We start from the raw sequence: 47228 nt of genomic DNA on the forward strand, positions 1-47228 counted from the left end.
CACAAAGCTCAGTTCGACTGACCGTGGCCCCAGTGGGGCCGCGTAAGCGGGAGAACGCGGTTTCTACACTTTGCCGGCTGGTCCGCCTGTCGCGCAGTTGGTTTTATGGTCACGGCGCCGGTGAGGCAGCCCGTGAAAGTCGGAAGGCGCGGCGTGCGGCACGGGACAAGGCACTGCTGGAGCGGATCAGCCATTTTTTCAAAGCCAGCAAGGGGCGCTACGGGTCCAAACGCATCCACCGGGATCCATGCGCTGACGGGGAGAGCGTCTCAGAACGTCGTGTAGCCAGAATAATGCAGGAAAACAGGATCTCAGCCGGCCCGCGCAAGCCTCGTAAGCCGGTCACCACAAACAGCAATCACCAGCTGACCCCGTCGCCGAACCTGCTGCAGCGGGCGTTTCACTGCACCACCCAGAACACCGTCTGGCTGGCCGACATCACCTATGTCGGTACCGGCGAGGGCTGGCTCTACCTGGCTGCTATCAAAAACTGAGCCATTGTCCGCCATTGGTCCGAGTACGGTGGCGCATGCGTCGCGCGAAATCGTCGGCTGGGCCATGGCCGTCACCTGCACGCTGAACTATGCTGTAACGCGCTCAGAATGGCCCTGGAATCGCGGTCCGCTCCCGGGGCTGATCCTGCATTCGGACCGCGGCGTGCAATATGCCAGTGGGGACTATCGCAAGATCATCCACCGCGCCAAGCTCATCCAATCCATGAGCCGGAAGGGCGAATGCCTCGGGTTCAAGCTGGTCCGCGCCAGCGGATCGAACGATCCGGGGGATCGTTTGAAGGCGCAGAACGCCCCGATGGAGAGCTTCTTTTCTTCGCTGAAGAAGGAGCTGGTCCATCGCCATCGGTTCGGACCCCGGGAACAGGCCAAGGCCGCTATCTTCGGGTACATCGAGGTCTTCTACGGGCCGCCAACGCCGCCATTCAGCCATCGACTACCAGACACCGGTTCAGGCGTTCACAGAGATGAGATGGGAAATGGCCGCGTATAATCAACCATCAGACTGTCCGGAAACAGAGACGAAGATCATCTGATCCTAGCGGACAGACACCGGACAAACTATAAAGTCTCTATGGCTACAGCGTTTTTATAATTTTTAGCACATCTAGTGGTGGGCGACCCTGGAATCGAACCAGGCGTGCGTCTCCGCGAGGGAGTTACAGTCCCCTGCCACACCTTGCGGCCTGTCGCCCACTGGGCGCGGAACTACCGCCGTGGACTGGAGGGGTCAAGATGAAAATCGTTGAATTTTTTTCTCCCGCAGCGCATGGGCTGGGCATGTCAAAAAAACCTGCCTGGATCATCGAAAAAGAGCGTGCCCGGAGAGACGCCGCACGCGAAACCGTGTGGCTCTTTGGGCTCCATGCGGTGCGGGACGCGCTTGAAAATCCGCGTCGGCAAAAGCTCCGTCTGGTCACGACACGCAACGCGGCCGACAGGTTGGGGGAGGCGATTTCCGCCAGCGGTATGACCCCTGAGGACGCCGATCCGCGCAAGTTTCCGGTACCCCTCGATCCCGGCTCGGTCCATCAGGGAGCGGCTCTGGAGGTGCGTCCTCTCGACTGGGGGCGGCTCGATGACATTGCCGTGGAGGGTATCGGTCCGATTATAGCCCTCGACCGTGTCACCGACCCCCATAACGTTGGCGCCATCTTACGGTCGGCGGAAGTGTTTGGCGCACGGGCTGTGATCGCGCCGGCGCGTCACTCGGCCCCGGAGACCGGTGCGCTGGCCAAGACTGCATCGGGGGCGCTGGAGCGACAGCCCTATCTCAGGATTGGCAATCTGGCCGACACCCTGATTCGGCTGAAGGACATGGGGTATCTGTGCCTCGGTCTGGATGGTGAAGCAGATCAGACGATCGAGGAAGCGGTGGCAGCATCTGGAAGCCGTCCCATCTGCCTCGTCCTCGGCGCGGAGGGGCCTGGGCTGAGAGCCCGGACCAAGGAAACCTGTGATCACCTTGTGCGGATCTCAGCTGCGGGCGGTTTCGGGTCATTGAATGTGTCAAACGCTGCTGCTGTCGCGCTCTACGCGGTGTCTCGAGGCTGAGCTATCTGAGAGCCGTATCTTAAGAGTACGGGATCGGCGCGGTTCCGCTCCCGTTTCGTTGCATTTAAAATGGGCACAAGATATCCATTCACCATCACAAGTGGATGGGTATGAGTGTGAAAATCAGAAACTGGACGGCCGTAAACGGCACGGGCCAAATCCATTTTTATGGTGGCGGACCTGACAACGACTACGATCAACTCGACAACCTCGATTTCGCATCGATCACTCGGTTTTCTCATGGACATCACGGGCGGTCCGGGGGTGGTCAGGATGTTTTCAATTTTAGCAATACCGGCAATGTCGAAGCACTTATCGTCGGGCGGATTGAAGACTTTGACTCCACGCGGGACGAGATCTGGATCGACGGCGTGCCGCTGGATCTCGGCAATCTGCCCTCCAATGTGCGTTTGGTGTCCTACAACGGCGGACATAACGATGCCGGCAGTGACCCGCAGCAATGGCTGCTAATCGAAACGGACGCTGGCGGGACGATCTTCTACGCATTGGAGGGGGCGCGGGTCGACATGACGGGCGATGGCGGCTCGAACGAAGGCAATCAGGAAATCCACTTCCTGAAAGAAGACCAACTGCCTGATTTCGCCACGCTGGAGGATGTCAGTTTCGTCGATCCGGTGAACTACGTGCCCGCCGGATTTGTTCCTGACGGGGGGCTTATCATTCATGACGATGATAAAACCGCGGCTGATGTCCTGGAGACCGTGAGCGGAACGCGCGACGGTGATTTGATCGCAGCCGGTCTGAATGATGACTATGTCGTGGCACATCGCGGAAATGACGTTGTTTGGGGCGGCTCAGGCGCCGATACGGTGATCGGAGGTGACGGCAACGACGAGCTTTATGGTGGGAACGGTGATGACCGGCTGATCGGCGGGCGTCACTCCGACCGGCTCTACGGAGAGGCCGGGGATGACTTTCTGTCCGGTGGTAAGTCCACTGACCATCTTTTTGGCGGCAGCGGGGCGGATACGCTGAATGGGGACCGGGGGAATGACCGGCTCTACGGGGGGGATGACACCGACCTTCTGACAGGCGGAGGCGAGCGGGACCGGCTCGAAGGTGGTGCCGGACGCGATGTCTTGGTGGGTGGCGGTGATGCCGACCTGTTCGTGTTTACGACCGGTGACCTGACCTTCGATAACGCAACGACGGAAGCAGGTCGTGTCGAAGCGCTGGAGCTGGTTCAGGATTTCGAGATCGGAATCGATCGCTTGCTTTTCGTCGGCTACGAGAATGCCAGTTCTCTCGCTGATCTGACCATCTGGGACGAGCAATTAGACGGGCAGGATTTCGTGGCCATTCAGATTTCCGCGACGGGGGAAGAACTGCTGCTGGCCTCCGATGGTGATCTAACGGCGGATATCCTCGCTGCAGAAAGCAACTTTATGTTCGCTTGAAAATGCGCCCGGCGGTGCTGCAGCACCCCGGGCGACTACGTCCCGCGAGAAGCCTTCTCTGTGAGGCCAGAGGTGCCTTCGCGCCGCGCCAGTTCGGTCTCAATATCGGCGAGCGTGACGTCATGGGAGGCGCACATGACCAGAAGGTGGTAGAGTACGTCCGCCGCCTCCGCGGTCAGTCGGGACCGGTCCCCCTTCACAGCCTCGATGACGGCCTCCACCGCTTCCTCGCCAAACTTCTCGGCAGTCTTTTCCGGACCTTTGGCCAGCAGTTTTGCCGTCCAGGAGCTGTTCGGATCTGAGCCTTTGCGCGCGGCGATGGTGGCGGCGAGACGGACAAGGGCGCTCATGTGAGCCTCACGGGGATGCCGGCATCGGCCATGTGCTGCTTGGCCTCTCCGATGGTGAATTCGCCGAAGTGAAAGATCGAGGCCGCGAGGACGGCAGAGGCGCCGCCTTCGGTCACACCTTCGACCAAATGGTCAAGCGTGCCCACTCCGCCCGAGGCGATCACCGGGACCGAGACCGCGTCCGAGATGGCGCGGGTCAGCGGCAGGTTAAACCCGGCCCTTGTGCCATCACGATCCATGGAGGTCAGCAGGATTTCACCCGCGCCTTTTTCGGTGACGGTGCGGGCAAACTCGACCGCGTCGATGCCGGTGGGTTTACGGCCCCCATGAGTGAAGATCTCCCAGCGACCGGGCTCAACGGTCTTGGCGTCGATAGCGACGACGATGCATTGGGAGCCAAACCGGTCCGCAGAGCGTGCGACCACGTCCGGATCCGCAACTGCGGCAGAGTTAAAGCTGACCTTGTCTGCGCCCGCGAGCAGCAGCGCGCGCACATCCTCGGGCGTGCGCACTCCACCGCCTACGGTTAGCGGCATAAAGCAAGCTTCGGCGGTGCGGGTGGCCAGATCAAACATCGTCCCACGATTCTCATGCGTTGCATGGATGTCGAGAAAGCAGAGTTCGTCCGCCCCGGCGGCGTCATAGGCCTTGGCTGCCTCGACCGGATCACCGGCATCGATGAGATCGACGAAATTGACGCCTTTGACCACGCGGCCATCGGCGACATCGAGACAGGGGATCACGCGCGTTTTCAGCATGGGGCCTCCATAGGCGAGGAATTGCGACAGGGGAAGCGGGGACGATTTTTCGCAGAAAAATCGCGCTCCCTTGCGTCAGGCGCGCAGCAGATCCAACGCAGCGCTAAGGTCGATCGCGCCTTCGTAAAGCGCCCGCCCGGAAATTGCGCCGGAAATCACGCCGGTGTCTTTCAACCGCGTCAGGTCCGCCATCGACGACACTCCGCCGGAGGCAATGACTGGGATCTCCACCGCGCGGGCCAGCGCTTCGGTCGCCTCGATATTCGGCCCTCCCATAGCGCCATCGCGGTCGATATCGGTGTAGATGATCGCCGCCACCCCCGCATCTTCGAAGCTCTTCGCCAGATCCGTGACCATCACATCGGTCTCTTCGGCCCAGCCCCGGGTCGCCACGCGACCGTTCCTCGCGTCGAGCCCGACTGCGACCTTGCCCGGAAATTCGCGCGCCGCCTCGCGCACGAGGTCAGGGTTTTCCACCGCCACGGTGCCGAGAATCACCCGTGACAGTCCCTTGTCCATCCATGCCGAGATGGTCCCCATGTCCCTGATTCCGCCGCCAAGCTGACAGGGAACCGTAACCCGCGACAGGATCGCCTCGACCGCCGCGCCATTCACTGGTTCTCCTGCAAAGGCGCCGTTCAGGTCCACCAGATGGATCCACTCGCAACCTGCCGCTTCGAATTGGGCCGCCTGCGCCGCCGGGTCGGTGCCGAACACCGTGGCCGCATCCATCTCGCCGCGCAGCAGCCGGACGCAATTTCCATCCTTCAGGTCAATGGCGGGGTAAAGGATCATGTGAAGGCTCCGTTAGGTCATCTGGTGACCTTCTGTCAGCTTCCTGTAGACTTGCCAACCATGGTGGGCCGAGATGGCGGAGGATCCGTCGCGGCAGCCAGACCAAACCGGTCTTTGGAAAGGGAGGAGACCCGCGTGAAAAAGACAATTCTTGCCGCTTTCATGTTCGCCGCATGTGCCGGCGCCGCCGCTGCTGACCCCATTGAGGGCGTGTGGCAGACCCAGCCTGATGAGGGCGCCTATGCTCATGTGACTGTTGCGCCATGTGGCGGCGCATTTTGCGGCACCATTACCCGCACCTTCAACGCTTCGGGCGAGTATGCCTCCCCCAATAAGGGCAAACAGATCGTCCGCTCCATGACCGCTCAGGGTGGCGGCAAATATACCGGCAATGTCTGGCGTCCGGCCAATAACAAGGTCTACGCCGGCAAGGCCGAGATCTCGGGCAAGCAGATGAAGCTCTCGGGCTGCGTCGCCGGGGGGTTGATCTGCAAGGCGCAGACCTGGGTTAAGATACGCTAAGTTCGCCGCAAACCGGGCACAGGCCGGAGAATTCCGGCTTGAACCCCCCGGCGGACCGTGCGAGCGCTCTCAGGACCTGAATCCGCGAGAGGTTTTCCGTATGTCCGCACATGGTGTCCCCACTCCTCTGACTGCTGTCAAATCCGGTCCGCTGACCGGAACGGCGGATGTCCCCGGCGACAAGTCGATCAGCCACCGCTCGCTGATTTTTGGTGCCATGGCAGTGGGCGAGACGCGGATTACAGGGCTTCTCGAAGGTCAGGACGTGCTCGATACGGGCCGCGCCATGCAGGCGCTCGGCGCCGAGGTGACGCGCCATGATGACGGCACGTGGACCGTGCAGGGCGTCGGCGTTGGTGGATTTTCCGAGCCGGACCACGTGATCGACTGCGGCAATTCTGGAACCGGCGTGCGGCTCTTAATGGGCGCTGTGGCTACCCACGGATTTGCCACGACCTTCACCGGCGACGCGTCCCTCAATTCGCGTCCAATGGCCCGGGTCACCGACCCGCTGGCTCTGTTCGGTGCCGAGGCCGTCGGGCGCTCGCGCGGGCGGTTGCCCCTGACACTGGTCGGCGCGTGCGAGCCCGTCCCGGTCCGCTATGCTACGCCGGTTCCCTCGGCGCAGGTGAAATCAGCCGTCCTGCTGGCAGGGCTGAACGCGCCGGGACAGACCGTCGTCATCGAAAAGGAAGCCACCCGCGACCACACCGAGCGGATGCTGGCGGGCTTCGGCGCCGAGATCTCCACCGAGGTCACAGACGAAGGCCGTGTCATCACTCTGACGGGCCAACCGGAGCTGCGACCGCAAACCATCGTGGTGCCGCGCGACCCGTCCTCCGCTGCCTTCCCGGTTTGCGCTGCGCTGATCACCGAAGGCTCCGACGTTCTGGTGCCCAATATCTGCCTCAACCCGACCCGCGCCGGGCTCTTTGAGACGCTGCGCGACATGGGCGCCGACCTGACCTACGAGAACCTCCGCGAAGAAGGGGGCGAACCCGTGGCCGACCTCCGCGCCCGCTTCTCGCCCGATATGAAGGGGATCGAGGTCCCCGCTGAGCGTGCCGCCTCTATGATCGACGAATACCCGATCCTGTCAGTGGTCGCGGCCAATGCCGAAGGGGTGACCTATATGCCCGGCGTGGCCGAACTGCGGGTCAAGGAGAGCGACCGGATCGACGCCATGGCGCGCGGGCTTGAGGCCTGCGGTGTGACTGTCGAGGAAGGCTCTGACTGGTGGAAGGTGCATGGCCGCGGCGCGGGCGGCGTGCGCGGAGGGGGCACCGTGGCTGCAAGGCTCGACCACCGCATCGCCATGTCGTTCCTCTGCCTCGGCTTTTCGGCGCAGAACACGGTGACTGTTGATGATGCAGGCCCCATCGCGACCTCCTTCCCGATCTTCCGCCCGCTGATGGAGCAACTCGGCGCGCGGTTTCAGGACAGGCAGGAGTGAGCCATGCCAGAGGGGTCCTGCCTCTGCGGTGAGATCCGCTTTCGCGTGAGCGGGCCGCTCTTGCCGGTTGTTGGCTGCCATTGTGTCCAATGTCGAAAGACCTCAGGCCATTACTGGGCGGCGACGGCAACCCGGCGGGAACTACTGGAGATTTCCGGGACGCCAAAATGGTACGAAAGCACCCCCGGCATCAAGCGGGGCTTTTGCGGCAGATGCGGTTCGAGTTTGTTCTGGGATGACGGGGGCGATCTGGTCTCGATCGCGCCGGGCGGTCTCGACGAAGGTGAGCCGCCGGCGATGGTTGGCCACATTTTTTGCGCCAGCAAAGGCAGCTATTATGAGGTCGCCGATGGCTTGCCTCAGGCCGCCGCATCCGACGAAGAGATCCTGAAAAGGGGGCGCACATGGCGTTTACCGTAGCAATTGACGGTCCGGCAGCAGCGGGCAAAGGCACCATCGCCCGCGCAATCGCCGTCGAGTTCGGCTTCCGCCATCTGGACACCGGGCTCCTCTACCGGGCCACAGGGGCTCGGGTTCTGGCGGGCGAAGATGCGATTGCCGCCGCGCGGTCGCTCCTGCCCGAGCATCTTGAGGCCGATGGCCTGCGCAATGAGAAGGTCGCGGAGGCCGCGTCACAAGTTGCCGCTCTGCCCGAGGTTCGGGAGGCTCTGGTGGCGTTCCAGCGGCGCTTTGCGCGATTCGAGCCCGGAGCGGTCCTAGACGGGCGGGATATTGGCACGGTGATTTGTCCCGAGGCGGAGGTGAAGCTCTTTGTCACCGCCTCCGCCGAGACACGCGCCGCTCGCCGCCACGCGGAACTCGGCGGGGACTACGAGGTGGTACTAGAGGATGTGCGCCGCCGCGACGCCCGTGACATGGGCCGCGCCGACGCGCCCCTGCGCCCGGCAGATGACGCTGTCCTGCTCGATACAACCGAGATGAGCATCGACGACGCCGTCAAGGTCGCCCGTGCTGCCGTGTTAGTAAAGCTCTGAAATGGGGCACTATCGACGGCAAAAGAGCCTTGTACCCGGTGCGATGACGGACTAAATCCCGTCAAGAGGGCTGTCACCACGGGCTCTCACGAAAAGGCGAGTTGGCGGAGTGGTGACGCAGCGGATTGCAAATCCGTGTACACCGGTTCGATTCCGGTACTCGCCTCCATTTATTTTTAAGCACTTAGCGGATTTTTCGCTTCAGCTTGAAATCGCGTCTAAGCAAATGTCTAAACATTCTGTTTTTGTTCTGTTCGTTTGTCGGACCAAGAACGGGGTGTGGCGTTATGGCTTTTTGCGGCGACTTTGGGCTTCGATTGCCCGCACGCGCTGACGGATTTGCTGGGTGTAGTGTGCGACCATCTTGGGGCTTTGCCCGGTGACTGCGGCCACCAGTTCGTCGTTGCACCCCGCTTCGACCAGTTCGCAGGCCGCGTTGTAGCGCCAACTGTGAATGTCGAAGTCCAGCGCCCCGATGTCTTCCCTGATTTTCCGAATGGCCTGCGAAGCGCCGCGATATGACCAGCGATTGGTCGCGCGGTGATTTGTCAGCATAAACAGTGACCGGCGTGGTGCCGCGTCCAGCGCTTCCTGAAGCGCGGGCACGATGGGTACCCAAAGCCGTTTCCCGGTCTTATTCTGTTTGACCGTGATTCCCCCGTCCTGAATGTCGCCCCACCGCATTTCCAGCACATCACCGATGCGCTGGCCGGACCCAAGGCACAACTCCATCAGCAGGCGTTCGCGGGTGCCAAGGGGGGCTGCTTCGCGGAAGTCGTCTATCAGGCTTTGCGGCCATGGCAGGCGTGGGTCAGTGTCCACCTTCAGCAGCGACACGCCCTTGGCGGGGTTATCAGTACGCCACCCAAGATCGATGCAGTGTTCCATCAGGATGCGGATGACCTTCACCGCGTAGTTCGCGAAGTACGGCTTTTCAGCGTTCTGGTCGCGCAGGCGGATCACATCCTTGCGCTGCAGGTTGGCCGGGTTCAGTGGCCCAAACCGTTCGTCAATAAAGGCGGTGTATTTGTCGTAATCCATCGCTGTGCGCGGCTTCAAATTCCGATAGCGTGGCGACTTGTGGTAGCTGCGAATGAGCGCGGAAAAGCTGCGGCGCAGGACTTTGGGCTGTTCGTCACCCTTCAGGATGGCGGCATATTCGGCCCAAAATTCAGGGGTTCCGAAATCCGCTTTGATCTTTTGCGAGGGCCACCCGCGCCGTTGAAAATAAAGCCCATTGCGTTGTCGGTATATGAATTTAGGAAGCTCCCGCTTTGTCATATCGCATATCCACTTTGTCAAATTCCGAAAGGTTTTCCGGTGCCGTTTCTAATTCTAACTCGATTCGTTTTCCCTCGATCACCACGCGCTTGACAACCCGCCCTTCGGCTTCGAAGGCTTTCAGGTAGTTCAGGGCTTTCTTTTCGGCTGTCATGGCTGGCATGGCGCGTCCCCTTCCAGCGGGCCGCGTGGCACCTCGTTCCAGTGCTGTCCGTCCAGTGATCGCCCTGCGGCATTCCTTTGAATTGCGGTGCGTCCCCATTGCTCGGCTGCGGCGGCGGCGATGCCGGGGAAGGTCGCGCTGCGGATCTTCCAGCGGTCTGGCCCGGGCGATGCACGATGGATCGCTGACCAGCGCTTATGGTCTTCGGTGCCGCTTTTCGGCGGTGTCAGGCGGTTTGTGGCCGTCAGCGGCGGCAGCCCGTGCAGATAGAAGCTCGTGGCCTTGAAGGCCCGGTCTCCAAACCACCATGGCTGGACGGTCTGCGCGGGCGGGCAGTAGTTCTCGATCCGTGCCTTCGCGTGCTTATGCATCACCGGATTCTCCACCGCCCGCAGGGGGATCGGCGCATTCCAGCAAGCCGAGAACAGCGCCGCACCTTCATCGAGTTCGGCCCACATGTGATCGAGGCTGCGACCACGCGGAGGCACATGAAGCCAGCGCACGCCGCTGTTACACAGCCGGGTGCAAGGCGGGTGCATGACGCACAGGAGATCCCAGAAGGGGTCCTGCATCAGGTGCCGGATATCGTCCCGGATATGGCGGTTGCTGGGCCGGTCCGGCGGCAGGATGTCACAGGAAAAGGCATTGAAGCCTCGTGCAAGAAACGCCTCTCGCATGGTCCCGGAGGTCTCGCATCCGATCAGAACGTTGATGTCAGCAGGGTCGATCATGGCGGGTTCCGGTGATCAGAAAAAAGGCCGGCGGGACGCAGGGAGGAGGTCGCCCCGCCGGAGGGAACCGGTGCCGGGAGGAGAGTGGCGCCGGTGTTCTTGTGTCAGTCAGTTGACATCACATGACCTGCGTCGGGGCTGTCGGGCTGGGTCAGTATCTGCAGAGGCGTCAGATCGCTGTGGAGAACGGTCGCGGCGTAGAGCACCACCAGAACGATGAGCATGATGCCGGTGGCGCAGGGACCTGCGGCGACCAGTGCGATGCCGTCCCGCAGGTCCTCGAGGCTGGCCTGCCGACTGATATCGACGGTCCAATCATCGGCCATGGGTATGCCTCCCCACAAAGTCGGAGAACGTCTCAGCGCGAGCGATGCAGGCGCAGGCGATTTCGAGATCCTCGTCGGTCTGCGCCCGCTCTTTCATGAGGCGCGCGTAGCAGAGCGGAACATATGCCATGTGCGGACGCTCATTGCCCTCGCAGGCGAGAAGGATGTTTGTGAATGCAGCCTGATAGGTCGGGCGATCACCGCCGTCCGGCAGCCGATCGAGGGCTCGGATCATGCTGGCCGCGATTGTCTGTGCGAGAACCTCAGGTGGCATGAACTGGCGGGGAGAAGCCGTCAGCATGTGGCCCTCCCATCTTGAGAGGGGACCGGCTTGATCGTGAGAGGGCCGGTCGCGAGAATGCCGTGCTGGCGCTGTAAGGCGCTGCGGATCGCGACGCTCAAGCGACGCTGCGGGGTGGCCTTGTCGAGTAGGATCACCAGCTCGCCGGGCTTTCCGGAGGGTGTGCGGTATCGGGCGGCGTATCGCCCGAGATGGGTGACGGGGCTCATTGGGCGCCCTCAACAGCAGAGCGGGCCACCAGACGGAAGTTCCAGTCCTCACCACGCGCACGGGCGCGTTTCTCCAGCGTCTCAGCCTGAGACCGGCTGCCGCTCCAGGCGTAGGCGCTGGTGCCGGTCAGGCCCGCACCGCTCAGGTGGAGAAACTTCCCGGTGATGCGATCGATCAGCCGGTAGGTTTTCGGCGCGCCAAGGTGGAAAGGAACGCCGCTATGGCGCGGACGCACGGGCGGCAAGGCGGTGTGATCGAAATCCATAAGTGTGCTCCCAACAATGAACCGCGATCTGCCTGAGGCATCTTCGGCGGATGGGAACTTGATAATAAGGGACTTATGTCCCTGTCAATACGAATAAGAGACAAATGTCCCTGATGTCTTTAGATGTTGCCAGGGTGCATGTGGTGGCCATTCATGCAACCATCAGGTTGCATAACACCGAAGTGTTCTTTAATTGTTCCGACGGGGTTATTCGAGGGGCAGGGTTCGTGTCGAAGAGTTCCGATGCATTTCATCCAGATGATGTAGCGAAGAAACTAGCAGAGATTATCGATCAGACCGATCCCGCGACTCGATCTGAGCTCTTGCGGCATTTCGCAGAAACTGAAGCTCTTCAGGTTGCAATTGGTGCAGAAGGGAGAGCAATTCAACGTCTTGATCTGCTTTGTCGCCGTTGACGAACTGGTCTATCGTTTTGCCGAAATGCCGCGCGATACGTATCGCGTCTTCGACATTTGTCGTCGCAGTGTCGCGTTGCTTTAACTTTTTCAGTTGCTCGTAAGAAACCCCGGATCCTTTCGACACGGAAGATAGAGAGTCTCCGGTCTGGCTCAGCGCCTCTAGAAATGCATTTCGGAACGTTCTTTCCATGATTGGACTATAGTCCCTAAGGTTGGTGCGTCGCATCAGGACAAAAGGCCCTTGACAGATTGGGACAAAAGTCCCCAATTGTGCGGCATGCTGACCGATCTCATCATTACGTTCATCGAGGAGCAGTCACGGAGGCGCGGCATCGCGCCAGCAACCTTCTGTGGCATGTCGGTGGGGAACAATCGCGTCTACCGTACATTGAAAGCGGGCGGGACCTGCACGCTCGATGTTGTCGAGCGCATGACAGTTTGGGCTCGGGACAACGAGCCAAGAGTTGTCGGGTCTGAGGTCGAGCCATGACCGGAAATCTGGCTCAATCGTCCTCATCGGATAGTCTGCGTTTCAGTTCGATTTTCATCGGCGCTTCGCTCCGGGGTGGTCTGTGATGTTGCAACGCCATCATAGCCCGATCGCTCTGGACAAATCTTGTCCAGAAATCGCGCGAAACCCCATGCCTGTTGAAACGGATCAGACAGATCTGTCTGTGAGCCCGTCTGACCTGCAGGAGGTCGCCCGGCTGCGATTCGCAAACATGCTGCGCGCGTTGTTCCCGGAGGCGTCCGATGCCGAGGTCGCGCGGGCCTGTGCTGCGTATCTCGGATGCTCCCCCAAGACCGTCGAACGCTGGCTGGCACTGGAAACCGGGGCCTCGTTCGAAGCAGTGTTCGCGCTGGGGTGTCGGTTTGGGGTGTTCCGCACCGCCGAGCTGCTGACGCTCGGGCAAAGCCGTCACTCGGTTATGGCGCTGATCGGCAGGAGGGTGTTCCGTGCTCGACGGTAGCGACTTCACCTGGGTGCTCTATTCCGACGTTTCCGATGTGGCGGCGGATGTGCTGGTGTCGCGCGGGCGCCTGTGGGTGCTGAACACGCTCCTGCACTTCGCGGGCGGGTTCATCGGGATGATCCTGTCCTTCGGGTTTCCGGCGCTGGTGCGCCCCATGCTGGTGCTCCTCGGGGGCTACGTGGTGCTGCAAGGCGTCCAGCTCGTCTACTCTCCCGGCGATATCTGGAAGCTGGTGTCTGACAGCTTTGTCGATCTCCTCGCCCCGCTCTTCGGCATGGCGAGTGCGTGGTCGATCATGATGATGGAGGCGCGGCGCGATGCGTGACCTTCCGGATCCGACCGCCCCGGCAGATGCCGAGTGGGTGCCATATGGCCAGCATCCGGACGACACGCCCGATTGGCTGTGCCCGATCGCCTGCCGGAACCTCTGGATCAAGATCCTCGCGGATTTCTGGGATGCGAGTTTCAACCCGAAAGGCTTTCGGGTCTCGCAGGGTCAGCATGTTGAGCGTGAGGCGGTTCTGCGCTGGTTTGGTACAGATGATTTCGGCGAAGTCTGCATGCTGGCAGGCTTCGATCCCGTCGCAATTCTTCAAAGCTGGCGGCGGCACCAGAAGGTCTATGAGCAGACCGGGGTGCGCCCTGCCTTTGCCTCTTCGCACCGAAAGCGGGCCTATGGGTAAGCGCAGCGCATATCCGCGGCGCAGGCTCGACTGCTATGACACGCCGCCTGAGGCGGTGGTCCCGCTGATCGGACATCTGGCACCCGGTGTGCGCTATTGGGAGCCTTGCGCGGGTTCCGGCGCGCTTCTTACTGCTCTGGCTGGGCATGCGATGTGCGTGGGTGCGACTGACATCGAGCCGCGTAGTCGTCTTGTGCGTCGCGCGGCGGCGGAGGCGCTGACGGCGCGGCGGATCGCCAAGGCAGGCCCGGAGACCTTCATCACGAACCCGCCCTATCCTTCGAACGGCTCCAAAGGCGAGCCCACGCTCGGCCTGATCCGGCATCTGGCCGCGATCCTGCCTACGTGGATGCTGCTGCCCTTCGATTTCACCGCGAACCAGTACTTCGCCAGCGTGGCGCCGATCTGCGCCAAGATCCTGCCGATCGGCCGCGTCTCGTGGATGTTCAATGGCAAGGGCGGAAACGAGAACTCCGCCTGGGTGCTGTTTGACGCCGCCCATGTCGGCCCGACCCGGTTCTTTGCCCGACAGCATTGCGAACGGAGGGTGTGTCATGGGGTTTAAACCCGTTCGACATGCGAGTGGACAGAGCCGCGTTCAGTGCATCTGCGACGATTGCGGACGCGAAGAAGTCGTCTGCGCAGATTTCCAGAACAGAAACGGCTTTGCGAAGCAGGCTGTCCCTAAGCTTCAGAAAATCGGTTGGGCCTATGTGTCCAGACGGCTGCGGTGCCTCTCTTGCGAGGCCAAGCGAAAGGCAAATCATATGAAGGACAAGGTCGAAACCGTTGTTGAGAAGCCCGACGCGCCGAAAGAGCCCTCACGCGCGCAAAAGCGAGAGATCATTCTGTGGCTGGGCGAAGCCTATGACGCCGCCAAAGGATGCTACGTCGCCGGGGAAACCGATCACACCGTGGCGGAAACGCTGAATGTCATGCCGGGCTGGGTTGTAAATATCCGGGAAGAATTCTTCGGACCAGATGGAAGCAACGAAGATCTCGCCGCTTTGAAGCAGGACATCGCCGCGCAGATCACCGCGGTTGAGGCGTTCCAGAAAGACCTGCAGGCCCGGCTGTTGCAGATCGGTTCCGATCTCGGCGGCATGAAAGCCCTGCGCGACCGTCTGGCGAAGATCGAGCAAGCGGTCGGGCCGCGCGTGATGAAGAGGGTCAGCTGATGGGCGCGCTCGTGGCAATCAATGGTCCGGTCGATGCGAATGATCTCCCGGAGTATCCGCTGGATGAAGACGATAACCTGTCCGGTCATACGTTCATCGCCTGGGACATTGATGACTGGCTCTATTCGGACATGCGGTCAAAGGGGACTGAGGAGTGTCGGGCGCTGTATTTCGACCTCATTGTGCTCTCGCAGAAGCAAAAGCCGGTCGGCACGCTGCCCCGCGATATGGAGAGTCTCGCCAAGTGGCTTTCTGTCGAGACCTCGCGGTTCACGCGGCTCTGCGATATGGAATACGGCCCCCTGCACAGATGGACCCGCTGCCGCTGCGGGTCCGAGATCCGTCTGATGCACCCGAGGGTGACGAAGATGGTTCTGGAGGCACTGAGCCGCAAGCACGCGAACCGGGCGCGGAACGACGCGGCGAATGCCAGCAAGCGCAAGGAACGGCTCAGGATTACCGTGGCTCAGTATCACGCCGATCTGGCAAAGAACGACGCCGCCATACTCTGGATGGATGAATATCTGGTGGAGAAAGGCGTCGGCTATCGGACCGCGAAGTGGATCGAAAAAGCCATCGGCGCATGGTCTGCCCACATGATGGAATTGCGGGGCGCGCGGCCTCGCTGAGATTGGCAACAGAATTTCCCGAAATGGCAACACGACACTTTTGGACAGTCTTGGAAATTTCCGAAGTGTCGCGTTCGACAGGGACATAACAAATATAAAACAGAGACATAGGAAATTCGCTCCAATTGAGACCAGAGCATGATTTGAGACCAAGCAGATGCGGAGAAGAAGGGACAGGACCGATGGACAGCACGAGGCAGGCTGAGGGCGAGAAGCGGGTGAAGGAGCTGCTGATCGATCCCTTGTTAAGACGGGGGCTGGCGCGACCAACCAGTCTGACGAAAGTACAGTTCGAGGCGATGACCGCAGATCTCTGCGCCCGGCTGGCTTATATGAGCGGGCCGAGCCTGATGGCACTGGAGGAACAGGTGGCCACTTCCCCCGGCGGCAAGGACAAGGACCGGTTCCCCATCGCCAACAGAATCCTCGAATGGGCGGCGCAGATCCAGCCGCCGGGTGATGATGCCTCGCCTCTGATCCGCGCTGTGTTTGCGAATGCGCTGGGTCAGGATGCTGTGGCCGAGGGCTGGGCGCCCGAGCTGCTGGCGGAGCTGCGCCACAACCGCCGCTGGCCCGGCGCCTTCGTCGTGAAGACCGTCAAGGACAAGGCGGCGCCCAACATCCGGCAGATGCAGATCTTGTCTGAGAAGCGGGCGCGTGGCGCTGCGCTCTCGTTTGAGGAAGAGCATTGGCACGGGCGCAGGAAAGCGGCGCTCGGGAAGTGCCGACAGATTGCCAAAATGAGCAGCGAGGGTGTGGCATGCTGATGACAAACGTGGTGGCGCAGGAGCTGCAGTGGTTCGCGTGTCGGGTCAAGCGGCGGCAGGTCGGCGGGATCCGCACGATGACAATTGGCGGTGAGATGGAAGCCTACAAAGATCGCAAAGGACGGTCCCGGACGCGGCGGGTCACCGGAACGGGGGATCGCGTTTTTGTGCCTGAGCACATTCTGCGGCGGGCCGGGTTCGAAGTATTCCTGCCGGTTAAAAAGGTCCTGCGCCGCAAGAACCGATTTGCGACCGATGAGAAGGTCCTCGTGTCGCAGCCGCTCCTCGTGGACTGGATCTTTGTCGGCTGGCAGGTCGGCGACTGCAGATGGGCCGATCTGATGGGGCTCAAGGTCGTGACTGGCGTGATGGGCACCGGAGGACGGCCGATCGCGATGCCGCCCGTCCGTATCGCTCAGCTCATGCGCCAATGGGGTGGGGGTGGTCTTTCGCCGGAATGCTGCCGGTATTGCAGGACAGCGCCCAAGCTCGTGCCGGGAGACGTCGCGCGGATCGTTGAAGGACCGCTGGAAGGCGCGCAAATCCGCATCATCGAACTTACTGGAGCCAGCGCAAAGGCGACGATGCAGCTGCTCGGCGGCGAGGTCGTGACCGAGATCCGGCAGGACCTTCTGGAAGTGGTGCGCTCCACCAGTTCCAGCGAAGCGACCTCGAAAAGCCCGGCATTATGTACCAAACGCACGGAATTGTTGCATAAGTCTGGCGACGTAGGATTCACTTTGTGAATCCCTGCCGTTATCCAGACGATCGCCGACCACGGTCGCATCGCCTGGCAAAAAGCAACCGGCTACGGTCAGCGCTTACGTGTTGAAGCTCAGATCGGCCGCTACAAGCAGTGACGGGACCTGAGCTACGAGGCCGAAATATGGGGACCCAGACACCCGAGGCCCTGATCGCCATCGCCCTCTCCACCCGGATGACTGACCTAGGTCGATCGTCCTGTGAGTTCATCATCGGAAAGGGCGGGCAAACGTGCGAATGCGCCCCGAGTTTTTCTATGCAGCACGCTCGCTATAGATATGTTTTCCGTTCTTCGTGATGCGGTGAACCAATTTCTCAGCCCGTCGTCCTGAAAGGATTTTGCGGGCAGCGGCTGACGAGGCGGTCGGCTGCTCTACCAGATCGGGGAAGAGAGTCAGGATTTCCAGCCTGGCTTCGGGAGAAACAGACTTCAGAACCTCGGGCCCGGTGAAAAGGGATTCCGTTTCAGCGCCGTTGGACCAGACGATCTCGTGTTGGTCGAAAAGAAAATGAACATAGGTTACGGTTTCACGTTCCGACGCCAATTCGATACCGTCGCAAGCCAGTAGTTTCTTCGCTGGCAGCAACACTTCGTCCGTAGTTGTCATCCGTCGCGCGATTTCGGACTTTACAACGATCCGGTGTTGCTGCGACACCTCAAGGTCACGTCTTGGCAGACCGCAGCCCAACGAACCCGCGTTGACGCGCACGGGTACCAACTGCTCTGAGTCCGGGCCAGTACCAATCGGGATGGTGGTGCTTTCGATCCAAAGGATTGGCTTTGGTCCATTATCTTTGGTCAAGACCAAGTCGCCTTCGCGCAGTTGCTCGACCGGAACCTCGCCATTATCGGTCGCAATCAGCGTACCCGCCACAAAGCAAGCAACCCAGGGGGCGTCGACCAGTTCGGGCTCAAGGGGGCGGTAATACTGGACAAAGCCAAGTTGAATGCTCTGAATATCCGCCCGCGTGTATCCCGCGCCCTGCAGGGTTTGCAGATCCGTATCGCGAAGCGTCAGTTGCACCCGCCCGTCGACCAACTCCTGGCCTCGGACGTTGAAGTTGAAGATAATCGGCCCGCTGCCGTTATTCATGGTAAAGAGAGTATTCGTGAACTCCACATGTGTCTCGATCTGGATGAGATTGGTTCCATTGACCAAAACGCCTTCGTCGGCAGTCGGAGTCCAGGTCGGGCCGTCATTAGGACCGAGATCATCAGTGTCCATGATCTGAGAGTCTGAAACCTGTGGCCCCAGCGTGTCGTCCTGCAGCTGATATGTCGTGTCGTCCCAGGTACTCAGATCGACGAAGGTGCCGCTGAGATCCTCGATTCCAGCAATCCCTAAGGACGATAACGTGCCGAGATCCCAAACATCATAGTTGTACTGTACCAGTGCCATCGCGTATCACGTTAACCCTACATAGCCTCAGTGTGGCGGCCTCAATCTGAAACCGTCGCGCCTTCTGGCACAAATCTGAGTAGCAGGGTACCTCTCCTATCGTGATCAGACGTATTATGAGGTTTCTGTGATCGACAAGCCCGAACCGGTTTGGCGGTTCAGGTCAGCGATCAGGATCTGGCGCTGAGCAGCCCGTAGGTTGCAGGCGATTATTGGTACGCCATAGGGTGAGCTATTTTTAAGTCTCGTGTCCCGGCGACAAATAGCGACCGTCCAGCATTCCCGCTCTGACCGGTGCCGCAACAGAGGGGGGAATACCGGACGCTCAGCGAGGATTGCGCCTATGTGACACTCGACCTTGCTCCCTGGTCGGGGATCATTTGGCAATGTCTTACTGCGTTTGATGCATAACGCCGTACAAATTTGTTGACGAATTGAGGCGGCGGGGAATACGAATTGGGCGCCACTAATACCGAGTCCCTGGCGGAAGTGCTTCGGCGTCATGCAGCTAGACCGAGTAGGTGGGGTGAGTGCTCGATAGCGCCACACGTCGTGATTTAGGTGAGTGGAAACCTGAAGATCACGCATGAGATCACTGTGTCCAACGGCCCGGCTGCAAAGCGCGGGCCTTTTTCATGTCCAAAGTGCAGGTGACGGAGGCGGCGATGATCCGTGTCGGCGATGTAGACGTCAAAGGTCTCACCAGCTTCGGTAATATGCTGGGCGCCCTTGGCGATGATGCTCCGAAAGCGGTCAACCGTGCGATCAACCGCACAGGCGACATGGCTCGGACACAGGTCGTGAAGAAACTGTCGGCTCAGGTTGGCCTGCCACAGCAGCTCATTCGTCGGTCCGTCCAGGTGAAGCGATCGAGTTGGCGCGACCTGAACTATGAATTGCGGGCGGCGGGCGGAGACGTTTCGCTGAAATACTTCAAAAGGCGCGAGACCGACGATGGCGTGCGGGCTTACCTCGGCCAAAGTCGCGGTTGGGACTGGTTCGCGGAATCATTCTTCCGTGGCGGGCGTTGGCCGGGGCCACGAAAGGAGATCTCGTGGAGCCACGGTCACGTCTTTGCGCGAACCGGGGGGCGGACAGAGCTGGAGAAAATCACCTCCGGTGTCTTCATCCCGGTGGAGATGCTCTCGGGCGCGAGTGCAAAAGCCTTCAGCCGGACGGTTGAGAGCACGCTCCCCCGCCGTCTCGATCATGAAATCTCGCGCCTGCTGGCGCATTAGCAAGGAGCGGCGACATGGCGCGGGATCAGGAACATGTTCCGGTGGGCAAGGACTGGACTGAGCTGACCAATGCCGAGGCCTCGACGGTCTCTTTTCAGGTCGTGGCCGGACAGGTCGAGATCCGCGCTGCCGGCGCGCAGCCTTTGGAAGAGGATCAGGGGCTTCGCTATGATTACGGCCAAGGGGAGTGGGCGCGCGTGATGATGGAGTATTCCGGCGGACATGCACGGCTTTGGGCGCGCAATCTTCATGGTGCGGGCTCTTCGACCGTCTGGGTTGATCATGCGTAGTCCGCTGGGTTTGCGGGGGCTGGCTTCCAGCCTCCCGGCCCGCGCCAAGGGGGCGGCGTTTCGACTTGATGCCTTTCCCGGCCTGATTGGTTGGTTCGATGCGGCATCGCCAGAGACGTTCACGCCCGGAACTGGCCCGATTGCGGTCGCTGCAAATAAAACCGGCGGTCCTGGTCTGTTTGAGGTTGGTGACGGTGGCCCGACCTATGATCCCAGTGGTTTGCCCGGCGGGCGCCCGGCGCTGATGTGGCCGTCCGGTCCAAACAATCGCGGACTGACGCTACAGCAGGATGCTCTGGTCTCGGAGCTGTTCGTCGTTTGTCAGTTTGGGGACGGCACCGCGACCGTTTGGCCGGATTACATCGCACTCTTTTCCTCGATCTCCGCGACTTTGGACTGCACCGCTGTGGGGTTTTCGGGTTCCGGGGATCTGGCGAGCGCCAATGACGGGGTTCTCGTGCCCAGGGTCTCCCGGAACGGTGGGGCGTTTGGAAAGAAAGTGCTGCCGCTGCCGCTCTCGGTTCTGCGGTTTTCCGCCATCACCGAGGCCTCGGCTCGATTGGCCCTGGCGGCGGTCGGCTTCCAACACGTGGAGAATCCCGGCGGGCGGTCCTGGCGGGGTGGCATCTGCGAAGTCGGCGCCTTTGCGGACCCGCTGACACCTGATGCCGTCGCGTCGATCGAGGCCGGGTTCATTGAAAAGTGGGAGATCGCGGCCTGATCGGGTGGCTCAGTTCCAACTTTCTTGTCCGGTCGTGTGGATCGCATACCGGGCACAAACCTTCTGAGGGCCAGTGAGCATGCAGCATACGAACCAGACTTGGATGCGGCTTCAGCCGGGGGGGTATTGCTGGCAAACGCATCTCTATCGGATGCGCGCGATCGACATCGGGGGCGGCCAAACTGTGATTGCGACAGATATTGAGCACGCCCTGCGTTTGGCGGCCGCGATTATCGGCGACTATGTCAGATTGCCCCCCGGGCTGAGGGCGGCGCATCTGGATCGCAACCTCGAAGAGGCTTTCGCGAATTATTCGGGCCGGAACCAGTCCTCGACGTAGTCCCCATGGGGGACATCGCCGCCTGATCGGGTGGGCCACGGTCTAGGGACCGTACCCCTGCGCGACAGCACGCGGTGGCTAGGCCGCCCGAGGGTTCGGCAGTCAGACCGGTTTTGCAAAGCGTCAACAAACCGGGGGCTTGTCAACAATCCGTGTCAACAAAGGGAGCGGTGTCACGTGCATGTCGATCTGATGACAAAGACCGAATTCGCCTCCCATATGGGCGTGAGCCGGTTTGCGGTCAGCAAGTGGATCGAACGCGGCACGCTCTCTGACGCCGCGCTCGAAGGGACGGGACGGAAGGCCAGGATCCGGGTGCCGGTGGCGATCGACGAAATCCGGCGCAACCGCGATATTGGTCAGTCCCTGGGCAACGGGATCGCCACGCGGACATCGCAGGGCAGCCGGGACCTGGCAGCAGCGGCAACCCCACCGACGCCCAAATCTGCCGAGCCCAATGAAGATCGCAGGGACGAGCCGAACACCGCGCCCGACGTGCCGGCACCGGTGCCGCTGGTGGACTCGGTCGAGGCCCAGCTGAAGCGGGCTCGGCTCGAAGAGCAGCTGCGGCGCAACCGCCTTCAGGCGGCGGATGAAGCCAAGCTGCAAGGCGAGCTGCTCTCAGCTAAAGACGCCCGGACGCAGATGGCGCGGATCGCGGGGACGATGTTGCAGATCTTCGAAGGCGCCTTGCCGGACTTTGCGTCGAAGGTCGCCGAGAAGTTCGACGTGCCTCAGCGCGATGTGCTGCATCTGATGCGGGATCACTTCCGCACGGTGCGCTCGGAAGCGGCCCGAAAAGAGCAGGCGCGCGCCGAGGCGACGCCGATCGAGGCAAAGGCCAGACTGGGAGAAGTCGACTGATGCTCGACGTCATGGTCACGAATGCAGAATGGATGGCCCATGATGTGCTGGCCGATGTCTTGCAACCGCCGGCGCCGGTCGACTATCTGCAATGGGCTCAGGACAACATTGTCTTCTCCAAGCGGGAAAGCCCGCAATTCCCGGGCCCCTATAACCGGGAGCGGTTCAGCTACTTTGACGAGATCCTCGGTGCCCTGTCGCCCGATGATCCCTGTCGGATCGTGACGCTCGCGAAGTCGGCCCAGCTGGGCGGGACGGTGCTGGCCAATATCTTCACGGGCGGGTCGATGGATATGGACCCGGCTGATTTCCTCTATGTCCACCCGACCGACGAAAACGCCCGGCGGTGGTCGAAGATGAAGCTGGCGCCGATGCTCAAGGGCACCTCGGCGCTGCGCAAGATCTTCCCGATGAAGGCCCGCGACGGGCTCGACTCGGTCTTCTACAAGGAACGCCGCGACGGGCGTGGCGCGATCCAGATCTCGGGCGCGAACTCGCCAGCGTCTCTGTCGCAGGTGACCATGGCCCGGCAGGTTCAGGATGACCTTGCCAAGTGGGATATGAATGCCGCAGGCGATCCGGAAACGCAGGCGGACAGCCGCAGCCGGGGCGTGGACTTCGCGAAGATCTTCAAGATCTCGACGCCCATGGTCGTTCCGGGTTGCCGGATCACGAAGAACTATGAGGCGGGCAGCCAGGAGGAACTGGAGGTCCCGTGCCCCCATGACGAATGCGGGCACTATCAGGTGCTGACATGGGAGAACATGCTGGCGAGCCTCGATGAAGAGGCACCCGAGCGGGCGCACTTCACCTGTGAGATCTGCGGCGCGTCGATCGAGGAGTTCAACCGTCCGAAGATGTTGCGCCGCGCCCGCTGGGTGGCGCGCAACCCGAACATGAAGCGCTATCACCGGTCGTTCCATCTTTGGTCGGCCTATTCGCTCTTGCAGCGGTTTGAGCAGATCGCGCGGGACTGGCTGGCGGCGAAGGGCGATCCTCCGAAGGAGCAGACCTTCTGGAATGATGTGGTGGGCAAAGCCTACCGGGTTCTGGGCGAGGCACCGCCCTGGGAGGATCTGCGCGACCGGGCCTCCGAGTCCGATTACGCCCATGGGACAATCCCGGCGGGCTATCCGCTCCTGACCTGCGGCGTCGATTGCCAAGGGGATCGGGTCGAATGGCAGGTGGTGGCCTGGGGGCAGAACAAGCGCCGGGCGGTGGTCGAATATGGGGTCTTCGCAGGCCACATCTCCGAGGAGGGCTGCCAGAGCAAACTGAGCGGGCTTTTGAAGCAAGGCTTTCGGAATGCCTATGGCCGGAAGGTCGGGATCGATCTGCTGGCCATCGACGGCAACGCCTATACGGAGGACGTCTGGGACTGGGCGCGCAAGCACCCGGCCTCCCGCGTCATCATGGTGCGGGGTGTGCATCCCGAGAGCGCGCCGCTCCTGGCGCAGGTGAAGAAAGAGCGCAACCGGCGCGGCAAGCTCGTGCGGTATTCCCGGCGGTTCTTCAACTTCGCATCGTCGGTGCTGAAGATGGGGCTCTATCGGAACCTGAAGAAGAGCGATCCGGAGGAGCGGGGCTTCATCGCCCTGCCCAAAGGTCTGGAAGACGAGTTCTTCCGGCAGCTGACCGCAGAGACCCGCAAGGCGCAGAAGGCCAAGTCCGGCTTCACCCGATATCTGTGGGTGAAGGACCCCAGTCAGGCCAATGAAGGGCTCGACACCCACCTGCAGGCTGAGGCGGCGGCGATCCGGCTCGGGGTGCGCAACCTGCCGGACAGCGAATGGGACCGGCTCATGGCCGAGCGCGAATGCCCACCCGAAGATGTGCAGGGCGACTTCGAGGATCTTCTGATGGCGGCGCGCCCGCAGGCGGAGCCGGCCAAACCCGAGAACGAGGCCGCGCCCAGTGCAGCGGAGCGCGACCGGGAACTGGCCCGCGCGAAGTGGAGAAACAGAACGCGGTGACGGAGGATGCTCCGATGACTTTCTGGCTGAACACATAGGCCAGCGGAGAGCCGACGCCGACCAGGTGGCGCCAGTCAGGTTGGTATTCAGCGCTGGTTCAAATCCAGCCGCCACCGAACTTTCGAAGGGATGACATGAGCGGATTGATCAAACCCGACGGCACGCCGCTTGTGGCGGCGGAGACGCGCCCGCGTCCGACCGCCCGCTATCTGCGCGACACGACAAGCCGGGTGATCGGGTCTCGGGTGGCTCCGCTCACGCATCACCGCGACGATGTGCGGCGGTCGTGGTCCCGGGCGGCGGGGCTGGCGATGGATCTGATCCAGAATAGCGGGCGGCTGAAGGGCGCGACCGATCAGGTGCTGGCCGATACGGTGGGCGTGGGGCTGACGCTGACACCGGATCCCGATCTCAGCGGTCTCGGCTATAACGAGGCGGAGACGGCCGCGTGGATCCGGCTGGTCAAAAAGCGCTGGCGGCGGTTTTGGTATGACGCCCGTGAATGCGACATGCGGGGCAAGCTCACCGGGCCGCAGATGGTCGATATCGCGTTGCGCTGGCACATCGCCTATGGCGAGGCCACCGGGGTGTTTGACTTCTTCTCTGATGCCGAGCGCCAGCGCTATGGGATCGTGACCGGCACGAAGCTCTGCCTCGTGCCCCCGTCGCGGCTGGTGCAGGACACAAGCCCGCTGGAGCGTCTTTTTCAGGGGGTGGGTCACGACGAGAAGGGGCGCCCGGTCTCCTATCGCTTCGAGACCAGCTCGCAGGGACAAAAGGCGAGGCGCGACTATGCGGCGCGGGATGCCGATGGGCGCCCGCTGGTGCTGCATGTGTTTGACCCGATGGATGCGACGGATGTGCGCGGCATCTCGCTGCTGGCTCCGGCCTTCCGCAAGCACATCCAGGCGGAGATGCTCGATGATGCCACGCTGCAGATGGCGATCCTGCAAACGATCTTCGCGGTGACCCTGACCAGTGAAACGCCGAGTCAGGACGCGTTCGAGGCGCTGGAGGTTCTGAAGGAAAGCACGGACGGGAAGAATGGCTTTGATGGGGCGGGCTACGCGCAGCAGTATCTCGACTTTCTCGGAACGCAGTTCCAGAGAGCGCATGACAGTACTTTGTCTGTGGACGGCAATCCGCGGGTCTCCCATCTGGGACCGGGCGAGAAGCTCGGGATTGAGACTGCCAAGGTGCCGGGGCAGGACTTCCTGCCTTTCTCCAACAGCCTTGCGCGCGACATGGCCCGGACGATCGGGATCACCTATGGCGGGCTGACCATGGATCACACGGCGGCCACCTATTCGAGCGTCAGGATGGAGAATGCCTCGGTCTGGGCGGTGGTGATGCGGCGGCGCGAACGGATCGCCACCCCGATCTGCCAGATGGTCTATAGCAACTGGCTTGATGAGGAGATCGGCGAAGGCCGCATCCCGTTCAAGGGTGGCTACCCGGCCTTCCGGGCCCGGCGCGCGGCGGTGACGGCGGCGAGCTGGCAGGGACCGGCCAAACCCACGGCGGATGATTACAAATCCGCCCGGGCCTCGAGTGAGCGTCTGGCCAATGGCACCAGTTCGATCGCGATCGAAACCGGCGATCTGGGGCAGGATCCTGACGAGCTCTTTGAGCAGCGGCGGCGGGAGCACCAGCGCTACGTGGAGGCCGACATGCCGTCGCCCTTCGCACCGCGCGCCGCGATCCCGGATCCGGAGGCGCCGCGTTCCGGGGCAGGTGAAACCGGCGAGATGGAGGCCACCCCATGAGCACGATGAAAGTCGGACAGGAGCTGGTGAGCCTCGATGATCCCTGCGCTATGGCCAACGCCCTGCGCAAGGTCCGGATCCGGCTGAGTGCAGGTCAGTTGCGCGAGACCGTCCGGATCGACGGGGAGGAAGTCACTTTCCAGCGGGCGCGGCTTGATGATCTCAAGGCGCTGATCACCGAGTACGAGACCGCCTGCCGTCGCAAGACCGGCGGGGGGCGTCGGACCCGCTTTGCCAAAACCATCCGCTGGACCTGACCTCAGGCCCCTCGACCTTCAGACGACCCTCCGGGAGGATGCCGCTATGACGACTCATGAACTTCTGAGCCTGATCGCTTTCGTGATGGCGCAATTGGCCGATGTGCTGACAACGCTTCGGGCGCTGCGGCACGGCAAGCGCGAGGGCAATCCCATTGTCGCCTGGGCCATGCGCCGTTTCGGGCGCTATGGGTGGATCGTGGTCAAGCTGGTGATCACCTGTCTGGCCGCCTGGCTGGCTTTGCGCGCCGGGCTTCCGATCATTGTCTGGGCTGTGGCCGGTCTCACCGCTCTGGTCGCGCTGCACAATTACAGGCTCGTCCGCTAGGACCCCTTTCCCGTCCACCCACGCCGCCCGCGCGGGTCGTCCCGCAGCCTCCGCCCATCGGGCAGGGGGCTGCCTTCTCATGTCTTCAGGAGTATTCGATGGCAGTCCTTGTCGAAGAGGGTCGGCTGACGCTGACCGGGTATGTAGGCGAGTCCACGCTGGAGATCGACGGCTGGACGATCTTCGATGGCTTTACCCATGCGGAGGTGGTTGCGGCTCTGGGCGAAATCGGCCCGGACGCGGATCTGGTCGTTCATCTCAACAGTGGCGGCGGCATTGCCACCGAAGGCACGGCCATCCGCTCGGCGCTCACCGATCGCGAGGGGCGGACGGATGTGGTGATCGACGGGATCGCCGCCTCGGCGGCCTCGATCATCGCCATGGGAGGCGAGACGGTCTCGATGGCGCTGGGCGCGCTGTTGATGATCCACGATCCCTCGGGCTTCACCTGGGGCACGGTCGCCGATCACGACAAGACAATCCGGGCGCTCAACAGCCTCGGCGACACCTATGCCCGGGTCTATGCGCGCAAGTCCGGCAAGCCAGATGCGGAGTGTCGCGACATCATGCGCGCCGAAACCTGGTACACGCCCGAAGAGGCGGTGACCGCAGGCTTTGCCGATGTGGCGCTCGAAGAGACCTCGCAGGCTGTCGCGGCCTTTCCCTACCAAACCTATGCCCATGCGCCCCGCGATCTGGTGGCGCAGGCGCAGTCGAATGGCTGGCGGCCTCCGCTGTCCGTCACCCGACACACGCAACCGGCCCGGCCCAAAGCCTCGGCCACCCCCAAACCAAAGGAGAGGCCCCCCATGGCTGAGACCCCGAAGGCGTCCACCGAGACGCCCCCGACCCCCGAACCGCCTGCGACGCCTGTCGCGAGCACGCCGGCCGCGCCGCAGGATGAGCGCGGGCGCATCAAGGCGATCATGGAGGCCGAGGCCGCGCAGACGCAGCCCGCCCTCGCGCGCCATCTGGCGTTCGACACGGACATGACGGCCGAGGCGGCGATTGCCGCGCTGTCGGCCGCCTCCGCCGATGCGCCCACGGCCAGCACCGCGCCCGCGCCGGACTCGGCGGGATACCAGGCCCGCCGCAGCGCGGCGGCCGATCTGGCCCAGCCCGCGCCCACCGCGCAGGCAAAGCCCAAAGCGACCATCAACACCGGGAGCATCTATGCCGCCCGCCGGTTTGGAAAGGAGGCGTAAGCCATGGACACCGCAACCATGCCCCCCCGCAACATGGCCTTCCTGCTCTCGGAAGCCTCCGGAAACCGATCGCGCACCACCCTCACCATCGCCAGCGGCGCGGGCAAACTCGCTCCCGGCACGGTGCTCGGCAAGGTAACTGCCTCGGGCAAATACGTGGCCGCGCCTGCCGCCGTGGTGGCCGGCCTCGAGGGCGCCGAGACTGCTGTCGCTGTTCTGGGCTACGCGGTCGATGCGACCGATCAGGACGTGGACGTCACCGCGATCGACCGGGACGCCGAAGTCAAAGGGCCGATGCTCGCCTTTGACGCGACGGTGACCGACCAGACCAAAACCGACACGAAGATTGCCCAGCTTGACGCTGTCGGCATCCGCGTGCGCTGAGGAGACCTGACCTATGGATTGGGAAACTGAATTTTCCGTCATCGCGCTCACGGCAGCGCTGAACGATCAGCCCTTTGTTCCGGGTCAGCTCGGGGCGCTTGGGATCTTCGAGGAAGACGGCGTGACCTCCACGATGATCAAGATCGAGGAGAAGAATGGCACGCTCGATCTGGTGGAGCCGACACCGCGCGGCGGACCCGGTCAGACCATCGGGGATGAAGATCGCCGCAAGATCCCCTTCGAGGTGGATCATTACGAGATCAACGACACGGTGATGGCCGATGAGGTGCAGAATGTGCTGCAGTTCGGTAGCGATGATCAGCTCGAGAGCGTGCAAAACCGGATCGATGGCAAACTTGCCCGGCACGCCCGGTCTCTTGATGCGACGCTGGAGCATCAGCGCGTCGGCGCCATCAAGGGCGTTATCCTGTCGGGGAAGGGCGTGGTCCTGCACAATCTCTATGATCGCTTCGGCCTCGCGGTGCCTCAGCCGGTGGCGCTCGGCATCGACGGTCAGGTCAGCGGCATCGCCAGCCTGATCAAGGGCGAGGTCGTCTATGCGCTCGAAGATGAGCTCGACGCGGCCTATGACCATGTCCACGCCATGTGCGGACGCGATTTCCACGATGCGCTCTGGGCGCAGAAAGAAGTCCGCGAGACCTTCCTGGCTGACAACCAGGGGTATCAGCTGCGCGATGGGGCGCCGGATGTGTTCACGGTCGGCAAGGTCACCTTCGAGCGCTACCGCACCGGCAAAAAGGCCACGGCGGCCAATGGCGGCGCGGCCTTCCTCGCCCCCGATGAAGCCCGGGTCTTCCCGGTGGGTGTGCCGGATCTCTTCATCACCCGGTTCGCCCCGGCAGATCTCGAAGAGGCAGTGAACACCATCGGCCTGCCGCGCTACGCCCATCAGTACCCGATGCAGAATGGCAAGGGCCGGCACCTCGACAGCCAGATGAACGCCATCTCGCTCTGCACCCGTCCCGGCGTGCTGAAGAAGCTGACCATCGCCTGACACATATCACGCGACACTGCCCGGCAGGCATCTGCCGGGCTCTGTCCCTGAGCGCCTGCCGGGCGCTCTGGCGCAGAGCCTGTCAAAGGAGATCCCCAATGGCCCAGTCAAAAATGAAATGGGTGGCGTGCCTCAGCAACCTCACCGTCCCCGCCGCTGTCCTCGGCGCCGACGAAGACCAGAAGATGCAGACGGGCGTGCCGGTCCAGCTGCCACGCGCCTATGCCGATCACCTGATTGCGGATCGCCTGGCCGAAGCCTGCGAGGCCCCGGAGGCAAAGGCAGGCCCGAAGGCGTCCGCAGGCCGGAAGGCAAAGCCAACGAAAGCGCCCGCCGACCAGACGTCCAAGGTGAACACCTCCGAGAGTGCGGAGATCACCGCCGCGCGCAAGGCGGTCGCTGATCGGCAGACGGCGCTGGACATGGTCGAGGGCACCGATGAGGCCGATCAGGCCCGGGGCGACCTTCTGGCGGCACAGCAGGCCCTCGCGGCCCTTGAGGCCAGGAGCTGATGGATGCGGAGCTGCGCGCGGAGCTGATGGCGGAGGTGGATGACGCCTTCGCCGAGGCGATCCGGCACTTGCCCATGGCGCAGGGCCGTCCGGATCCGGCGCGGCTGCCCTCGGAGATTGTCGCGATCCTGCGCACCGGGGACCGGGAGGCGGAGGGTCTGGGCCTGCGCGGTCGCGCGCGGACCCGCGTCGGGATCAACGCCGAAGGGGGCACCCTGCGCATCGACCGGATGATCCATGGGGATCTGATCCTGCGCGCCAGCGACAAGGTGGTGGCGCTGGAGCGCCCGGGCCAACCCATTTTTGAGGTGCAGGCGGTCGATGACCGGTCCCATCTGCGCCTGATCTGTGAGCTGGGGGATGTGAACTGATGTCGCTGATGATGATGGCGCTCAGGATTACGGCGGTCGAGGCGCTGAAGGCCGCGGGCACGTTGGTCGGGGACAATGTGCTCGACAGCCAGATCGCCGCGATCGATCACACCAGCGACGGGCAGCTCAGCAGCGATCAGAAGCGCCCCTTTATTGCGGTCTATACCGATATGGCCAAGGCCACGGATCTGGGGGCAACCGGTCTGCGGACCAACGGTCAGGTGGATCTGACCTTCAATTGCGGTGTGTCCATGACCATGGCCACGACCGATCGCGAGACGGGTGAGACGGAGATCATCGAAGGCCTGCCCGCGACAGACGCCCATCTCGAAGCCATCCTCGATGTCCTCGAGGTCCAGATCGGTCGGGCGCTGACGGATCCGGACAATCCCTGGGCGCAGGTCTTCGGGGATTTTGTGCAATCCTATGTGGCGCGGCAAGCGGTCCGGGCGAGCAGCTCTGCAGACAATGTCCGGCTCGCAGCAGGTCAGATCAAGCTGACGCTCGAGGTCTTCGCCGATCCCCGGCTCGGCCAGCCCATGGATCCCGAGGGACCGTGGGCGCGCTTCATGGCGCTGATGCGGGACCACGACCTGCCGCAGCGCGCGTTGTTCGAGACGCTGCTCGGCGCGCCCACCACAGGCCTTTATGAGCCGATCGAACAGCTCACCTCGATGACGGTGCGCGATGCCGAGGCCTTGCAGCTCTACAGCTACGGGGGCGTGGCGCGGGATGTGACGATCACTGAGGCCACCAGCGACGCGGAGCCGGGCTGATGGCGGAGCTTGCGCATATCATCGATGACCTGCGGCGGCGGATCAGTGAGCTGGAGCGGCGCATCCGGTCCCAGTCCCGGACCGGCGTGGTCACCGAGGTGAATGCGGCCGAGGGGCTGGCCCGCGTCCGGCTTCTCGACGGCGAGATCCCGTTCGTCACTGGCTGGATCCCGTGGGAGGAGCCCGCAGCCGGCGCAAACCGGACCCACCTGCCGCCTTCGGTCGGGCAGCAGGTCCGGATCAATTCCGAGTCCGGCGATCTCTATGACGCCAGCATTCAGGCGAGCCTCAACTCCGACGCCATCGGACGGCCTTCGGGCGCTGGGGACGCCTATGTGCTCTCTTCGGTCGGGCCTTGCACGATCACCGTGAGTGATGGTGGCGGGACCTGCCGGATCACAGTCGGGGGATCGTCGATCACGCTGACGGGCAGCGCCATCACGCTCGCCTCCAACGGCTCCACCCTCGTGCTGGATGCCGGCGGCATTCAGGAGGCCGGCGCAAAGATCGAGATGAACTGATGGCCGCTGTCACCAGAAAGGGCGATCTCTGCACCGGCCATGGCTGCTGGCCCGGACGTCCCAGTTCAGGCGGCAGCGGCGATGTCTTTGCCAACGCCAAGGCCCTGCACCGTCAGGACGATGCCTGGGCGGCCCATACCTGCCCGGACATCCCCGAGACCCATGCGGGCGTGCTCGCCAGCGGGTCGGCCACGGTGTTTGCCAACGGTCGCCCGGTGGGCCGGGTCGGAGACCCGGTCAGTTGCGGGTCGGCTGTCGCCAGCGGGTCTGCCGATGTTTTTGCGGGCGGATAGCCCAGAACCACAGGAGATCAGAATGTCCAAATCCCAAACTGCCCCGGCGGAATATGAGGTCGTTCAGGCGCGCGAGATCGGCGGCGTGTATCGCGAGGCGGGTGAGACCGTCGCGCTGACACCCCGGCAGGCGCAATATTACCTGCCCCCCTATGGGGCGGGCCTGACGCCGGTCCCGGTCAAGGCGGCGACGAAACCGAAGCCCAAAGCGGACGCGCCAGAGGCCTGATCCCAATGGACCTGAACCACGACACCGGGGGCACAATCGAGGGCTGGGACCATGTGCGCCAGAGCATTCAGACGATCCTGTCCACCCGGATCAACACCCGCGTCTTCCGGCGTGAGTTCGGCTCCGATGTGCCGGCGCTGATCGATGCGCCAATGAATGATGCCAATGTGCTCGCGCTCTACGTGGCGGTGGCCGAAGCCCTTGAGCGCTGGGAGCCGCGCTTTGAGCTGGGCGATGTCGCGGTCGAAGGGCGCGAGACCGGGAAGATCACCATGACGCTGATCGGCACCTATCGCCCGAACGCCCATCGCGGTGATCTGACCACCGTGACGGGGGACCGCAACACGATCCGGATCACACGCGACCGGGTGCAGACCTGGAGCCTTGCCGCATGAGCCGCTTTGCTGCCCTCGACCTGACTACGCTGCCCGCGCCGGACGCCATTGGCGTGCTGGACTTTGACGCCATCCTCGAGGCGCGCCTCGCTGAGCTGGACGCCCATCTGGCGGAGATCTTTGAGGCGCCGAAAGTGGCCGAGATCATGGCGCTGGCCCGCACCATTGCCGCGAGCCCCATGCGCTATCTCACCGAAGCCGGAGCGGCGCGGGAGCTCTACGTGGAGAACCGCATCAACGAGGCGGTGCGCTCGGTGTTTCTCGCCACGGCGCGCGGTGCCGCGCTCGACCAGATCGGCGCCAATCGCGGCGTGACCCGCAAAGTGCTCGATGACAGCGACCCCGACACTCTCGTGAGGGAGGGCGACGAGCCCTTCCGCGCCCGCATCCAGCTGGTCATCGAGGCATGGTCGCCACACGGCACCGAAGGGTCCTATGTCTATTGGGCGCTCGATGCCGATGATCGGGTGGTCGATGTGGCGGTCTATGGGCCCAACCATGGGCTGGTGCCTGCCATTCCGCCCGCCGAGCCGAAGATGGTGATCCTGTCGAGCGAGGGGGATGGCACGGCGGATGCAGCGCTGATCGAGACCGTGTTCCGGCATTGCACGGTCGACACACGGCGCCCGGTGGCCGACAAGCTGACGGTGATCTCGGCCACGCCGGTGCCCTACGCCATCGAGGCGGTGCTGCATGTGACCACGCCCGAGGCGGCGGCGACGGCCCTTGCGGCGGCCGAGGCAGCGGTGACCGCCTTTGTCACGAACCGGATCCGCATCGGTCGCACGCTCTACCGGACATCCATCGCCGCTGCGCTCTCGGTGGCCGGCGTGATGGATGTGGAGCTGATCGCGCCGGCCACGGATCTGGAGATCGGCCCGTTCGAGGCGCCATACTGCACGGGCACCGCCCTGTCGGCCCGATCCATCACCGGAGGCTGGCGCGATGTCTGAGCCCCGTGAGACCCTCCTGCCGCCGACCGCCCCGCCGCTGGTCCAGGCGCTGGACCGGCTCGAGGAGCGGCTCTTCGGCCTGCCTGTCGACGCAATCACCAAAGACCCGCTCGCGGTCCCGGCAGGCTGGCTCGACGCGCTGGCGTGGGAGCATTCGGTCGATGTCTGGAACCCGGACTGGTCCGAGGAGACCAAGCGTCAGGTGATCGCCGTGGCGGAGGAGGTGCACCGCTATAAGGGCACACCTTACGGCATCCGGGCGGCGTTGGCCGGGCTGGGCCTTCAGTCCCGCGTGACCGAGTGGTTTGAGACCACCCCGCCGGGGCCGCGTGGCACCTTCGAGGTGACCGCTTTTTCCGGCGAGCCGCTGGTGGCCGATCAGGCGGTGTTCATCGATGCGACACTGGCCGGGCTGGTGACCAGTGTTGTCGAGCGCGCCGCCCCTGTCTCGCGCGGTTTTGCCGTGACGATCGGGGCCCGGCTGCGCCTGCGCCCGCTGGGCGTGGCTGCGGGTCTGCGCGCGCTCACCGTCACCCGCGGCGCTCTGACGCTCACGCAGGCCGCTCCGCAGCTCCGGATCGCACCGACCACCGGGGCCCATCTGAGCCCCCTCAACCGCGTAACGGCCCGACTGGCCTGAAGGGAGATTTATGGCAGCCGACCCCTATACCCCGATCCTGACCGAAGCGGGCTTTGCCGCCGCGCTCGCCGCCGTCGATGGTGGCTTTCAAGTGGACATCACCCATGTGGCCGTCGGGGCCGCAGGCTATACGGTGGCCGTCAATGGCGCCGGTCGCAGCGCGGCCGTGGCGCTGCAGGATGAGCGCCAGCGTGTGGCCATCCAGGACGCCCGCGAGGTGGGCGGCGGTCAGACCGACATCTCCTTCGTCCTGGAGGACGACGGGACGAGCTTCTACATCCGCGAGGTGGGGTTCTACCTCGCCGATGGGACGCTCTTTGCACTGGCCTCCCATCCGACGCAGGCGCTGATGTGGAAATCCGACGCGACCCGCTCGGCGCTGGCGCTGGAGCTGGTCCTCGCCGGGGTCGATCCGGCAGCCGTGACCATCGTTGCCACGGGTCCGGCCCTGAACTTGCTGATGACAGAAGAGTTCGCCCGGCTGCTCGAAGGCCAGGCACAGCTGTCGCTAGTGGCTTTCCAGACCTGGGAGGCCTTCTACGCCGCCCATAGCATCTACCCCAACCAAGGAGGCCCGGTATGAGTACGGCCCTGCAGGATGCAATCACTGCTCTGAATACGACCCGGGACGCCTATCATGGGCTGATCGGAGAGCTGCGCGATGCGGTGCCGCAAATGTCCCGCATCTTTGACGACACCAACCCCACGGTGGCCTATCCCGGCGGCACATCGATCGCCGATGCCACCGTCACCCATAGCGCGGTCTACACCAGCAAGTTCCCCGGCCGCGCGTCGCAGATCGGCTTCGCCTGGTTCACCTGGGTGCGGCTGGATTGTCCCGAAAACCAGAACCCGCTCGCGAAACTGTTCGTGACCCGGGGCGATGGCACGAAGCTTACCGATGAAGTGCATCTTGGCTATCAGGGCCCGACCACCGGCTCCGACGTGCTCATGTGCAACGCGGGCGGCACTGCCCTTTTTGGGCGAGATGCCACCGAGGCCAACATCACTCTCCAGCTGCGGTGCTACATGACCAGCGGGGCCGTGGGGTCTGCGGCCACGGCCTTGGTGGACAAGCTCGAACTGCTGATCTGGGAGGTTGCCGAGAATGGATAAGCGCTTACACCCTGCCGTCATCACCGCTGCGCGCGACGCAGGCCACCCGATCCGCATGATCCGGGGCGCGGAGATCACCTGGGCCGGATCCGCCCCCGATGCGGAAGCGCAGGACGCGATCCTCAGCGCCGCCACGATGGGCGACCGCAAGGACGCGGTCCGCGCCGAATGCCGGCGGCGGATCTATGCCGTGGCCTCTGCCGAAACCCAGTCCAACATGGCCATGGCGCAGGGGCAGATCGCGGCCCGCAGCGAGGCTGAGCGCAGCGCCGGGGATCGTGACATTCTCTCGGGCATCGCCGCGGCGCTCGCCTGGGTTCAGGAGATGCGCGCCGCCTATGCTGCCCTCAGCGCCGACCCTGAGGCCGATTACCGCGCGGATGGCGTCTGGCCGGAGTGCCCGCCCGAGGTGCAGGATGTGGTCGGGCGCTTCTGATGGCCGATGACGAGATCCTGCACCGGGCGCTGATCGATGCGGCCGGGGATGTGAACCGGCTGACCCGGAACTGGTTTGACGGGCAGCGCTATGCCAATGCGGGGCCCGCCGCCGATCTTGAGCCTCGGGTGTCGACCATCGCGACGCGATCGGGCGACACGCCGCTGGTCACGGCGCTTGATACCCTCAGCGCGGCCCTGACCCCGCCCGCATCGGTGATCGAAACGCTGCCCAATCTCGCGCTCTGGTTCGACACGTGGCGCCCAGACACGATCACGCGGTTGGGTGCGGCGGTCACAGCCATGGCGAACCTGGTCCCGGGAGGACCGGGGCTGGTCGCGGCGGCGGCGGGCGGTCCGGATTATGCCGCGTCCGGCCCGGACGGCACCCCCGGTGTGTTCTGGCCCGAGGCGCCCAACGATCTGGGACTGGTGCTGGCGAGCGATGTCAGCCTCGCCGAGCTCTTTCTGGTGGCCCGGTTTGCAGATGGGACCGTGCCGGTCTGGCCAAACTACACCGTGCTGTTCGCGAGCCACGGGGATGGGGCCGAGAGCACCGTGGTGGGCGAGAGCGGCACCTCCCGGCTGGCCGCAGGCGACGCGGCGCGGCTGATCTCGAAAGTCTCGGTGAATGGAGGCGCGTTTGGCGCGTCCCTGCTGCCGCTGCCGGTCTCGGTGCTGCGGCTGTCGGCCAGCACGGAAAGCCTGCCGCAGATCACCTTCGGGGGGCTGGGCGTGCGGGTGGCCGGTTCGAATGCGGGCCGCTCCTGGCAGGGCGGCTGGTTTGAGCTGGCGGGCTTTAGCGCGCCGCTGAGCGCGGCGGATGCGGCGACGGTCGAAGCCGCGCTCATCGAGAAATGGGGCGTCACCTGATGCCACTTTGCTGCCGGTCGTCTGGCCGGTTCTGATCTCATGCAAGGAGAAAGCCATGGCTTTTGCAAACTTCCACCACGGCACGCGACTGGCGGAATCCGCTGAAACGCCGGTTCTGGTCCAGGTGGCCCAGAGCGCGGTCGTGGGCCTTCTGGGCACTGCACCTGATGCGGATGCGACAAAGTTCCCGCTGAACACGCCGGTGCTTCTGAAGGGCACGCCCACCGATGCGGCGGGGCTCGGCGATGCCGGGACGCTCAAGGACGCGGTCGATGATGTCTTCGACCAGATCGGCGCCTACACCATCGTCATCCGCGTCGAGGAGGGCGTGGACACGGCCGCGACCCTTTCGAATCTCGTGGGCGATTCCACCGCGCGGACCGGGGTGCATGCGCTGATGAAGGCCGAGGCGCAGCTGCGCATCAAGCCGCGCCTGATCGCGATCCCGGGCTTTACCAGCGGCGACGGTGTGACGGCGAACCCGGTAGTCGCTGAACTCACCGGGGTGCTGGAGGAGTTGGGCGCCGTGGCCTATGTCGACGGCCCGGATACGACCGACGCGGATGCCATTGCCTATCGCAATCTGATCGGATCGCAGCGGGTCTATGTGGTCGATCCGAAAGTGCTGGTCTGGGACACCACGACCAACGCTTACGTGGCGCGCCCGGCCTCCGCCCGCTTTGCCGGGGTGCAGGCGCGTGTCGATACCGAACGCGGCTTCTGGCATTCGCTGTCGAACAAGCCGATCAACGGCATCGGCGGGGTGTCGCGGACGGTGACCTATGGCGCGCAGTCCGACTATCTCAACGAGAACCATGTGGGCACGATCCTGAACATGAGCTCGGGCTTCATCACCTGGGGCAACCGCTCGGCGACCAGCGACGATCTGTGGCAATTCCTGTCGGTGCGGCGCACCGCGGACTTCATCAATGAAGCCATAGAAAAGGCCTATCTGGAGTTCGTCGATCGGCCGTTCTCGAAAGCCAACCTGAAGTTCATGCTCGAAAGCGGCAATGCGGCGATGCGGAGCTTCAAGGCCTCCGGGGCGATCCTTGGCGGCAAGGTCTGGATCAATCCGGCGGAGAACGACCCGAGCGAGATGGCGGCGGGCAAGATCACGCTGTCGATGGAGTTCGAGCCGCCCGCGCCGATGGAGGACATCCGTTTCATCGCGCACCGCAACATCCAGTATTATCTGGAACTGACCAAGGAAGCGCTGAAGGCGGCGGCCTAAGTCCGACTGCCCCCGGCGACCGAATAGCCCGAATGCGTCGAAGGTCGCGTTCGGGCCGCAACATCGCGCTGACAAGGAGTAACAGCCATGAAATCCACCCCCGCCTATATCCTGCGCCGCTGCGCGTTCTGGGCCGACGAGGACGTAAAGGTCGGGCAGGTCGAAAGCCTAACGGTGCCGCTGCCAAAAGAGAAAACCGAAGAGATCCGCAATGCCGGTATGATCAAATCCCGCAAGGTGGTCCTGGGATACGAGATGGAGGATCTCGACTTCACGATGACTGCGTTCGATCCGGCAACGCTGAAGCTCATGACCGGACGCCCGGGCAGCGAGCATGTCTACTACGCTACCGGGGCGTTCGTGGACGAAGACGGCACCACCCATTCCGCCGAGCTCTATCTTCGGGGCCGGTTGTCGGCGCTCGACAACATGGAGTGGAAGGAGGGCGACAAGGCCACGCTGAAATGCACGGTCGTAACCCACTACTGCAAGCTCGAGATCGACGGCGCGCCGATCTTCGAGATCGACGACTTCGACTATTCGGTCGGCGGTGTCAGCCAGACCGGCGACATCCGCGCCGCGCTGTTGCTCTGAGGGGAGGCCCGATCATGGACTTCCCCATTGAACTGACCCTGAAGCGCCCGGTCTCCTTCGAAGGGCGGACCATCGACAAGCTGGTCTTCGACGAGCCGGATCTCGGGACCAGCATCGCGGTCGAAGAGGCCGGCACCCCGGCCTTGCAAACGGCCGTGCTGCTGGCGGGCATGGCCGGGGTCGAGAAGGCGCTGATTCTGAAAGTCAAGGAAAGCGATTTCCGCGAGATCCGCCGGACAGTGCTGGTGCCCTACAACGCCCATGTCGCGGCGGAGGCGGAGGCGGGAAACGACTGAGCGGCGCGAAAGCGGCAAAGGATCTGCGCTTTGCCGCCGCCTTCGTCGCCCGCACTCTGACCACACCGCTGCCCGATGTGCTGGCCATGAAGGTCAGCGCCTTCGGGCACTGGTACGAAGTGGCACGGGAGCTGCAAGAGGCGCTCCAGCCGCGGCGGGCGTGAGCTCAGTCTTTCGAGGCCCAGCGCTGGAAGGCGTTATAGCCATGCCGGGGACCTGACCGGCTCGGGCTGCTGTCATAGGTCAGCGCCCGGTAGGCGAGGATCAGCAGCGCCGCAAAGCCTAAGGCACCCCAGATCCCGCCGCCCATCACACCCACGAAGACCGTCGCCGCAATCGCGGCGGCGATCAGCAGGACGGCAAAGATCATCGCGAAGACTTCCATCTTTCAAAGATAAGCCCTCCCCCTCCCGTAATCAACCTGAGCGTGCTCCCCATGGCCACGAAACGCATCGAAACCCAGCTCTCGATCACCGCTGTCGACAAATACACCAGCGTGCTGCGCAACATGCAGACCGTGACAGGTCGTTTTGCGACCGGGGTGCGCACCGAACTCAGCCGCTTGCAGGATCTGCGCGGACCCTTGCGGCTGATCGAGGATTTCCAGGCAGCCAAGCGCAAGGTGGCCGAGACCAGCGCCGCGCTGGCAGCCGCCCGCGATCGTCTGCGCCGGGCGCAGGGTGCGCTCTCGGGCGGGGGCACCGTCACCGCGCAGATGCGCCGGGAGTTCGAGACCGCCCGGCGCGGTGTCGAGCGGCTGGAAGATGTCCACGAGCGCCACCGGCGCAATCTTGGCCAGCTGCGCGGCGCCCTGCGCGAGGCCGGGGTGAACACGTCCAATCTTGCGGGTGAGCAGCGGCGGCTCGCCACCGAGCTTGGCGGCGCCACCACCGCCTTTGGCCGCTACGTGGACAAGATGAAGCGCGTCGATGAGATGCAGAAGCGGATCGCCGAGGGCCGCGAGCGCATGGACCGGTCGCTGGGGACAGCGGCGAACCTGTCCTTTGTCGGCGGCGCCTCGACCGAGACCGGGCGCCGGGTCATGACCGCCCTGTCCGGCCCCGTGGGGCAGGCCATGTCCTTCGAGACGGCCATGTCCGATGTGCGCAAGGTGGTGGACTTCGAGACGCCGAAGGCTTTTGCCGAGATGTCTGAGGAGATCCTGACGCTGTCGACCCGCATTCCCATGGCGGCCGAAGGGCTGGCGCAGATCGTGGCGGCCGGGGGGCAATCTGGGCTCAAAGCCGATGAACTCCTGACCTTCGCTGAAAAGGCCGCCAAGGTCGGGGTGGCGTTCGACGTCTCCGCCGATACCGCCGGCACGTCCATGGCTAAGATCAAAACGGCGCTCGGCCTGACCCTCGATGAGACCAGCCTGCTTTTTGACGCCATGAACCACCTGTCGAACAATATGGCCTCGGAAGCGCCGCAGGTCCTCGACTTCTCCACGCGGGTGGCGGTCGACGGTGAAGTGAAAGGCTTCTCGGCCACCGAGACCATGGCCTTCGGATCCGCGATGATCGCGGCAGGCGCCAATGCAGATGTGGCGGCGACCTCGTTCCGCAACATGGGCAAGGCTCTGGCCCGGGGGGAAAGCGTGACGCCCCGGCAGCGGGCCGCGTATGAGGCGCTCGGCCTCGACGCGGCGGCGGCCGCCAAACGGATGCAGGAGGACGCTGTCGCGACCACGCTGGACGTGATGGAGCGGATCAACACGCTGCCGAAGCATCTGCAATCCTCCCTGATCAGCGATCTCTTCGGCGATGAAGCGCGGGCGCTGGCGCCGCTGATCAACGATCTCGATCTCCTGCGCGAGTCCCTCGGTCTGGTCGCGGAAGAACAGAGCTATGCGGGCAGTGCCGATCGGGAATATGCGGAGCGCGCCAAGACCACGGCGAACAATCTGCAGCTCATGCGCAACCAGATGACCCGGCTTGGAGTGAGCGTCGGATCGGTGGTGCTGCCGCAACTGAATGAGCTTCTCAAGGTGTCCCGTCGCATTGTCGATCGTATGGTCGCCTGGACCAAAGAAAACCCGAAGCTGACGAAGACCCTGTTTGTCGGCGCCACCGCGCTGGGGGCCATGGCGGTCGCGGGCGGCGTCGTGCTCACCGCCGCCGCCGGTCTGATCGGCACCATGGCGGTGCTGCGGTTCGGTCTGGTGGGCCTGGGCGCGCGGGCGGCATTCGCCTCCGGGAACCTCCTCGGCGTCGGGACCGCCTTTCGAGGGCTGTCGCGTCTGCCGAAGTTCGGGCTGAGCCGTCTCGTGAAGCCGCTGGTCTGGACGGCGCGCCTCATTCCCGGGATTGGCTGGGCTTCCCTGGCCGGTGGTCTGCGCTGGAGCGCTCTGATCAAGCCTCTCCTGTGGGCCGGACGCGGGGCGCTGCGCTTTATTCCGATCATCGGCTGGGCATCGCTCGCCGGTGAACTGGCGTGGCATCTGCTGATCAAGCCCCTGGGGTGGGACAAGTATCTCAACCTCGAAGCCCTGCGCAGCTATATCGACAAAATCCGGTCGTGGTTCAGCTGGGACTTCATCAAGCCGCTGGATCTCAGCAAATACATCAAGTGGCCCGAGATCCCTGCCGGGCTGAAGCGGATCTTCAATGGCGAGGCCCGGCGCGAGGACACCCCGGTCGGATCCGGCTTTGGTCCCGCCGGAGCGCGGGCGAGCGGCGGGCCGGTGCAGGCCGGGCTGCCCTATCTGGTGAATGAAAACACGCCGCGCTCCGAGTGGTTCGTGCCCTCGCGCTCAGGCGGCATCCTGAACGTGTCTCAGGCGCAGGCGGCGGTGCGGACGCATCTGTCTTCGGTGATGCCCCGCCCGCGTGTGCGTCCGCCCGGCTTTGTAGGGCTGTCAGGCGGGGCGCAGGGACTGCGCGCAGCGAGCCTCGCAGCCATCGCCGGATCGGTGATCGCGGCGCCCGCAGCGGCGGCTCCGGAGCGGGCCGCTGCCAGCACGGTCAACGTGCAGATTGAGAGTGTCTCGGTGCAGGTGCCGTCGGGTGTCAGCGATCCGGGCGTGATCGCGGACCTTGTGGCGGATCGCATCGGACAGCGCGTCTCGGCGACGATCTCGGCCAGCTTTTCCGATTGAGAGGTGAGATGAGTGGACCTGTGACCATGGCCCTCGGGCCCTTCCTGTTCCGTGCCCATGGCTTTGGCTATGCCGGGGTGGGCCGCAAGCTCGACACCGCCTGGGCGGAGATCGAGGCGGCAGGGCGTCTGAACGCCCTGCAATGGACCGGCCCGCGCTCCGAGACAGTGTCTATCACCGGGGTGCTGTTCCCGCAGGAGTTCGGCGGGGAGGGAACGCTCGAGGGCGTGCGGCTGGCGGCAACCTCCGGCGTGCCGCTGATGCTGGTCTCGCTCGGCGGCAAGGTCTTCGGGCGGCATGCGGTGCAGAGCCTCGAGGAGGACCGCGCTTATCATGACCGCACCGGCGCGCCCGGCCGCAACGCCTTCACCCTCGAGCTGAAGCGTCTCGGCGCCGGATTGTCACTGCTCTCGCTTCTCGGAGGTCTCTGATGGCCAGCACCTACGTGACCAAAGCCGGTGATGCGCTCGATCTGATCTGCCTGCGCGAATACGGCGCGCAGGCCGGCGCCGTCGAGCACGTCCTCGAGGCCAATCCGCAGATTCGGGATGTGGCCCACAGGCTGCCGCCCGGCACCCGGATCACGTTACCGGATGGGGCATGGCAGGCGGCCCAGAGCCCGGAGCTGCGCTTATGGGACTGACGACGCATCCGACACTCCTCGTCACCGTCGACGGTCTCCCGGTCTCGGGGATCTTCTTTGACCGGCTGGTCAGCCTGACGATTACCGACCGCGAAGGGATCCGCTCGGACACGATCAATCTGGTGTTCAACAACGCGGCCCCGCATGTCGCGGCACCCCGCCGCGGCGCGCGGGTTGAGGTCACGCTGATGGCCGGGGCAGGGGGGTCCTTTGTCGGGGCCTATATCATCGACCGGGTGGAGTATGAGTGTCTGCCCTACCGGATCGCGGTCAAAGGACACTCGGCCGATCTCCGGGCCGGGATGAAGACCAGCCGGGCGCGGCATTGGGACAATGCATCGGTGAAAGATATCGTCGCGGAGAAGGCGGCGGATCATGGCTTGCAGGCGAAGATCTCCGATGCGGTCTCCGGCCATGTCTATGACTGGATCGGGCAGCAGGATGAAACCGATCTGAACTTTCTGGAGCGGCTGGCGAAGCGGCACGGGGCGCTCTTTACGATCAAGAACGGGGTGCTTCTGTGGCTCGAACGGGGCACCGGGCAGTTGGCGGACGGGAGCGTGATTACAGCCGGCATCGTGTCGCACCCGGATATCATCGAGGGGAGCTGCCGGATCACCGAGACCGATGTGGACCGCTTCGCTACGGTCAAAGCCTATTGGCAGGACCGGGCCGGGGCCGCGCGGCGCGAGGTGATCGTGCCCGCCGATCCCGAGGCCAGCGGCGAACATGTGCTGCGCGATCCCTTCAGCTCCGAGGCGGAGGCCCGTGCGGCGGCAACCGCAGCCGCCCGCGACATCACAAGGGGGCTCGTCGAGACCAGCTGCGCGATTGTCGGCAGACCCTCCCTGATGGCCGGCCAGCCGGTCACCTATGCGGGCGTGGGGCCCATGGCCGATGGGCGGGGGTTCCTCACCGATCAGGTCACGCACAGCTTCACCAAATCCGGCGGGCTGCGCACCACCTTCACAGGCAAGCTGAAAGCCACATCATGACCCTGTTACACCAACTCATTCTGATCGCCTTCGCGGTCAACCTGGCGCGCTCTGTGGTGCTTCTGCGCGGCCTGTGGCGCAATCAGCGCAGGCTGGATCTGGCAGCGGAGACCTCGGTCATGGCGCTGATCACGCTGATGATCACCCTTTATCTGCCGCTGCAGATCCAGTGGGTCTTCGCTGAACGCGATGCGGCCCTGCCGGATTGGGAGACCATCGGCTGGGCCTGCTTCGATCTCTATCTCTGCGGCGTCTGCTGGGCCGTGGAGAGCTACATGGCCGGCAAGCTGCACGCGGCCGATACTCCTGACGAGGCCCCCGATGCATCATGACCCGTTCGAACAGCTCCGCCAGCTCTGGGTGCTTCTCCCCTTCGCCGTGATCGGGTTCGTGGGCGGCATCGTTAACCAGCTCTACCAGCATGCCCGCAAGAGCCAGCCGATCACGATCCCCCGTCTGTTGATCAACGGCCTGATCGCCGCCTTCGTCTCGGCGATGATGAACGATCTGCTGCCCGACAGCATGGACAGCTACGGCGTGGCGATCGCGGGCTTCACCGGCTTCATGGCCTATCCGATCCTTGCCGTCCTCGAGGCCCAGGGCGTCGATTACCTGAAAAAGCGGTTCGGCGTGAAGTAGGCTCGACGGTGATGATCACACTCGCCTTCTACAAGGGTCGCACCGATGACCAGAAAGACCGCATTGTCGATGCGCTGATCCGCTTCGCCACCCGCAGCGCCTACAGTCATGTCGAGCTGATTGGCGGCGTGGCGCAGCTGGGCGAGGAGGCGGTGTGCTTCTCCTCGTCCTCGCGGGACGGGGGCGTGCGCGAAAAGCGCATCCTGCTGCGCCCCGATCACTGGGATCTGGTCTTCGCGCCGATCGATCCGGAGCCTCCTGTCGCCGTCCTAACGTCCCATCTCGGGGCCCGCTATGACATGGTCGGGATCCTGCTGTCGCAAACCCTCGCCCTTGGCCGTCATGATCCGGACAAGTGGTTCTGCTCCGAGATCATCGCCGCGGCGCTGGGTCTGTCCTCTCCGCAGCGCTATTCGCCGCAGCTGCTCTGCGAGGTCGTGCAATGGGCCTGGCCGAGACCTCTCGGTGACGGGGATGCCGGCGCCGGGGACCCGTCCGCCGCAGATGCCGACGACCTGACCTCCTGACACTCCGCCGCCCGATCCGGCGGTCCTGACAGCCGGACGGCTGTGATCCGAAACGGTGCGCGACCCGGCGCCCCGCCGCGTCTTTGTGTCTGAGGCGCGCACGCCACTCTCAACATTGGAGACCTCCCATGCAGATCGATGCTGCCTTCCTCGCCGCGATCCGGCGATCCAAACCGCCTGCCCATAACACGGGGCCGGTGCTGGCCGCTCTGACGGCCCATGCCGTGGATATGGGGCTGCGCAAGCCGCATAGGCTGGCGCACTTCCTGAGCCAGCTGGCCCACGAGTCGCAGGGCTTCATCTATGATCAGGAGATCTGGGGGCCGACAGCGGCACAGCGCCGCTATGAAGGGCGCCTCGATCTGGGCAACACCCAGCCCGGCGATGGCAAGCGCTTCAAAGGGCGCGGTCCGATCCAGATCACCGGGCGTGGAAACTATCGCCGCTTCACGCTCTGGTGTTCGGCGCTGAACCCTCTGGCGCCCGACTTCGAGCGCGACCCGGATGCGGTGAACAGCGACCCTTGGGAGGGGCTCACGGCGATCTGGTATTGGGACACCGGCAATCCGACCGGGCGCTCGCTGAACCGCTACGCCGATGACAACGACATCGAGATGATTACGCGTCGGATCAACGGCGGCCTGAATGGCTATGAAGACCGGCTCGAGTGCTATGACCGCACCGCACTCCTGATGCTCGGGTTCCGTGCAGAGGACGTGATCGGGTTCCAGCGCCACGCCGGGATCCGGGCAGACGGACTGAGCGGCCCGCAGACCCGGGGTGCGCTCCACGCCGCGCTGCTGAACGCCCCGGATGTCATCTTCGCGGGCGAGACCGCCTCCGAGTCCGATCTCGATCTGATCGCCCGGCTGCGCGCCGATCTGGCCCAGATGGCCGAGCAGCTCGCCCACATCCGCGCAACCCTGGAGGACGCTGCATGACCCCGAACACCGACCTGCCCATCCTGAACCCGCTCAAAGCCCGCAGCACCGTCGCCGCTCTGGTCACTGTCGGCGCCATCGTCCTGCCTGAAGTCTTCGGCGACATCGATCCGGAAGCTGCAGGCGACACCGCCATGCAACTGGCAGAAGCCGTCGCCGATATCGTCTCGATCGCGGGCATGGTCTGGTTCTGGTTCGAGCGCCGCGCGCCGCACCGCCGTCTGGGCTTCGGCAAATGACCCGGATCTACATCGCCGCAGGGCTTCTGACCCTGATCGCCGCCCTCGGCCTCACTGCCTACGGTTGGGGCCGGGCAGACAAGGGCGCCGCCATCCAGATCGACCGGGCCGCCCGACAGGTCGACGCCATCCGGCACGCCAAGGAGATCGAAGATGAAATACGTGATCGCACTGATGATGCTCTGGTCGATGGCCTCCTGCGGAACAGGGCTGGACCTGAGTGACGGGGACTTCTGCACACTGGCTGAGCCGCTGCAGACCGACAGCGAGGATCTGGCGAGACGGATCGTCGCTGAGGACCGGGCGCTGGCGGTTGGGCTGAACCGGCACAATGGGTTGGTGGAGAGATGCGATAGATCAACCATTTGATCTAAAACGAACCGCCCCGAAAATGTAATCGCATAGAAACGAGGGCGCCGATTTGTCAAATTCGATTATGCTATTAATAGTCGAGAACGTGCGCGGACACCAGCTGGCGCATTGCGATGCCGTCGGGCGAAGGCATCCGCTCCAACTCGCTCTGCGTATTTTTGCGTGTTGTCACGAATGTTTAGATTCGTTAAGGTTGAGTGCACGCATATTGGGGGGTAGAGAATGGCCAGAGTAACATATGCAGTCTCGGGTGGATCTGATGAATTGGATAATTTTAACTACCACTACTTCGCTCCTGACAGAAATAATATCTCGGAACATGTCATAATCAACGTTGATAATTTTAACTCGAGTGGAACTAATTTTAGGCACGACTTAGCACATTTTTACACTCGAGGTGGGAATGATGTTTTTGAATTTACAAATATAAATGATGTTGCAGGATTTGCAGTAATTCGTTTGGATGATTTCGACCCCACAAGAGATTCGTTCAAGGTCGGTGGCCAAACTTTTAGTGTCTACGATATCGGGTATTCTGGTCTGCAGATCGGTCAGATTATGGTGCATGTCGTTGAGTATCAGGAACAGCAGTGGCTGAGAATTCGCGATGCGCAGGGCGACTATGTGATGGTTGCGCTGCAAGGTGCGAGGTTGACTGAAAATTTAGAACCCGGAACTCTTGATTCTTGGAATATTGTTTCAAATTCTGATGAGGAAAGACACTTTCCATTTTTTGCCGACGTCTCTAACACTGATCGAGCCGATGAGGAAGATTGGGAAAGGGCTGATCTGACCATTGGTAGCTTACCTGTTACAATTTATACTGATGATTTTAATCAGGTTCCCTACTATGAGTTTAGTGCTTTCGAGCATTTATTGATCAGCCAAAGCTCTGGGAGTGGTAAAAGCAATATTATTTACGACCTTAAGGGAAATGAGGGTGCGATTTATGGCCTGAAGGGAAATGACGTCATTAACGGTCTGGCCCGTAACGATACAATCTACGGGGGTGAGGGTAATGACCTTATCGCAGGAGGTATCGATGAAGACTTGCTTTATGGAGGTCAGGGTGATGACAAGATCTGGGGTGGAACGCAAGACGACCGCCTGTATGGGGATGGTGGCAACGATACGCTGAATGGAAACGATGGGAATGACCAGCTCTGGGGCAGTGAGGGGAATGACCTTCTGAACGGCGGGATCGGGGCCGATACGATCCTTGGCGGCAACGGCAATGACACGTTGGTGATGGACAGCTTCGGGGATCGGCTGAGCGGCGGTGCCGGGATTGATGTCGTGCAGACGTCGGCCGGGATAAACCTGACAGACGGGGTGCAGGCGCTTGATACAAGCATTGAGAATGTGGCTCTGCTCGGAAGCGGCAATATTGATGCCATTGGGAACCAGCTCAACAACGTGCTGTCGGGTAATGCCGGTCATAACGGTATGATCGGTTATGGCGGCCACGATACTCTGTACGGCGGCGCCGGGAATGACCAGCTCTGGGGCAGTGACGGGAATGACCTTCTGAACGGCGGGATCGGGGCCGATACGATCCTTGGCGGCAACGGCAATGACACGTTGGTGATGGACAGCTTCGGGGATCGGCTGAGCGGCGGTGCCGGGATTGATGTCGTGCAGACGTTTGTCGGGATAAACCTGACAGACGGGGTGCAGGCGCTTGATACAAGCATTGAGAATGTGGCTCTG

Annotated in this window: 68 protein-coding genes and 2 tRNA genes; 58 read left to right on the plus strand and 12 right to left on the minus strand. The window is 63.3% G+C overall.

Annotated features, from left to right (window positions below; translation table 11 throughout):
- On the plus strand, positions 1-494 hold a 494-nt coding region (locus FEV53_RS13370; RefSeq protein WP_142835327.1), incomplete at its 5' end, for an IS3 family transposase.
- Between the two features lie 4 nt (positions 495-498).
- Positions 499-1005 carry an IS3 family transposase gene (locus tag FEV53_RS13375; protein WP_221931620.1) on the plus strand — a complete coding sequence of 169 codons (507 nt, stop codon included), beginning with the start codon at positions 499-501 and terminating at the stop codon, positions 1003-1005.
- Between the two features lie 118 nt (positions 1006-1123).
- Here FEV53_RS13375 and FEV53_RS20905 read toward each other — a convergent pair.
- A tRNA-Tyr gene (locus FEV53_RS20905) sits at positions 1124-1207 on the minus strand.
- A gap of 85 nt (positions 1208-1292) precedes the next feature.
- Between FEV53_RS20905 and rlmB the strand changes: the two genes are divergently transcribed.
- Both rlmB and FEV53_RS13385 read left to right on the plus strand, forming a co-directional pair.
- On the plus strand, positions 1293-2066 hold the full coding sequence (gene rlmB, locus FEV53_RS13380) for a 23S rRNA (guanosine(2251)-2'-O)-methyltransferase RlmB (protein ID WP_142835329.1): 774 nt from the start codon (positions 1293-1295) through the stop codon (positions 2064-2066).
- Positions 2067-2176: 110 nt separating this feature from the next.
- Complete coding sequence (locus FEV53_RS13385) at positions 2177-3484, plus strand: calcium-binding protein (RefSeq protein ID WP_185962207.1); 1308 nt, start codon at positions 2177-2179, stop codon at positions 3482-3484.
- A gap of 35 nt (positions 3485-3519) precedes the next feature.
- Here FEV53_RS13385 and FEV53_RS13390 read toward each other — a convergent pair whose 3' ends face one another.
- The 3 genes from FEV53_RS13390 to hisA form a co-directional block, all read right to left on the minus strand.
- On the minus strand, positions 3520-3834 hold the full coding sequence (locus tag FEV53_RS13390) for a phosphoribosyl-ATP diphosphatase (RefSeq protein WP_142835331.1): 315 nt from the start codon (positions 3832-3834) through the stop codon (positions 3520-3522).
- The gene (gene hisF, locus FEV53_RS13395) at positions 3831-4592 is read right to left on the minus strand and encodes an imidazole glycerol phosphate synthase subunit HisF (protein ID WP_142835332.1); all 762 of its coding nucleotides are present in this window, start codon (positions 4590-4592) and stop codon (positions 3831-3833) included. Before hisF ends, FEV53_RS13390 begins: the two co-directional genes overlap by 4 nt.
- A gap of 75 nt (positions 4593-4667) precedes the next feature.
- Entirely contained in the window at positions 4668-5387 is a 720-nt protein-coding gene (gene hisA, locus FEV53_RS13400; RefSeq protein WP_142835333.1) for a 1-(5-phosphoribosyl)-5-[(5-phosphoribosylamino)methylideneamino]imidazole-4-carboxamide isomerase, read from the minus strand.
- A 135-nt stretch (positions 5388-5522) separates the two neighbouring features.
- On the opposite strand from hisA, the gene FEV53_RS13405 reads away from it, so the two are divergent.
- From FEV53_RS13405 to FEV53_RS13425, 5 genes are all read left to right on the plus strand, one after another.
- The gene (locus tag FEV53_RS13405; protein ID WP_425465487.1) at positions 5523-5909 is read left to right on the plus strand and encodes a DUF2147 domain-containing protein; all 387 of its coding nucleotides are present in this window, start codon (positions 5523-5525) and stop codon (positions 5907-5909) included.
- A 100-nt stretch (positions 5910-6009) separates the two neighbouring features.
- Positions 6010-7362 (plus strand): 3-phosphoshikimate 1-carboxyvinyltransferase, encoded by a 1353-nt coding sequence (gene aroA, locus FEV53_RS13410; protein ID WP_142835334.1) that lies wholly within the window; start codon positions 6010-6012, stop codon positions 7360-7362.
- Between the two features lie 3 nt (positions 7363-7365).
- Complete coding sequence (locus FEV53_RS13415) at positions 7366-7782, plus strand: GFA family protein (RefSeq protein WP_142835335.1); 417 nt, start codon at positions 7366-7368, stop codon at positions 7780-7782.
- Positions 7767-8357, plus strand: coding sequence for a (d)CMP kinase (locus FEV53_RS13420; protein ID WP_142835336.1), 591 nt, complete (start codon positions 7767-7769; stop codon positions 8355-8357). The genes FEV53_RS13415 and FEV53_RS13420 overlap by 16 nt, the downstream gene beginning before the upstream one ends.
- Positions 8358-8452: 95 nt before the next feature.
- Positions 8453-8526: transfer RNA gene (locus FEV53_RS13425), tRNA-Cys, on the plus strand.
- Positions 8527-8642: 116 nt separating this feature from the next.
- Here FEV53_RS13425 and FEV53_RS13430 read toward each other — a convergent pair.
- The 6 genes from FEV53_RS13430 to FEV53_RS13455 form a co-directional block, all read right to left on the minus strand.
- The gene (locus tag FEV53_RS13430; RefSeq protein ID WP_142835337.1) at positions 8643-9638 is read right to left on the minus strand and encodes a tyrosine-type recombinase/integrase; all 996 of its coding nucleotides are present in this window, start codon (positions 9636-9638) and stop codon (positions 8643-8645) included.
- The gene (locus FEV53_RS13435; protein WP_142835338.1) at positions 9616-9801 is read right to left on the minus strand and encodes a hypothetical protein; all 186 of its coding nucleotides are present in this window, start codon (positions 9799-9801) and stop codon (positions 9616-9618) included. Before FEV53_RS13435 ends, FEV53_RS13430 begins: the two co-directional genes overlap by 23 nt.
- Positions 9789-10532 (minus strand): hypothetical protein, encoded by a 744-nt coding sequence (locus tag FEV53_RS13440; RefSeq protein WP_246100820.1) that lies wholly within the window; start codon positions 10530-10532, stop codon positions 9789-9791. The genes FEV53_RS13435 and FEV53_RS13440 overlap by 13 nt, the downstream gene beginning before the upstream one ends.
- 104 nt (positions 10533-10636) lie before the next feature.
- Positions 10637-10858 carry a hypothetical protein gene (locus FEV53_RS13445; RefSeq protein ID WP_142835339.1) on the minus strand — a complete coding sequence of 74 codons (222 nt, stop codon included), beginning with the start codon at positions 10856-10858 and terminating at the stop codon, positions 10637-10639.
- A complete protein-coding gene (locus tag FEV53_RS13450; protein ID WP_142835340.1) occupies positions 10848-11159 on the minus strand; it encodes a hypothetical protein in 312 nt (103 codons plus the stop codon). Before FEV53_RS13450 ends, FEV53_RS13445 begins: the two co-directional genes overlap by 11 nt.
- A 205-nt stretch (positions 11160-11364) precedes the next feature.
- On the minus strand, positions 11365-11634 hold the full coding sequence (locus FEV53_RS13455) for a hypothetical protein (protein WP_142835341.1): 270 nt from the start codon (positions 11632-11634) through the stop codon (positions 11365-11367).
- A 104-nt stretch (positions 11635-11738) separates the two neighbouring features.
- Between FEV53_RS13455 and FEV53_RS21245 the strand changes: the two genes are divergently transcribed.
- From FEV53_RS21245 to nusG, 10 genes are all read left to right on the plus strand, one after another.
- Complete coding sequence (locus tag FEV53_RS21245) at positions 11739-12050, plus strand: hypothetical protein (protein WP_142835342.1); 312 nt, start codon at positions 11739-11741, stop codon at positions 12048-12050.
- A 280-nt stretch (positions 12051-12330) separates the two neighbouring features.
- The gene (locus tag FEV53_RS13465; protein WP_142835343.1) at positions 12331-12543 is read left to right on the plus strand and encodes a hypothetical protein; all 213 of its coding nucleotides are present in this window, start codon (positions 12331-12333) and stop codon (positions 12541-12543) included.
- A gap of 151 nt (positions 12544-12694) precedes the next feature.
- The gene (locus FEV53_RS13470; protein WP_142835344.1) at positions 12695-13024 is read left to right on the plus strand and encodes a hypothetical protein; all 330 of its coding nucleotides are present in this window, start codon (positions 12695-12697) and stop codon (positions 13022-13024) included.
- Positions 13011-13352: a hypothetical protein gene (locus FEV53_RS13475; protein ID WP_142835345.1), complete on the plus strand. Its 342-nt coding sequence runs from the start codon at positions 13011-13013 to the stop codon at positions 13350-13352. The genes FEV53_RS13470 and FEV53_RS13475 overlap by 14 nt, the downstream gene beginning before the upstream one ends.
- Entirely contained in the window at positions 13345-13710 is a 366-nt protein-coding gene (locus tag FEV53_RS13480; protein ID WP_142835346.1) for a hypothetical protein, read from the plus strand. The genes FEV53_RS13475 and FEV53_RS13480 overlap by 8 nt, the downstream gene beginning before the upstream one ends.
- Positions 13703-14275 carry a class I SAM-dependent methyltransferase gene (locus FEV53_RS13485; RefSeq protein WP_142835347.1) on the plus strand — a complete coding sequence of 191 codons (573 nt, stop codon included), beginning with the start codon at positions 13703-13705 and terminating at the stop codon, positions 14273-14275. Before FEV53_RS13480 ends, FEV53_RS13485 begins: the two co-directional genes overlap by 8 nt.
- Positions 14276-14477: 202 nt before the next feature.
- On the plus strand, positions 14478-14888 hold the full coding sequence (locus tag FEV53_RS13490) for a hypothetical protein (protein WP_246100821.1): 411 nt from the start codon (positions 14478-14480) through the stop codon (positions 14886-14888).
- Positions 14888-15517, plus strand: a complete 630-nt coding sequence (locus FEV53_RS13495; RefSeq protein ID WP_246100822.1) for a hypothetical protein — start codon at positions 14888-14890, stop codon at positions 15515-15517. Before FEV53_RS13490 ends, FEV53_RS13495 begins: the two co-directional genes overlap by 1 nt.
- Before the next feature lie 182 nt (positions 15518-15699).
- Complete coding sequence (locus FEV53_RS13500) at positions 15700-16284, plus strand: hypothetical protein (protein ID WP_142835349.1); 585 nt, start codon at positions 15700-15702, stop codon at positions 16282-16284.
- Positions 16278-17030, plus strand: coding sequence for a transcription termination/antitermination protein NusG (nusG, locus tag FEV53_RS13505; RefSeq protein WP_142835350.1), 753 nt, complete (start codon positions 16278-16280; stop codon positions 17028-17030). Before FEV53_RS13500 ends, nusG begins: the two co-directional genes overlap by 7 nt.
- 270 nt (positions 17031-17300) lie before the next feature.
- Here nusG and FEV53_RS13510 read toward each other — a convergent pair whose 3' ends face one another.
- Positions 17301-18446: a Hint domain-containing protein gene (locus FEV53_RS13510; RefSeq protein ID WP_246100823.1), complete on the minus strand. Its 1146-nt coding sequence runs from the start codon at positions 18444-18446 to the stop codon at positions 17301-17303.
- Positions 18447-19081: 635 nt separating this feature from the next.
- Here FEV53_RS13510 and FEV53_RS13515 point away from each other — a divergent pair.
- From FEV53_RS13515 to FEV53_RS13650, 28 genes are all read left to right on the plus strand, one after another.
- Positions 19082-19684, plus strand: a complete 603-nt coding sequence (locus tag FEV53_RS13515) for a phage tail protein (protein WP_246100824.1) — start codon at positions 19082-19084, stop codon at positions 19682-19684.
- Between the two features lie 14 nt (positions 19685-19698).
- Complete coding sequence (locus tag FEV53_RS13520; RefSeq protein ID WP_142835351.1) at positions 19699-19974, plus strand: hypothetical protein; 276 nt, start codon at positions 19699-19701, stop codon at positions 19972-19974.
- The gene (locus FEV53_RS13525; protein ID WP_142835352.1) at positions 19967-20695 is read left to right on the plus strand and encodes a hypothetical protein; all 729 of its coding nucleotides are present in this window, start codon (positions 19967-19969) and stop codon (positions 20693-20695) included. Before FEV53_RS13520 ends, FEV53_RS13525 begins: the two co-directional genes overlap by 8 nt.
- A 73-nt stretch (positions 20696-20768) precedes the next feature.
- Complete coding sequence (locus tag FEV53_RS13530; protein WP_142835353.1) at positions 20769-21035, plus strand: hypothetical protein; 267 nt, start codon at positions 20769-20771, stop codon at positions 21033-21035.
- Positions 21036-21212: 177 nt separating this feature from the next.
- A complete protein-coding gene (locus tag FEV53_RS13535; protein ID WP_142835354.1) occupies positions 21213-21899 on the plus strand; it encodes a hypothetical protein in 687 nt (228 codons plus the stop codon).
- The gene (locus tag FEV53_RS13540; protein WP_142835355.1) at positions 21899-23872 is read left to right on the plus strand and encodes a phage terminase large subunit family protein; all 1974 of its coding nucleotides are present in this window, start codon (positions 21899-21901) and stop codon (positions 23870-23872) included. Before FEV53_RS13535 ends, FEV53_RS13540 begins: the two co-directional genes overlap by 1 nt.
- Before the next feature lie 134 nt (positions 23873-24006).
- On the plus strand, positions 24007-25638 hold the full coding sequence (locus FEV53_RS13545; RefSeq protein WP_142835356.1) for a phage portal protein: 1632 nt from the start codon (positions 24007-24009) through the stop codon (positions 25636-25638).
- Positions 25635-25895 carry a hypothetical protein gene (locus tag FEV53_RS13550; protein ID WP_142835357.1) on the plus strand — a complete coding sequence of 87 codons (261 nt, stop codon included), beginning with the start codon at positions 25635-25637 and terminating at the stop codon, positions 25893-25895. The genes FEV53_RS13545 and FEV53_RS13550 overlap by 4 nt, the downstream gene beginning before the upstream one ends.
- Before the next feature lie 46 nt (positions 25896-25941).
- Complete coding sequence (locus FEV53_RS13555) at positions 25942-26223, plus strand: DUF5658 family protein (RefSeq protein ID WP_142835358.1); 282 nt, start codon at positions 25942-25944, stop codon at positions 26221-26223.
- A 98-nt stretch (positions 26224-26321) separates the two neighbouring features.
- Positions 26322-27428 carry a head maturation protease, ClpP-related gene (locus FEV53_RS13560; RefSeq protein ID WP_142835359.1) on the plus strand — a complete coding sequence of 369 codons (1107 nt, stop codon included), beginning with the start codon at positions 26322-26324 and terminating at the stop codon, positions 27426-27428.
- 3 nt (positions 27429-27431) lie between these two features.
- Positions 27432-27812, plus strand: a complete 381-nt coding sequence (locus tag FEV53_RS13565) for a head decoration protein (RefSeq protein ID WP_142835360.1) — start codon at positions 27432-27434, stop codon at positions 27810-27812.
- Positions 27813-27825: 13 nt separating this feature from the next.
- Positions 27826-28827, plus strand: a complete 1002-nt coding sequence (locus FEV53_RS13570; RefSeq protein ID WP_142835361.1) for a major capsid protein — start codon at positions 27826-27828, stop codon at positions 28825-28827.
- A gap of 98 nt (positions 28828-28925) precedes the next feature.
- On the plus strand, positions 28926-29339 hold the full coding sequence (locus tag FEV53_RS13575) for a hypothetical protein (RefSeq protein WP_142835362.1): 414 nt from the start codon (positions 28926-28928) through the stop codon (positions 29337-29339).
- Complete coding sequence (locus FEV53_RS13580; RefSeq protein WP_142835363.1) at positions 29339-29710, plus strand: hypothetical protein; 372 nt, start codon at positions 29339-29341, stop codon at positions 29708-29710. Before FEV53_RS13575 ends, FEV53_RS13580 begins: the two co-directional genes overlap by 1 nt.
- Positions 29710-30486 (plus strand): hypothetical protein, encoded by a 777-nt coding sequence (locus FEV53_RS13585; RefSeq protein ID WP_142835364.1) that lies wholly within the window; start codon positions 29710-29712, stop codon positions 30484-30486. The genes FEV53_RS13580 and FEV53_RS13585 overlap by 1 nt, the downstream gene beginning before the upstream one ends.
- Positions 30486-31007: a phage baseplate assembly protein V gene (locus FEV53_RS13590; protein WP_142835365.1), complete on the plus strand. Its 522-nt coding sequence runs from the start codon at positions 30486-30488 to the stop codon at positions 31005-31007. Before FEV53_RS13585 ends, FEV53_RS13590 begins: the two co-directional genes overlap by 1 nt.
- A complete protein-coding gene (locus FEV53_RS13595) occupies positions 31007-31300 on the plus strand; it encodes a PAAR domain-containing protein (RefSeq protein WP_142835366.1) in 294 nt (97 codons plus the stop codon). Before FEV53_RS13590 ends, FEV53_RS13595 begins: the two co-directional genes overlap by 1 nt.
- 22 nt (positions 31301-31322) lie before the next feature.
- On the plus strand, positions 31323-31529 hold the full coding sequence (locus tag FEV53_RS13600; RefSeq protein ID WP_142835367.1) for a hypothetical protein: 207 nt from the start codon (positions 31323-31325) through the stop codon (positions 31527-31529).
- Between the two features lie 5 nt (positions 31530-31534).
- Positions 31535-31924: a GPW/gp25 family protein gene (locus tag FEV53_RS13605; RefSeq protein ID WP_142835368.1), complete on the plus strand. Its 390-nt coding sequence runs from the start codon at positions 31535-31537 to the stop codon at positions 31922-31924.
- The gene (locus FEV53_RS13610) at positions 31921-32877 is read left to right on the plus strand and encodes a baseplate assembly protein (RefSeq protein WP_142835369.1); all 957 of its coding nucleotides are present in this window, start codon (positions 31921-31923) and stop codon (positions 32875-32877) included. The genes FEV53_RS13605 and FEV53_RS13610 overlap by 4 nt, the downstream gene beginning before the upstream one ends.
- The gene (locus FEV53_RS13615; RefSeq protein ID WP_142835370.1) at positions 32870-33517 is read left to right on the plus strand and encodes a phage tail protein I; all 648 of its coding nucleotides are present in this window, start codon (positions 32870-32872) and stop codon (positions 33515-33517) included. The genes FEV53_RS13610 and FEV53_RS13615 overlap by 8 nt, the downstream gene beginning before the upstream one ends.
- A 10-nt stretch (positions 33518-33527) precedes the next feature.
- Positions 33528-34100: a phage tail-collar fiber domain-containing protein gene (locus tag FEV53_RS13620; RefSeq protein WP_142835371.1), complete on the plus strand. Its 573-nt coding sequence runs from the start codon at positions 33528-33530 to the stop codon at positions 34098-34100.
- The gene (locus FEV53_RS13625) at positions 34097-34633 is read left to right on the plus strand and encodes a hypothetical protein (RefSeq protein ID WP_142835372.1); all 537 of its coding nucleotides are present in this window, start codon (positions 34097-34099) and stop codon (positions 34631-34633) included. Before FEV53_RS13620 ends, FEV53_RS13625 begins: the two co-directional genes overlap by 4 nt.
- Positions 34626-35069: a hypothetical protein gene (locus FEV53_RS13630; RefSeq protein ID WP_142835373.1), complete on the plus strand. Its 444-nt coding sequence runs from the start codon at positions 34626-34628 to the stop codon at positions 35067-35069. The genes FEV53_RS13625 and FEV53_RS13630 overlap by 8 nt, the downstream gene beginning before the upstream one ends.
- Positions 35069-35941, plus strand: a complete 873-nt coding sequence (locus FEV53_RS13635; protein ID WP_142835374.1) for a hypothetical protein — start codon at positions 35069-35071, stop codon at positions 35939-35941. Before FEV53_RS13630 ends, FEV53_RS13635 begins: the two co-directional genes overlap by 1 nt.
- A gap of 55 nt (positions 35942-35996) precedes the next feature.
- On the plus strand, positions 35997-37175 hold the full coding sequence (locus tag FEV53_RS13640; protein ID WP_142835375.1) for a phage tail sheath subtilisin-like domain-containing protein: 1179 nt from the start codon (positions 35997-35999) through the stop codon (positions 37173-37175).
- An 87-nt stretch (positions 37176-37262) separates the two neighbouring features.
- On the plus strand, positions 37263-37769 hold the full coding sequence (locus tag FEV53_RS13645) for a phage major tail tube protein (RefSeq protein WP_142835376.1): 507 nt from the start codon (positions 37263-37265) through the stop codon (positions 37767-37769).
- A gap of 14 nt (positions 37770-37783) precedes the next feature.
- On the plus strand, positions 37784-38065 hold the full coding sequence (locus FEV53_RS13650) for a hypothetical protein (protein ID WP_142835377.1): 282 nt from the start codon (positions 37784-37786) through the stop codon (positions 38063-38065).
- Between the two features lie 166 nt (positions 38066-38231).
- Here FEV53_RS13650 and FEV53_RS13655 read toward each other — a convergent pair whose 3' ends face one another.
- Positions 38232-38435 carry a hypothetical protein gene (locus FEV53_RS13655; RefSeq protein WP_142835378.1) on the minus strand — a complete coding sequence of 68 codons (204 nt, stop codon included), beginning with the start codon at positions 38433-38435 and terminating at the stop codon, positions 38232-38234.
- 66 nt (positions 38436-38501) lie between these two features.
- On the opposite strand from FEV53_RS13655, the gene FEV53_RS13660 reads away from it, so the two are divergent.
- From FEV53_RS13660 to FEV53_RS13710, 11 genes are all read left to right on the plus strand, one after another.
- On the plus strand, positions 38502-41162 hold the full coding sequence (locus FEV53_RS13660; protein WP_142835379.1) for a phage tail tape measure protein: 2661 nt from the start codon (positions 38502-38504) through the stop codon (positions 41160-41162).
- A gap of 8 nt (positions 41163-41170) precedes the next feature.
- The gene (locus FEV53_RS13665; RefSeq protein WP_142835380.1) at positions 41171-41593 is read left to right on the plus strand and encodes a phage tail protein; all 423 of its coding nucleotides are present in this window, start codon (positions 41171-41173) and stop codon (positions 41591-41593) included.
- Positions 41593-41805: a tail protein X gene (locus FEV53_RS13670; protein WP_142835381.1), complete on the plus strand. Its 213-nt coding sequence runs from the start codon at positions 41593-41595 to the stop codon at positions 41803-41805. Before FEV53_RS13665 ends, FEV53_RS13670 begins: the two co-directional genes overlap by 1 nt.
- Positions 41796-42800, plus strand: coding sequence for a phage late control D family protein (locus tag FEV53_RS13675; protein WP_142835382.1), 1005 nt, complete (start codon positions 41796-41798; stop codon positions 42798-42800). Before FEV53_RS13670 ends, FEV53_RS13675 begins: the two co-directional genes overlap by 10 nt.
- On the plus strand, positions 42797-43132 hold the full coding sequence (locus tag FEV53_RS13680; RefSeq protein ID WP_142835383.1) for a hypothetical protein: 336 nt from the start codon (positions 42797-42799) through the stop codon (positions 43130-43132). The genes FEV53_RS13675 and FEV53_RS13680 overlap by 4 nt, the downstream gene beginning before the upstream one ends.
- Positions 43122-43439 (plus strand): hypothetical protein, encoded by a 318-nt coding sequence (locus FEV53_RS13685; RefSeq protein WP_142835384.1) that lies wholly within the window; start codon positions 43122-43124, stop codon positions 43437-43439. The genes FEV53_RS13680 and FEV53_RS13685 overlap by 11 nt, the downstream gene beginning before the upstream one ends.
- A gap of 11 nt (positions 43440-43450) precedes the next feature.
- The gene (locus FEV53_RS13690) at positions 43451-43966 is read left to right on the plus strand and encodes a hypothetical protein (RefSeq protein WP_142835385.1); all 516 of its coding nucleotides are present in this window, start codon (positions 43451-43453) and stop codon (positions 43964-43966) included.
- 128 nt (positions 43967-44094) lie between these two features.
- Positions 44095-44907, plus strand: a complete 813-nt coding sequence (locus tag FEV53_RS13695) for a glycoside hydrolase family 19 protein (protein WP_142835386.1) — start codon at positions 44095-44097, stop codon at positions 44905-44907.
- Positions 44904-45146, plus strand: coding sequence for a hypothetical protein (locus FEV53_RS13700; RefSeq protein ID WP_142835387.1), 243 nt, complete (start codon positions 44904-44906; stop codon positions 45144-45146). The genes FEV53_RS13695 and FEV53_RS13700 overlap by 4 nt, the downstream gene beginning before the upstream one ends.
- Positions 45143-45370, plus strand: a complete 228-nt coding sequence (locus FEV53_RS13705) for a hypothetical protein (protein WP_142835388.1) — start codon at positions 45143-45145, stop codon at positions 45368-45370. The genes FEV53_RS13700 and FEV53_RS13705 overlap by 4 nt, the downstream gene beginning before the upstream one ends.
- A 370-nt stretch (positions 45371-45740) precedes the next feature.
- Positions 45741-47228: calcium-binding protein (locus tag FEV53_RS13710; protein ID WP_142835389.1), on the plus strand; the 1488-nt coding region annotated here is incomplete at its 3' end.

This window comes from Palleronia caenipelagi (assembly GCF_007004065.1).
Taxonomy (GTDB): domain Bacteria; phylum Pseudomonadota; class Alphaproteobacteria; order Rhodobacterales; family Rhodobacteraceae; genus Palleronia; species Palleronia caenipelagi.

Coding starts and splice junctions, on each gene's coding strand:
- FEV53_RS13680 (WP_142835383.1), top strand. CDS start 42,797: ATGACCCTGTTACACCAACTCATTCTGATCGCCTTCGCGGTCAACCTG.
- FEV53_RS13385 (WP_185962207.1), top strand. CDS start 2,177: ATGAGTGTGAAAATCAGAAACTGGACGGCCGTAAACGGCACGGGCCAA.
- FEV53_RS13420 (WP_142835336.1), top strand. CDS start 7,767: ATGGCGTTTACCGTAGCAATTGACGGTCCGGCAGCAGCGGGCAAAGGC.
- FEV53_RS13615 (WP_142835370.1), top strand. CDS start 32,870: ATGTCTGAGCCCCGTGAGACCCTCCTGCCGCCGACCGCCCCGCCGCTG.
- FEV53_RS13455 (WP_142835341.1), bottom strand. CDS start 11,634: ATGGATTTCGATCACACCGCCTTGCCGCCCGTGCGTCCGCGCCATAGC.
- FEV53_RS13525 (WP_142835352.1), top strand. CDS start 19,967: ATGCGTAGTCCGCTGGGTTTGCGGGGGCTGGCTTCCAGCCTCCCGGCC.
- rlmB (WP_142835329.1), top strand. CDS start 1,293: ATGTCAAAAAAACCTGCCTGGATCATCGAAAAAGAGCGTGCCCGGAGA.
- FEV53_RS13430 (WP_142835337.1), bottom strand. CDS start 9,638: ATGACAAAGCGGGAGCTTCCTAAATTCATATACCGACAACGCAATGGG.
- FEV53_RS13490 (WP_246100821.1), top strand. CDS start 14,478: ATGAAGGACAAGGTCGAAACCGTTGTTGAGAAGCCCGACGCGCCGAAA.
- FEV53_RS13520 (WP_142835351.1), top strand. CDS start 19,699: ATGGCGCGGGATCAGGAACATGTTCCGGTGGGCAAGGACTGGACTGAG.
- FEV53_RS13600 (WP_142835367.1), top strand. CDS start 31,323: ATGTCCAAATCCCAAACTGCCCCGGCGGAATATGAGGTCGTTCAGGCG.
- FEV53_RS13570 (WP_142835361.1), top strand. CDS start 27,826: ATGGATTGGGAAACTGAATTTTCCGTCATCGCGCTCACGGCAGCGCTG.
- FEV53_RS13690 (WP_142835385.1), top strand. CDS start 43,451: ATGATCACACTCGCCTTCTACAAGGGTCGCACCGATGACCAGAAAGAC.
- FEV53_RS13515 (WP_246100824.1), top strand. CDS start 19,082: ATGTCCAAAGTGCAGGTGACGGAGGCGGCGATGATCCGTGTCGGCGAT.
- FEV53_RS21245 (WP_142835342.1), top strand. CDS start 11,739: ATGTCCCTGATGTCTTTAGATGTTGCCAGGGTGCATGTGGTGGCCATT.
- FEV53_RS13435 (WP_142835338.1), bottom strand. CDS start 9,801: ATGCCAGCCATGACAGCCGAAAAGAAAGCCCTGAACTACCTGAAAGCC.
- FEV53_RS13655 (WP_142835378.1), bottom strand. CDS start 38,435: ATGATCTTTGCCGTCCTGCTGATCGCCGCCGCGATTGCGGCGACGGTC.
- FEV53_RS13630 (WP_142835373.1), top strand. CDS start 34,626: ATGGATAAGCGCTTACACCCTGCCGTCATCACCGCTGCGCGCGACGCA.
- FEV53_RS13620 (WP_142835371.1), top strand. CDS start 33,528: ATGGCAGCCGACCCCTATACCCCGATCCTGACCGAAGCGGGCTTTGCC.
- FEV53_RS13650 (WP_142835377.1), top strand. CDS start 37,784: ATGGACTTCCCCATTGAACTGACCCTGAAGCGCCCGGTCTCCTTCGAA.
- FEV53_RS13610 (WP_142835369.1), top strand. CDS start 31,921: ATGAGCCGCTTTGCTGCCCTCGACCTGACTACGCTGCCCGCGCCGGAC.
- FEV53_RS13645 (WP_142835376.1), top strand. CDS start 37,263: ATGAAATCCACCCCCGCCTATATCCTGCGCCGCTGCGCGTTCTGGGCC.
- FEV53_RS13660 (WP_142835379.1), top strand. CDS start 38,502: ATGGCCACGAAACGCATCGAAACCCAGCTCTCGATCACCGCTGTCGAC.
- FEV53_RS13470 (WP_142835344.1), top strand. CDS start 12,695: ATGCCTGTTGAAACGGATCAGACAGATCTGTCTGTGAGCCCGTCTGAC.
- FEV53_RS13500 (WP_142835349.1), top strand. CDS start 15,700: ATGGACAGCACGAGGCAGGCTGAGGGCGAGAAGCGGGTGAAGGAGCTG.
- FEV53_RS13555 (WP_142835358.1), top strand. CDS start 25,942: ATGACGACTCATGAACTTCTGAGCCTGATCGCTTTCGTGATGGCGCAA.
- FEV53_RS13550 (WP_142835357.1), top strand. CDS start 25,635: ATGAGCACGATGAAAGTCGGACAGGAGCTGGTGAGCCTCGATGATCCC.
- FEV53_RS13580 (WP_142835363.1), top strand. CDS start 29,339: ATGGATGCGGAGCTGCGCGCGGAGCTGATGGCGGAGGTGGATGACGCC.
- FEV53_RS13510 (WP_246100823.1), bottom strand. CDS start 18,446: ATGGCACTGGTACAGTACAACTATGATGTTTGGGATCTCGGCACGTTA.
- FEV53_RS13595 (WP_142835366.1), top strand. CDS start 31,007: ATGGCCGCTGTCACCAGAAAGGGCGATCTCTGCACCGGCCATGGCTGC.
- FEV53_RS13675 (WP_142835382.1), top strand. CDS start 41,796: ATGGGACTGACGACGCATCCGACACTCCTCGTCACCGTCGACGGTCTC.
- aroA (WP_142835334.1), top strand. CDS start 6,010: ATGTCCGCACATGGTGTCCCCACTCCTCTGACTGCTGTCAAATCCGGT.
- FEV53_RS13635 (WP_142835374.1), top strand. CDS start 35,069: ATGGCCGATGACGAGATCCTGCACCGGGCGCTGATCGATGCGGCCGGG.
- FEV53_RS13695 (WP_142835386.1), top strand. CDS start 44,095: ATGCAGATCGATGCTGCCTTCCTCGCCGCGATCCGGCGATCCAAACCG.
- FEV53_RS13700 (WP_142835387.1), top strand. CDS start 44,904: ATGACCCCGAACACCGACCTGCCCATCCTGAACCCGCTCAAAGCCCGC.
- FEV53_RS13625 (WP_142835372.1), top strand. CDS start 34,097: ATGAGTACGGCCCTGCAGGATGCAATCACTGCTCTGAATACGACCCGG.
- FEV53_RS13685 (WP_142835384.1), top strand. CDS start 43,122: ATGCATCATGACCCGTTCGAACAGCTCCGCCAGCTCTGGGTGCTTCTC.
- FEV53_RS13560 (WP_142835359.1), top strand. CDS start 26,322: ATGGCAGTCCTTGTCGAAGAGGGTCGGCTGACGCTGACCGGGTATGTA.
- FEV53_RS13605 (WP_142835368.1), top strand. CDS start 31,535: ATGGACCTGAACCACGACACCGGGGGCACAATCGAGGGCTGGGACCAT.
- FEV53_RS13440 (WP_246100820.1), bottom strand. CDS start 10,532: ATGATCGACCCTGCTGACATCAACGTTCTGATCGGATGCGAGACCTCC.
- FEV53_RS13450 (WP_142835340.1), bottom strand. CDS start 11,159: ATGCTGACGGCTTCTCCCCGCCAGTTCATGCCACCTGAGGTTCTCGCA.
- FEV53_RS13575 (WP_142835362.1), top strand. CDS start 28,926: ATGGCCCAGTCAAAAATGAAATGGGTGGCGTGCCTCAGCAACCTCACC.
- FEV53_RS13485 (WP_142835347.1), top strand. CDS start 13,703: ATGGGTAAGCGCAGCGCATATCCGCGGCGCAGGCTCGACTGCTATGAC.
- nusG (WP_142835350.1), top strand. CDS start 16,278: ATGCTGATGACAAACGTGGTGGCGCAGGAGCTGCAGTGGTTCGCGTGT.
- FEV53_RS13640 (WP_142835375.1), top strand. CDS start 35,997: ATGGCTTTTGCAAACTTCCACCACGGCACGCGACTGGCGGAATCCGCT.
- FEV53_RS13540 (WP_142835355.1), top strand. CDS start 21,899: ATGCTCGACGTCATGGTCACGAATGCAGAATGGATGGCCCATGATGTG.
- FEV53_RS13705 (WP_142835388.1), top strand. CDS start 45,143: ATGACCCGGATCTACATCGCCGCAGGGCTTCTGACCCTGATCGCCGCC.
- FEV53_RS13480 (WP_142835346.1), top strand. CDS start 13,345: ATGCGTGACCTTCCGGATCCGACCGCCCCGGCAGATGCCGAGTGGGTG.
- FEV53_RS13590 (WP_142835365.1), top strand. CDS start 30,486: ATGGCGGAGCTTGCGCATATCATCGATGACCTGCGGCGGCGGATCAGT.
- hisF (WP_142835332.1), bottom strand. CDS start 4,592: ATGCTGAAAACGCGCGTGATCCCCTGTCTCGATGTCGCCGATGGCCGC.
- FEV53_RS13585 (WP_142835364.1), top strand. CDS start 29,710: ATGTCGCTGATGATGATGGCGCTCAGGATTACGGCGGTCGAGGCGCTG.
- FEV53_RS13565 (WP_142835360.1), top strand. CDS start 27,432: ATGGACACCGCAACCATGCCCCCCCGCAACATGGCCTTCCTGCTCTCG.
- FEV53_RS13465 (WP_142835343.1), top strand. CDS start 12,331: ATGCTGACCGATCTCATCATTACGTTCATCGAGGAGCAGTCACGGAGG.
- hisA (WP_142835333.1), bottom strand. CDS start 5,387: ATGATCCTTTACCCCGCCATTGACCTGAAGGATGGAAATTGCGTCCGG.
- FEV53_RS13665 (WP_142835380.1), top strand. CDS start 41,171: ATGAGTGGACCTGTGACCATGGCCCTCGGGCCCTTCCTGTTCCGTGCC.
- FEV53_RS13545 (WP_142835356.1), top strand. CDS start 24,007: ATGAGCGGATTGATCAAACCCGACGGCACGCCGCTTGTGGCGGCGGAG.
- FEV53_RS13390 (WP_142835331.1), bottom strand. CDS start 3,834: ATGAGCGCCCTTGTCCGTCTCGCCGCCACCATCGCCGCGCGCAAAGGC.
- FEV53_RS13495 (WP_246100822.1), top strand. CDS start 14,888: ATGGGCGCGCTCGTGGCAATCAATGGTCCGGTCGATGCGAATGATCTC.
- FEV53_RS13445 (WP_142835339.1), bottom strand. CDS start 10,858: ATGGCCGATGATTGGACCGTCGATATCAGTCGGCAGGCCAGCCTCGAG.
- FEV53_RS13415 (WP_142835335.1), top strand. CDS start 7,366: ATGCCAGAGGGGTCCTGCCTCTGCGGTGAGATCCGCTTTCGCGTGAGC.
- FEV53_RS13670 (WP_142835381.1), top strand. CDS start 41,593: ATGGCCAGCACCTACGTGACCAAAGCCGGTGATGCGCTCGATCTGATC.